The following is a 56,189-nucleotide window of genomic DNA, read 5'->3' as shown; positions in this document are numbered from 1 at the left end:
CAGGTCGAGCAGGTCGGTGTCGTAGGTCTCCAGCGGCGGCGGGCGACGCTCGAAGCGGGCGCCGAGCACCAGCAGGCAGGGCGTCAGCAGCAGCGTCAGCACGGTGGCGAAGGCCAGGCCACCGGCGATGGCGCTCGACAGTTGCGTCCACCACTGCGTCGAGGGCGCGCCGAAGCCGAGGCTTGGCGTCACCAGGTCGACGTTGATGCTGAGCACCATGGGCATCAGGCCGAGGATGGTGGTCACCGCGGTGAGCAGCACCGGGCGCAGGCGCAGGCTGCCGGTTTCCAGCGCCGCCTCGCGCGGCTCCAGGCCCTGGCGGCGCAACTGGTTGTAGGTGTCGATCAGGATGATGTTGTTGTTCACCACGATGCCGGCCAGGGCAATCAGGCCCATGCCCACCATGACGATGCCGAACGACTGACCGTTGATCAGCAGGCCCATCAGCACGCCTGCGGTGGACAGGACGATGGCCGACAGCACCAGCGCGGCCTGGTAAAGGCTGTTGAACTGGGTCACCAGGATGATCGCCATGAGGAAAATGGCGACGATGAAAGCGGTCATCAGGAAGGTGGCGGCTTCGCGCTGGTCGGCGTCCTCGCCGGCGAACTTCACCTTGACCTCGGCCGGTACCTCGCCGAGCGCTTCGCGCAGCGCCTTGAGGCGTTCGTCCAGGCGCGCGCCTTCGGCCAGGTCGGCCTGCAGGGTGATGGTGCGGTCGCCGTCGACGCGGCGCAGGGTGCCGACCTTGGGCGCCGGCTGCAGATCGACGAAGTTGCTCAGCGGCACCTGGCCGGCCGGCGTATTGAGGGTCAGGCGACCAAGCTGGTCGAGCGAACGCCAGTTGCCGGGCAGGCGCACGCGGATGTCCACCTCGTCGGTGGCATCCTCGGGACGGTAGGTGGCCAGCTTCAGGCCGTTGGTGATCATCTGCACCGCGTTGCCGACGCTGAGCACGTCGGCGCCGAAGCGCGCGGCGGCCTCGCGGTCGACCTTGATCCGCCACTCGATGCCGGGTAGGGCGCGGTCGTCCTCGATATCGGCGAAGCCGCCGAGTCGCGTCATTTCATCGCGAATGCGCTCGACCCACTGTTCGCCCAGCGCCGGATCCATGGCGCTGATCTGCAGTTTGACCGGCTTGCCGTCGGTGGGGCCCTGTTCCTGCTTGCGGAATTCCAGGACCACGCCGGGAATGCCGGCGGTGCGCTGACTCATCTCGGCGAGAATGTCCTTGGCCGGGCGGCGCTGGTGCCAGTCGACGAACTGGAACTGCAGGGTGCCGATCACGTCGGCGCCGAGCTGGCCATCCGGTTGGGCCAGGGAGCGTGCGTACAGCGCCTTGACTTCGCGCATGCCCAGCACCTGGCTCTCCACCTGCTTGAGCAGGGCGTCCTTCTCCTGCACCGACAGATCGCCGCGGGCGCGCAGCCAGATCTGCGCGCTTTCCGGCTCGACGTCGGGGAAGAATTCCACGCCGTGGTTGAAGCGGCCGTAGCCGACGTAGATCAGCGCGATCAGCGCAAGCATGCCGAGCAGGGTCAGGCCCGGACGCCTGAGCAGCTTCTCCAGCAGGCGGCGATAGGCATTGCCGGCACGGCTGAGGCCCTGTGCCTGCGGTCGCGCATTGCCGCCGCTGACCGCACCGAGCACCGGCAGGAACACCAGGGCCATGGCCAGCGAGGCCAGCAGGCAGAGGATCACCGTGGCCGGCAGGTACTTCATGAACTGGCCGACCACGCCGGGCCAGAACAGCAGCGGCAGGAACACCACCAGGGTGGTGGCGGTGGAGGCGATCACCGGCCAGGCCATCCGCGTGGCGGCATTGGCCCAGGCCTGGCGCGGGCTCTGGCCCTGGTGCAGATAGCGGTCGGCCAGTTCGGAGACGACGATGGCGCCGTCGACCAGCATGCCGGCCACCAGAATCAGGCTGAACAGCACGACGATATTGAGGGTGAAGCCGAGCATCCAGATCAGCAGGATGCCGGTCAGGAAGGCGCCGGGAATGGTCAGCCCCACCAGCAGCGCCGAACGCATGCCCATGCTCGCCACCACCAGGATCAGCACCAGGACGATGGCGGTGAGCACGTTGTTGAGGAGGTCGCCGAGCATGGTCCGCACTTCCTGCGACTGATCCATGATGTAGCTGACTTCCACGCCCGGCGGCAGCAGCGGCTGCGCCCGCTCCATTAGCGCCTTGACCTGCTCGATGGTCTCGATGATGTTGGCGCCGCTGCGCTTGGCCACTTCCAGCACGATGGCCGGCTGGCCATTGATGCGGGCGAAGCCGGTGGGGTCCTTGAAGGTGCGGCGAATGCTGGCGACATCGGCGAAGGTGACCACGCTGTCACCGACCACCTTGATCGGCATTTTCATCACGTCTTCGAGGTCTTCGATGACGCCCGGCACCTTCATGCTCATGCGCCCGGCACCGGTGTCCAGGCTGCCGGCGGCGACCAGGCGGTTGTTGCGGCTGACCAGGTTGAACAGCTCGTTGTAATCGATGCCGTAGCTGTCGAGCACCTGCGGGTCGACGACGATTTCCAGCAGGTCTTCGCGGTCGCCGCCGATCTCCACCGAGAGCACCTCGGCGATGCCTTCGATGTTCTCCTTCAGGCGCCGGGCGATGTAGACCAGTTCGTTTTCGGCGATGGGGCCGGACAGGCCGATCGACAGCACCGGGAACAGCGCCACGTTGACCTCGTTGACCGTCGGCTCGTCGGCCTCTTCGGGCAGTTTGCTGCGTGCGGTGTCGACCTTCTCGCGCACGTCGGCCAGGGCCACCTTGGCGTCGAAGCCGGCGTCGAACTCCAGGGTCACCGAGGCGTGGCCTTCGCTGGACACCGAGCGCATTTCCTTGACGCCCTCGAGGCTGCGCAACTCCTGCTCGAGCGGGCGCACCAGCAGGCGTTCGCCGTCTTCCGGGCTGATGCCCTCCAGGGTGACCGAGACGTAGATGATGGGAATCGCCACATCCGGGTTGGATTCCTTGGGAATGGCGACATAGGCGGCCAGGCCGCCGAAAATCAGGAAGGCCAGGATCATCAGGCTGGTGCGACTGCGATCCAGCGCCGCGGCAATCAGTGCATGCATCTCAGCTGCCCTCGGCGGCAAGTTGCGTGCGCACCTGCTGGCCGGGCTGGACGAAGCCCTGGCCGAGGGTGATCAGCGCCACCTTCGGTGGCAGGCCGCTGACCCAGGCGCCCTGGTTGTCGACGCTGATCAGTTGCACCGGGGTGAACTCCACGCGTTGCGCCTCGTTGACCCATTTGACCCCGTGGCGGCCGCTTTCATCCAGGCTGAGCAGGGCAGGGGACAGGCGGTGAGCCATGGCCTCGCCGGTCTGGATATGCAGGGTGGCGCTGGCCCCGGCCAGACGCAGGCCGTCCGGGTTGTCCATCTTGACCTCGATGCGGAAACTGCGCGAGCCCGGATCGGCGGCGGCGGCGATAAAGTGCAGTTCGCCCTGCAGCGTGCGGCCGTCGAGCAGTTCCACCTTCACCGGCTGGCCCAGTTCAAGCTGGGTGACCTGTTGCTGGGCGATCTGCGCGCTGACCTTGAGGCGGTCGATGTCCACCAGGGTCAGCAGGCTCTGCCCCGGCTGGACGAAGTCGCCCAGCTCGACCATGCGCTGATCGTAGATGCCGGCGAACGGCGCCCTGATCTTGGTATTGCGCAGTTGCAGGCGAGCGCTGTCCAGTTCGGCGCGGGCCTTGGCCAGCTCGCTTTCCAGACGCATCAGCTCGTTGGCGGAAATCAGGTTGCGCTCGCGCAGGCGTTTGGCGGCGGTCACATCGCTTTCGCGCTGGCGCACATCGGCCTCGCTACGCGCGACCTGGGCCGGGCGATCATCCGGGGACAGGCTCAACAGCAGTTGCTCGGCGGCGACGCGGTTGCCCTTGTCCTGATCCAGGCTCTGCACGCTGCCGCTGACCTGGGCGCGCAGCTCGACCCGGCGCCAGGCCTCGATCTGGCCCTGCACCACATGCTGGCGCTGCATCGGCTCGGCCTGCAGCCATTGCACCTCGACGCGCGCCAGATCGGCGGCCGCAGCGGGTTGGTCCGGCTCGACCGCGTCGCGAGCGGCGAAACGATCACCGCTGAGCAGCCAGGCCAGCAGCGCGACCACGATGACGATGGCGATGATCCAGGGACGTTTGCTGAGTTGCGCGAACATGGGGGTTACTCGCTGAGTGCAGGCGCTGCTTGCAGCGCGGCAGCCTGGCCTTGCAGGCCGGCGATGATGAAATCGGTGACGCGTTCGAAATAGGCGTCCAGTTCGATGGGCTCGGCCCAGTGAGCGAAACCGCCCGAGGCGATGCGGGCCATCACGCCGTTGACGCAGGCTTCGACGCCCCACAACAGGTTCTGGCAGTGCGCGGGGGAGAGCTCGCCGAAGCTGCCTCGCAGCAACTGGTTGAACAGAGCCATGTACTGGCCTTCCAGCTCGATGAACTGTTCACGGTAGGGCGCGTCCAGGCGCTCCTGAAAGGCCGGGCGGTCGCATAGCAGACAGAGCTCGGCCTGCAGCGGGTCGGCCAGCAATTGCTCGAAGGCGCGGCGAATCACCCGGCGCATGGCTGCCTGCGGTGATGCCTGGTTCGCGACTTCGCGCAGTTCGCTCAGGTGCCGGCGCGAGCAGTCCAGTACCAGGCGGGCATAGAGCGCCTCCTTGCTGGAAAAGTGCTTGTACACCGTGCCCTTGCCGATGCCGGCGTGAAGCGCCACTTCGGCGATGGTGACGCGGTCCCAGGATTGCTCCTGAAACAGCTGGCGAGCGGATTCGAGCAGGGCGTTTTCCCGTTGCTGGAAGAGTTGATCCTGGTAGCGCATGGGCCTTTCACGGAGAGTTGTGACCGGTGGTCATACTATGACTGTTGGTCACAGTGCGGCAAGGAGGGAGTTGTAACAAGGCACTTGGTGGGGATGGGCGTTCGCCATGGCGTTGGCGATTGGAGAGGTAATCGTAGGTGGTTGGCGACGCTGGAAACACGTTGCGAGACGTGACGCCAGGCGTAGGGTGCGCCATGCGCACCAGGGCGGCGGTAGTGAATGGGTGCGCCATGCGCACCCTGTGTGCGGCCGTCAGCGCGCCACGCTAACCCCTTCGAGGCTGGCGAAGGAGGTGTCCTTGGCGGTGAGCAGGAAGTCGCGCATGAAGGGCGCATCGAGCATGTCGGTGCGGATCGCCGCATAGAGCGTGGCGAACAGGCCCTTTTCCCCCAGGCGCTTGGCGCTGACGTAGCCGCGCGAGCTGTACTCGTGCAGCGCCCAGTTGGGCAGGCCGCACACGCCGCGGCCGCTGGCCACCAGCTGCATCATCATCACCGTCAGCTCCGAGGTGCGCACCTGCGCCGGCTCCACGTCGGCCGGCTCGAGAAAGCGGGTGAAGATATCCAGGCGGTCGCGCTCCACCGGGTAGGTGATGAGGGTTTCCGTGGCCAGATCCAGCGGCTGGATGAAGGCCTTGTGCGCCAGACGGTGCTGGTTGGCCACAGCAAGCATCGCCTCGTAGGTGAACAGCGGCACATAGGTGATGCCGGCCAGCTCGACGGGATCCGAGGTCACCACCAGGTCCAGGTCACCACGGGCCAGCGCCGGCAGCGGGGCAAAGGAGAAGCCCGAGGCCAGGTCCAGTTCCACCTCCGGCCAGGCATCGCGAAACTGGTCGATGGTCGGCATCAACCATTGAAAGCAGCTGTGGCACTCGATGGCCATGTGCAGCCGACCGGCAGTGCCGCCGGCCAGGCGCGCCAGGTCACGCTCGGCGCCGCGCAGCAGCGGCAGGGTGGCGTCGGCCAGCTGCAGCAGGCGCAGGCCGGCGCTGGTGAAGCGTACCGGCTTGGTCTTGCGCACGAACAACTGCAGGCCCAGGCGTTCTTCCAATTCCTTGAACTGGTGCGACAGCGCCGACTGGGTCAGGTGCAGGCGCTCGGCCGCCTCCACCAGGCTGTCGGTTTCGCGCAGGGCGTGCAGGGTTTTCAGATGGCGCAGCTCGAGCATGACGATTCTCTACGAGGGTTTCGCTCATCCAATGTCAGGGCTGGATGAAGGCAGTTCATACAGCCTACATGAGTAAATCTTTAGATCAAGACGAAAATCTTGAGTTTGTCTCACTCGGTGTCGATGCCGAGAATGGCGCCATCTCGATTTCATACTGGAGCGTTCCGACATGGCCCTGTCCCATTCCCTCGGCTTCCCGCGCATTGGCCGCGACCGCGAACTGAAGAAAGCCCTCGAAGCCCACTGGAAAGGTGAACTGGACGAAGCCGGCCTGCGCACCGTTGGTCAGCGCCTGCGGGCCGAGCATTGGCAGCTGCAGAAGGACGCCGGTATCGACCTGCTACCGGTGGGCGATTTCGCCTGGTACGACCAGGTGCTCGCTCATTCCCTGGCCTTCGGCGTGATTCCCGAGCGCTTTCGCCCGGCCGCCGGCAAGCCGGCGCTGGATACCCTGTTCGCCATGGCGCGGGGGGCCGTTGCAAACAAGAGCGGTGGCAGTTGCTGCGGTGGTGCTCACGCGCAGGAGATGACCAAATGGTTCGATACCAACTACCACTATCTGGTGCCGGAATTCAGCGCTGATCAGCAGTTCGCCCTGAGCTGGGAGCAACTGTTCGAGGAAGTGGCTGAGGCGCATGCCCTCGGTCACAGCGTCAAGCCGGTGCTGATCGGCCCGCTGACCTATCTGTGGCTGGGCAAGGAAAAGGGCAGCGACTTCGATCGTCTCGATCTGCTGGAGCGGTTGCTGCCGGTCTATGGCGAGATCTTCCAGCGGTTGGCGGCGCAGGGCGTGGAATGGGTACAGATCGACGAGCCGATCCTGGTGCTGGACCTGCCGCAGGCGTGGAAGAATGCCTTCGAGCGTGCCTACAACCTGATTCAGCGCGAGCCGTGCAAGAAGCTGATCGCCACCTACTTCGGCGGCCTGGAGGACAACCTCGGTCTGGCCGCCAACCTGCCGATGGACGGTCTGCATATCGACCTGGTGCGCGCGCCCGAGCAGTACCCGACCATTCTCGACCGCCTGCCAGCCTATAAAGTGTTGTCGCTGGGCGTGGTCAACGGGCGCAACGTCTGGCGCTGCGATCTGGAGAAGGTGCGCGAGCTGCTGCGCCATGCCCACGAACGTCTTGGCGAGCGCCTGTGGGTCGCGCCGTCCTGTTCGCTGCTGCACAGCCCGGTGGACCTGGAGCGCGAGGATCAGCTGGACGCCGAACTGAAGAGCTGGCTGGCCTTCGCCGTGCAGAAGTGCCAGGAGGTCGCCTTGCTCGGCAGGGCCCTGGAGGCGCCGGATGATGCCTCGGTGCAAGCCGCGCTGGAAGCCAGCCGTGCGGTGCAGGCCGCCCGCGCCGCATCGACGCGCATTCACAAACCTGAGGTGAAGGCGCGTCTGGAGGCGATTCGTCCGCGTCATGCCCAGCGCCAATCGCCGTTCGCCGAACGCATCGCGCAACAACGTGAATGCCTGCAGCTGCCGTTGCTGCCGACCACCACCATCGGCTCCTTCCCGCAAACCTCGGCCATCCGCCTGGCGCGACAGTCGTTCAAGCAGGGCAAGCTGAGTGCGGCCGAGTACACCGAGGCCATGCGCGCCGAAATTCGCCACGCCGTTGAGGTGCAGGAGAACCTTGGTCTGGACGTGCTGGTGCACGGCGAGGCCGAGCGCAACGACATGGTCGAGTACTTCGCCGAGCAGCTCGACGGCTACGCCTTCACCCGCTTCGGCTGGGTGCAGAGCTACGGCTCGCGCTGCGTCAAACCGGCGGTGATAGTCGGCGATCTGAGCCGCCCGCAGGCCATGACCGTGGAGTGGATCAAGTACGCCCAGGGCCTGACCGACAAGCCGATGAAGGGCATGCTGACCGGCCCGGTGACCATGCTGATGTGGTCCTTCCCGCGCGAGGACGTCTCCCGCGAAGCGCAGGCGCGACAGCTGGCGCTGGCCATTCGCGACGAGGTGGTGGATCTGGAGGCGGCGGGTATCCGCATCATCCAGATCGACGAGGCGGCGTTCCGCGAGGGGCTGCCGCTGCGCCAGGCGGCCTGGCAAGGCTACCTGGACTGGGCGACCGAGGCCTTCCGCCTGACCGCCAGTGGGGTGCGCGACGAGACGCAGATCCACACCCACATGTGCTACAGCGAGTTCAACGATGTGATCGAGTCCATCGCCGCCATGGACGCCGATGTCATCACCATCGAGACCTCGCGTTCTGACATGGAGCTGCTGGAGGCTTTCGAGCGCTTCGACTACCCCAACGAGATCGGCCCGGGCGTCTACGACATCCACTCGCCGCGCGTGCCGGACAGCGCCGAGATGGCCGGTCTGTTGCGCAAGGCGGCGCGGCGTATCCCGCTCGAGCGCCTGTGGGTCAACCCCGATTGCGGCCTGAAGACCCGTGCCTGGCCGGAGACCGAGGCGGCGCTGGTGAACATGGTGGCGGCGGCCAGGCAGTTGCGTGCCGAACTGGCCTGACCGTTCTCTCGGCCCGGCGAACGCCCCTTGCACAGGTATGTGAAGGGCGTTCCCGACGCTCTTGATGGCGCCTGCCGTCACCTGGGAAGCGACCGCTCGTCCCCCTTCATCAAACTGTCATGCTTGTGTGGCAGCGCCGTCGAACGTCTTTCATCAGACTCGCGTTTCAGTGGGGTTCTGCGTTTCTGGTGTTTCCATGCGTGCGTTCATTTTCTTCGCCGCGCTGCTGTGCGGCCTGCCGTCCTTTGCGGCCAATCATTGCGACCTGTCCGAGCCGACCCGTTACGCGGAGGTGGGCGACGTGCGCCTGGCCTACCAGAGCGTTGGCAGTGAGCACGATCCGGCATTGCTGCTGATCATGGGGCTCGGTGGGCAACTGATCCACTGGCCCGACGAAGTCGTTGAACGCCTGTGTCAGCAGGGTTTTCGCGTGGTGCGTTTCGATAATCGCGATGTCGGTCTGAGCGTCTGGCAGAAGCCGGCCCCGAGCATCAATCTGGCTTACGAGGTGCTGCGCTACCGACTGGGGCTGTCGCTCGGCGCGCCGTACCACCTGCGTGACATGGCTGGCGACGCGCTGGGGTTGATGGACAGTCTCGATGTCGATGCCTTCCACGTGCTGGGCGCGAGCATGGGCGGCATGATCGCCCAGCACCTGGCCGATCTGGCGCCGCAGCGCGTGCTCAGCCTGACGCTGGTGATGACCAGTTCCGGCGCCCAGGGCCTGCCTGCACCCAGCGATGCCCTGGTGGCGCTATTGGCCCGACGCGAGGCCGGCAGCCGGGAGGCGGCCCTGCAGCAGCAGGCCGACCTGCTCGCCGCGTTGGGCAGCCCGGCGGTACGTGATGATCGGGCGATGCTGCTGCATCAGGCCGAACTGGCTTATGACCGTGCCTTCAACCCCGAGGGCGTGCAGCGACAGTTGCTGGCGATCCTGGCCGAATCGAGTCGGGTCGAACTGCTCAACCGCCTGCAGGTGCCGACGCTGGTGGTGCATGGCACCGCCGATCCCTTGCTGCCGGTGATGCATGGTGTGCACGTGGCGGCGCACATAAAAGGTGCCGAGCTCAAGCTGATTCCGGGCCTGGCTCACCGTTTTCAGGATGCTTTCAAGGAGCCGTTGCTGGCCGCGGTGCTGCCGCACCTGGCAGCACACCGCAGTGATCTGGGGCTGGCGCGTCTGTGAGGCGAGGGGCGCTCACAGCTCCTGGTTGTGCTTGATCGCTTCGCGGCGTTGCAGCTGGTCGATGTGCTCGCTGCTGTGGCGTAGCAGCTTGTCGGCCATGGCCATGCGCTCGATGTAGCGGACGATGCTCTGCTCGGCATCGTGGCGTGAGGTGAAGGGGCCTTCCAGCGTGCCCTCGCGCGTGGCGAAGAAGTACTGGCCATTGACGGCGCTCAGGCGCGAGCTGCGGTAATGCGTGCCGGGCTGGGGGTCGACGTTGCGTTGGCCGAACATGACGAGAGCTCCATCTGCAGGTGCTGGATGATCTGAGTCTACTGCGCGCGCCGCGCGGCGTAGGGGCAGGCGACCAATGGTCGAAATTGCCGACCTGATCGCAGTTTTTGGTGGTATTTCCAGGATCTTGACGCCGGAGAGCTGACGTCTTCTCGCCGCTGACAGGTACAGTTACGGCTGGGAGCGGGGTGGAACTGTTACTGTGTCTATCTCCCTGCCTTCCCTAGAATGACCTGCTGCGGCTGGCAAGCTCTGCCGGCCGCGAGCTAGAGGTCACCATGCACATTTCTTCCGGCCGTTGGCTATACGGCCTGCTGCTCGCCCTGACCACGTCCGTGTTGTGGGGCATCCTGCCGATCAAACTGAAAGAAGTTCTTCAGGTGATGGACCCGATCACCGTCACCTGGTACCGCCTGGCGGTGGCCGGTTCGCTGTTGCTGGCCTACCTCGCCGCCTCGCGTCGTTTGCCGCGCTTTCGCCCGCTGGGCCGCAAGGGCGGCTGGCTGCTGGCGCTGGCCGTCGCCGGGCTGACCGCCAACTACGTGCTCTATCTGATGGGGCTCAACCTGCTCAGCCCGGGCACCACGCAACTGGTGATCCAGGTGGCGCCGATTCTGCTGCTGATCAGCAGCCTGTTCGTTTTCCGCGAGCGGTTCAGCCTGGGCCAGGCGATTGGCCTGCTGGTGATGCTGCTGGGCTTCGGCCTGTTCTTCAACCAGCGCCTGGGCGAGCTGCTGACTTCGCTGACCACCTACACCACGGGTGTGCTCACCGTGCTGGCGGCTGCTTTCGTCTGGACCTTCTACGGCCTGGCGCAGAAGCAGTTGCTGACGCTGTGGAGTTCGGTGCAGGTGATGATGGTGATCTACCTGGCCTGCGCACTGCTGCTGACGCCCTGGGCGCATCCGCTGCAAGTGCTGGAGTTGAGCCCGCTGCAGGGCTGGTTGCTGCTCGCCTGCTGCCTGAACACTCTGGTGGCTTACGGGGCCTTCGCCGAGGCGCTGGCGCACTGGGAGGCCTCCAGGGTCAGCGCGACCCTGGCCCTGACGCCACTGGTGACCTTCGTTTCGGTGGCCCTGGCGGCGAGCTGGTGGCCCGACCACGTGCTGCCCGAGCAGGTCAACTGGATCGCCTACGCCGGTGCGGTGGTGGTGGTCCTCGGTTCGGCGCTGACCGCCCTTGGGCCATCGATCATGGCCAGCTGGCGTGCGCGAGCGGCCTCCATACACCTTGACGAGACGGAGCGAGAGCAATGGACGAAATGAAGCAGGGCAACAAGCTGGCCGAGATCAACCGCAAGATCCTCGCACCGGGGGAGTCGTTACCGGCGGTGACGCTGCAGGACGGCAGCCGCGTGCAGACCGGTACGGTGGCCGCCATGCTGCATAACATCGGGCTTTACGACCAGGGCGCGCGCGGCGAGGTCGAGCGCGAGCTGCGCCTGGCGGTGCCGACCTTGTGCCGCGTCGGCCTGTTCCGCCTGTTCAGCCCCGAAGAATGGATGGCCAGTGCTACCAGCCCGGGGCGCCGCTTCGTTGGCGAGCAGGCGCGCGACTATCTGGCTGCGAGCGCTCCGGAGAACGTCACGCCCTGAGACCCAGTGCCTCGGCCTTGCGCAGCCAGTTCTGGCGTTGCTGTTCGTCGGACGGGCGCACCGGTGCGAATTCGGTCAGGCGGCGGGTTTTGATACCGCAGAAGCCGAGGATGGTACGCACCATCTGCCGATGCGCCGGCGCGCCGTAGATCCAGCGGAAGTACCAGCGAGGCGTATCCATGGTCACCAGCAGGTCGGCGCTGCGCCCGCTGAGCAGTTTGTCCCACAGCTGTGAGCGATTGCGATAGCGGAAGGCGAAGCCGGGCAGAAATACCCGGTCGAAGAAGCCCTTGAGCAGTGCCGGCAGGCCGCCCCACCAGACCGGATAGACGAGCACCAGGTGCTCGGCCCAGTGGATCAGGCGCTGGGCCTCGAGCAGATCCGGCTCCAGGGATTGGCTCTGGTCGTAGCCGTCGCGCAGTATCGGGTCGAACTGCATCTCGCCCAGCCTGAGCTGGCGCACCACATGGCCCTTGCTGCGTGCGCCGTGGCTGTAGGCCTCGGCCAAGGCATGGCAGAGGCTGTCCTTCTTCGGCGTGCCGAGAATCAGCAGGATTCGCTTGCCGTCGCCTTCCAGCGGGGTGGCGCCGCTCTTGCCCTCAGTCATGCCGACCGGCTCCGAGCATGTCCTGCGGGCGAACCCATTGCTCGAACTGTTCTTCGGTCAGGTAGCCGAGCTGCAGCGCGGCCTGGCGCAGGGTGCTGCCCTCGGCATAGGCCGTCTTGGCGATCTCCGCGGCCTTGTCATAGCCGATATGCGGGTTCAGCGCGGTCACCAGCATCAGGCCGTTTTCCAGGTGCGCGGCCATCTGCGCGGCGTCCGGCTGCAGTTCGGCCACGCAGTGCTGCTGGAAGTTGCGGCAACCGTCGGCGAGCAGGCGGATCGACTGCAGCAGGTTGTGGATGATCACCGGTTTGAACACGTTGAGCTGCAGGTGCCCTTGGCTGGCGGCGAAGCCGATGGTGGCGTCGTTGCCCAGCACCTGGCAGGCGAGCATCGACAGCGCTTCGCACTGGGTCGGGTTGACCTTGCCGGGCATGATCGAGCTGCCCGGCTCGTTGGCCGGCAGGCGCACCTCGGCAAGCCCGGCGCGCGGGCCGGAGCCGAGCAGGCGCAGGTCGTTGGCCAGCTTCATCAGCGCCACGGCCAGGGTTTTCAGGGCCCCGGAGAGCTGCACCAGTGGCTCGTGACCGGACAGCGCGGCGAACTTGTTCGGCGCGCTGGTCAGCGGCAGGCCGGACAGTGCGGCGAGCTCGGCGGCAATGGCCTCGGCGAAGCCGGCCGGGGCGTTGAGCCCTGTGCCGACGGCTGTGCCACCCTGGGCCAGCTCGCAGACGGCGGGCAGGGCGGCGCGGATCGCTGCTTCGGCATGGCCAAGCTGGGCGACGAAGGCGGAAAGCTCCTGGCCGAAGGTGATGGGTGTGGCGTCCATCATGTGGGTGCGCCCGGTCTTGACCAGGTTGGCGTGACGCTGCGCCTGCTCTTGCAGACCGTCGCGCAGCTCGGCCAGCGCCGGCAGCAGGCAATGACGCACGCCTTGGACGGCGGCGATATGCATGGCGGTGGGGAAGCAGTCGTTGGAGCTTTGTGCGCGGTTGACGTGATCGTTGGGGTGCACCGGGCTCTTCCCGCCACGGCTGCCGCCGGCCAGTTCGTTGGCGCGGCCGGCGATCACCTCGTTGACGTTCATGTTGCTCTGCGTGCCGCTGCCGGTCTGCCAGACCACCAGGGGAAACTGCGCGTCATGCTGGCCATCGAGCACTTCGTCCGCAGCCTGTTCGATCAACCGGGCGATGTCGGCCGGCAGCTCGCCGCTGCGGCTGTTGACCCGTGCGGCGGCCTTCTTGATCAGCGCCAGGGCGTGCAGCACCGCCATGGGCATGCGCTCCTGGCCGATGGCGAAGTTGATCAGCGAGCGCTGGGTCTGGGCGCCCCAATAGGCTTCGTTGGGGACCTCGATGGGGCCGATACTGTCGGTTTCGGTGCGGCTCATGGCGTTCTCCGGGGGCAATTGCAAGGTTGCTGGCAGTTTAGGTCGTGCCGCCCGGTACTGGTTCCGCAACTTATCTATCGCGCCTATTACCAGCGGGCGTGCGTCTCGCCCAGCCAGCCGAGGGCGCCATCCACCGGCACGCGTTCGCCCTTGGGGCCGCGCAGTACACCGCTGTAATGGCCGAAGCGCTGGATGGTATTGGCATGGAAGGGGCCGAGCTTGGGACAGGCTTTGTGCAGCTGGCGCGGGGTGAAGCGCAGGGCCACGCGATCGTCCTCGCTGTCCAGGCGCCACGGGGCCAGCGGCGCCTGCGAGCTGCGTTCGATGTGCAGCGGGCTGTCGAGCAATTGCAGTTCGCCACCGAACCACAGGGCATTTTCCGAGAGCCCGCTGTAGTCCAGCCAGCCGGAGCCGAAATTCCCGGCGATGCCGCCAGCGGCGGCAAAGGCCGCGCGCTGCCAGTAGCTGTTCAGTGGCCAGACGCCACGGCCGAAATCCAGGGCGGCGAAGCTATGCCCGGGCACGCAGCTGTACTGTTTGCGCCCCAGCTGCACGCTGCCGGCCGCCGGCAGGCCGAGTTGGCGGCTGGTGGCGTGGAAACCGCCGCCCTGCAGAGGGGCGACCAGGTTGATCGACTGCAGGTGGGCCGGGCGCTGAATGTCCAGTGCGACCTGCAGCGGCTGGCCGCCGATGTCCGGCGCGGTGGCGGAGAGACGAAGGCGCCCGGAATGCTCATCGATGCGCAGTTGCAGGCGCGAGTGATTGAAGGCGTGGCTTTCCAGCGGCAGATCGGGCAGCTGGCAGCCCAGGCCGAAGGGGCGGAGCTGGGTATGGGCCACGGACTGGCCGCTGTCCAGATCGAGGAAGTAGGCGGCGCCGTAGCCCACGTAGTCGAGATCGGCGAGGGTCAGCGCAAGCATCCATTGCGGCGTGGTGATGCACCAGTGATTCCAGCGTTTGCGTCGGCCGGCGTGGCCGTGCAGGGTACAGTCCACCTGCGGGCGACTCGACCAGCCGATGGCCTCGTCCAGCAGTCGCCCTTTGCTGTCGCAAAGCCGCTGGAGCGGAAAGGTGGCGTGTGAGGCGAGACTGGTCATCGGGCACGTCCGTGTGTGTGCGCGGGTTGGCGATCAGGTGCCGGAGCGGGCGCTGCGCAAGCCGTTGGTATGGAAAGCGGAGATCGCAAGCATGCAGAGCCAACTCAAGCATGAGCAAGTACTGGCAATTTGGCAACTGACCAGTGGGTGCGCCAGTGGGCAGCCTGTCTGTGAGGTGGTGCACAAATCGCGTCTCTTGAGGGATTTTGGCGCAGGGCACAAAATGCCGGCACCGCAGTCTACCCAGACTCATTCATAGCCCTGGACGCCTTCTCATGCTCCGTTTCTCCCAACTCTGCACCGCCGTTCTGCTCAGCGCGAGCGCATCCCTGGCCATGGCCGATGCCGCCAGTCACGCCGCCGATGCCGAGCGTTTCCTCAAGCTGGCCCACGCCGACAAGCTGACCGTGCCGGTGTACGGCCAGGTGCAGCAGATGTTCGCCCAGCGTTTCGCCGAGGCGCCGAATGGCAAGAAGGCGGTGCTGGAAAGCTATCAGGCCAAGGCCAATGCCGCGCTGGACAAGGCGGTGGGCTGGGACAAGCTCAAGCCGGACATGGTCAAGCTCTACACCAGCAACTTCAACGAGCAGGAGCTCAAGGACCTGATCGCTTTCTACGAATCGCCGCTGGGGCAGAAGGTGCTGCAGAAGATGCCGACCCTGACCGCGCAGTCCGCGCAGATCACCCAGAGCAAGCTGGAAACCGCCGTGCCCGAGGTGAACAAGCTGCTGGCGGACATGAGCAGCGAGCTCGGCCTGCCGAAACAACCCTGATGGAGCCCACGATGTCCAAGCAAGACCTGATCACCGCCGCCCTGGCCGCGTTGCAACCCGAGCACCTGGAGGTGCTGGACGAGAGCCACATGCACAGCCGCGGTCTGGAGACCCACTACAAGGCGGTGATCGTCAGCCCGGCGTTCGCCGGGCTGAATGCGGTGAAGCGACATCAGAAGGTCTACGCCACCGTTGGCGAACTGATGGGGCAGATCCATGCCTTGGCCCTGCATACCTATACCCCGCAGGAATGGGCAGAGCAGGGCGCAGCCCCGGCCTCGCCGACCTGCCGCGGCGGGCATTGAGGTAGCCGGATGCAATCCGGGGACGACCTGCGGCAGTTCCCGGATTGCATCCGGGCTACGTGACAGGCTGTCGCGCCTTGTCGCCAACCCGCCCCGGCGATTCTCTGCTTTGCTACAATCGCTCCCGCGCCGGCCCACGCCGGCGCTTTCGTTTAGATTCTCGATCCAGCGAGCTAGAGCCATGCAAGGCAAAAGCAGGCGAGGAAGCGCAGTGTACTTTTGTACTTGAGCATTCCGAGCCTGTTTTTAACGCAGCAGGGCCGACGCGCAGCTGATCGAAGTCCAGTCCGCCCTTTACGTGGGCGACTACTGAGAGAACTGTTCATGACCGACAAGATCGTCGTCGCGGCGCTGTATAAATTCGTCTCCCTGCCGGACTACCAGGCGCTACGCGAACCCCTGCTGCAAACCCTGCTCGACAACGGCATCAAGGGCACCCTGCTGCTCGCCGAAGAGGGCATCAACGGCACCGTGTCCGGCAGCCGCGCCGCCATCGATGCGCTGCTCGCCTGGTTCCGCCAGGACGCCCGCCTGGCCGATATCGACCACAAGGAATCCTACTGCGATGAGCAGCCGTTCTATCGCACCAAGGTCAAGCTGAAGAAGGAAATCGTCACCCTCGGCGTGCCGGGCGTTGACCCCAACCAGCGTGTCGGCACCTACGTCGAGCCGCAGGACTGGAACGCCCTGATCAGCGACCCCGAGGTGCTGCTGATCGACACGCGCAACGACTACGAGGTGGCCATCGGCACCTTCGAGGGCGCCATCGACCCCAAGACCAAGTCGTTCCGCGAGTTTCCCGAGTACGTCAAGGCCCACTTCGATCCGAGCAAGCACAAGAAGGTGGCGATGTTCTGCACCGGTGGCATCCGCTGCGAGAAGGCCTCCAGCTACATGCTCGGCGAGGGGTTCGAGGAGGTCTATCACCTCAAGGGCGGCATCCTCAAATACCTCGAGGAAGTGCCGCAGGAGCAGACCAAGTGGCGCGGCGACTGCTTCGTCTTCGACAACCGCGTGACCGTGCGCCACGACCTGTCCGAAGGCGACTACGATCAGTGCCACGCCTGCCGCAATCCGATTTCCGTGGAAGATCGCCAGTCCGAGTACTACAGCCCCGGCGTCAGTTGCCCGCATTGCTGGGATTCGCTGCCGGAGAAGACCCGTGAAAGCGCCCGCGAGCGGCAGAAGCAGATCGAGCTGGCCCGTGCGCGCAACCAGCCGCACCCCATCGGCCGCGACCCCCGCCAACTGAACGAGGCCTGACCATGGCTAGCCGCCTGCTCTACGTGATGGACCCGATGTGCTCCTGGTGCTGGGGCTTCGCACCCGTGGTCGAAGCCCTCGCCGAGCAGGCGGCTGCGGCCGGCGTGCCGCTGCAGATCGTGGTGGGTGGCCTGCGCCGCGATCAGGTGGCGATCGATGCGGCAGCGCGGGTGCGTTACCTGGGCTACTGGCAGGCGGTCAACGCCAGCACCGGGCAGCTGTTCGACTTCGACCACGGCCTGCCCGAGGGCATGGTGTACGACACCGAGCCGGCCTGCCGTGCGCTGGTCACCGCACGCCAGCTCGATGCGCCCAGCGCCTGGACCCTGCTCAAGCTGATCCAGCAGGCCTTCTACACCGAGGGTGCCGATGTCACCCAGGCCAGCGTGCTGGTGGAGTTGGCGGAGCGGGCCGGCATTCCGCGTATCGAATTCGCCGAGGCCTTCGACAGTCAGGCCATGGTTGATGCCACCGCTGCCGATTTCGCCTGGGTGCAGGATCTGGGCATCGCCGGTTTCCCCACCTTGCTGGCCGAGCGCGAAGGCCAGCTGGCGCTGCTGACCAACGGCTATCAGCCGCTCGAGGCGCTTTCGCCGCTGCTGGAACGCTGGCTGGAGCGCGCTGCCAATGCCTGATCGGTTGAGCTGGGCAGAAGTCCGTCGCCTGGCCCTGCGTCACAAGAAAGCGCTGATCCTGGCCAATCTGGTTGCCGTGCTGGCGACCCTGTGCAGCGTGCCGATCCCGCTGCTGTTGCCGCTGCTGGTGGACGAAGTGCTGCTGCATGACGGCGATGCGGCGCTCAAGGTGATGGACAACTTCCTGCCCGCCGAGTGGGAAACCGCCGCCGGCTACATCGGCCTGATGCTGCTGCTGACCCTGCTGCTGCGCGGCTCGGCGCTGATCTTCAACGTGCTGCAGGCGCGGCTGTTCGCCAGGCTGTCGAAGGACATCGTCTACCGCATCCGCATGCGCCTGATCGAACGGCTCAAGCGCATTTCCCTCGGCGAGTACGAGAGCCTGGGCGGCGGCACCGTGACCACCCACCTGGTCACCGATCTGGACACCCTGGACAAGTTCGTCGGCGAGACCCTCAGCCGCTTCCTGGTGGCGATCCTGACCCTGGTCGGCACCTCGGCCATCCTGATCTGGATGCACTGGCAACTGGCCCTGCTGATCCTGCTGTTCAACCCGCTGGTGATCTACGCCACCGTGCTGCTGGGCAAGAAGGTCAAGCACCTGAAGAAGCTGGAGAACGACAGCACCTCGCGCTTTACCCAGGCGCTGACCGAGACTCTGGATGCGATCCAGGAAGTGCGCGCCGGCAACCGCCAGGGCTACTTCCTCGGCCGCCTCGGCGGGCGGGCGCGCGAGGTGCGCGACTACGCCGTGGCCTCGCAGTGGAAGAGCGATGCCTCCAACCGCGCCAGCGGCCTGCTGTTCCAGTTCGGTATCGACGTGTTCCGCGCCGCGGCGATGCTCACCGTGCTGTTCTCCGACCTGTCCATCGGCCAGATGCTCGCGGTGTTCAGCTACCTGTGGTTCATGATCGGCCCGGTGGAGCAGCTGCTCAGCCTGCAGTACGCCTTCTATGCCGCCGGTGGTGCGCTGACGCGGATCAACGAGCTGCTGGCGCGCCAGGACGAGCCGCAGTACGCCGGGCGCGTCGACCCTTTCAAGGGGCGCGACACGGTCGGTATCGAGGTGCAGGGGCTGACCTTCGCCTATGGCGAGGAACCGGTGCTCGACCGGCTCGACCTGTCCATCGCTCCAGGCGAGAAGGTGGCCATCGTCGGTGCCTCCGGCGGCGGCAAGAGCACCCTGGTGCAGCTGCTGCTGGGCCTGTATACGCCGCAGGCCGGCAGCATCCGCTTCGGCGGCAGTGCGCTGGAGGAGATCGGCCTGGACTGCGTGCGCGACAACGTCGCGGTGGTGTTGCAGCACCCGGCGCTGTTCAACGACACGGTGCGCGCCAACCTGTGCATGGGCCGTGAGCGCAGCGACGAGGCCTGCTGGCGTGCGCTGGAGATTGCCCAGTTGGCACCGACCATCCAGGCGCTGCCGCAGGGGCTGGACAGCGTGGTCGGGCGCAGTGGCGTGCGTCTTTCCGGCGGCCAGCGTCAGCGCCTGGCCATTGCCCGCATGGTGCTGGCCGAGCCCCGGGTGGTGATCCTCGACGAAGCCACCTCGGCGCTGGACGCTGCCACCGAATACGCCCTGCACGAAGCGCTGGCGCAGTTCCTCAGCGGCCGTACCACGCTGATCATCGCCCACCGCCTGAGCGCCGTGAAGCAGGCCGATCGCGTGCTGGTGTTCGATGGCGGCAGCGTCGCCGAGGACGGTGACCACCAGCAGCTGATCGCCGATGGCGGTCTCTACGCCAAGCTCTACGGGCATCTGCAGCAGGGTTGATTGCACCGCTCCAACCTTCAGTTCGCTGCACTTTGCCCTCGGCGCCGGGGTGGCTGGTGAAATCCGCCAGCCCCCTGAAAAGCTGCTGGCACCGCTCTGTCACCGCCTTCCTGCCGATCCTGGAGACAACCGCGGCAGCTCGTCTGGCAGGCTGTCGAACCACTCTGGCAAGAAAACCTTACGCATTTGCAGGGGTAGCCATGCTGCCAGCCTGGCTGTAAGAAAAACTTGCCAAGGCTTTGCGGCCAGCGACCTGCCCGAGCCATCGCACCGCCTTGTTCGCCGTCTGCCATCGGGTTGTCATGGGTTCATCCAAACGCGCCCTGCGGCGCAGCCCACAAAAACAATGAGGAGGCGAGATGAACGCCGTGGCCAAGATCGAGCAGCACAACCCCATCGGAACCGACGGTTTCGAGTTCGTCGAATTCACCGCACCGACCGCCGAAGGCATCGAGCAACTGCGCCAGTTGTTCACCGCCATGGGCTTTACCGAAACCGCCAAGCACCGCTCGAAAGAGGTGTGGCTGTTCCAGCAGAACGACATCAACATCGTGCTCAACGGCAGCCCCACCGGGCACGTGCGCGCCTTCGGCGAGAAGCACGGCCCCAGCGCCTGCGCCATGGCCTTCCGGGTCAAGAACGCCGCCCAGGCCGCGGCCTACGTCGAGCAGCAGGGCGCCAAGCTGGTGGGCAGTCACGCCAATTTCGGCGAGCTGAACATTCCCTGCGTCGAAGGCATCGGCGGCTCGCTGCTGTATCTGGTTGACCGCTATGGCGACAAGACCATCTACGACGTCGACTTCGAGTACATCGAAGGCCGCAGTGCCAACGACAACGCTGTCGGCCTGCAGTGCATCGACCACCTGACCCACAACGTGCGCCGCGGACAGATGGACGTATGGTCCGGCTTCTACGAGCGCATCGCCAACTTCCGCGAGATTCGCTACTTCGACATCGAAGGCAAGCTCACCGGCCTGTTCTCCCGCGCCATGACCGCGCCATGCGGCAAGATCCGCATCCCGATCAACGAGTCGGCCGACGACAAGTCGCAGATCGAGGAATTCATCCGCGAGTACCACGGCGAGGGCATTCAGCACATCGCCCTGTCCACCGACGACATCTACGCCACCGTGCGCCAGCTGCGCGCCAACGGCGTGGACTTTATGACCACCCCGGACACCTATTATGAAAAGGTCGACAGCCGCGTCGCCGGCCATGGCGAGCCGACCGATGTGCTGCGCGAGCTGAACATCCTGATCGACGGAGCGCCGGGCGATGACGGCATCCTGCTGCAGATCTTCACCAACACGGTGATCGGCCCGATCTTCTTCGAGATCATCCAGCGCAAGGGCAATCAGGGTTTCGGCGAGGGCAACTTCAAGGCGCTGTTCGAGTCGATCGAGGAAGACCAGCTGCGTCGCGGTGTGATCTCCGAGGAGTGATGCGATGAGCCGCCAATGGATCCGCTTTCCCCTGCGTGAAGGCGAGTGCTCGCGCCAGGCGCATTGCGACCTGCCGCAGGGCACCTACGAGCGCGAGATGGGCCGTGAGGGCTTCTTCGGCCCCACCGCGCACCTGCACCACAAGCATCCGCCCACCGGCTGGATCGACTGGGAAGGCCCGCTGCGCCCGCATGCGTTCAACTTCAACGACATCCCCAGCGAGCGCGACTGCCCGCTGGCGGCGCCGCTGACCCTGCACAACGCCGATGTGAAGTTGCGTGTGTGGCGCACCCACGGCGCCATGCGCCACCTGGTGCGCAACGCCGACGGCGACGAGTTGCTGTTCGTCCACGAAGGGGCAGGGCACCTGTATTGCGATTTCGGCCATCTGGAGTACCGCGACGGCGATTACCTGCTGATCCCCCGCGGCACCGCCTGGCGCATCGAGGCCAGCACGCCGAGCTACTTCCTGCTGATCGAGAACAGCGACGGCGCCTACCAGCTGCCGGACAAGGGCCTGCTGGGGCCGCAGGCGATCTTCGACCCCGCCGTGCTCGATCATCCGCGGCTCGACGAGGCCTTCAAGGCGCAGCAGGACGAGAACACCTGGCAGATCAGGATCAAGCGGCGCAATCAGATCAGCACCGTGACCTACCCGTACAACCCGCTGGACGTGGTCGGCTGGCACGGCGACAACACCGTGGTGCGCCTGAACTGGCGTGACATCCGTCCGCTGCTCAGTCATCGCTATCACCTGCCGCCGTCGGCGCACACCACCTTCGTCGCCAACGGCTTCGTGGTCTGCACCTTCACCCCGCGGCCGGTCGAATCCGACCCCGGCGCGCTCAAGGTGCCGTTCTATCACAACAACGACGACTACGACGAAGTGCTGTTCTATCACCGCGGCAACTTCTTCAGCCGCGACAACATCGAGGCTGGGATGGTCACTCTGCACCCCTGCGGTTTCCCCCACGGGCCGCACCCCAAGGCGCTGAAAAAGAGCCAGGAGGACCCGGCGACCTTCATCGACGAGGTGGCGGTGATGATCGACACCCGCCGCGCGCTGGAAGTGGCCGATGCCGCCGGCGCGGTGGACGTGGCCGAGTACGTCAACTCCTGGCGCGCGCCGGGGTTGTAGGACGCGCGGGGCCGCCTAGGCTGTGCGCCCGATGACTGATTGCAATGGTGCGCACAGCGCACCCTACGAGGTTTGAACATGAAACTCGCATCACTGAACCAGGGCCGCGACGGCGTGCTCGTCGTGGTCTCCCGCGACCTGGCCCGCGCCGTGCGCGTACCGCAGATCGCCGCCACCCTGCAGGCCGCGCTGGACGACTGGGCCGTGACCCGGCCCAAGCTCGAAGCGGTCTATCAGCGTCTCAACGACGGTCTGGAGGAGGGCGCCTTCGCCTTCGATCAGGCCGCTTGCCACAGCCCGCTGCCGCGTGCCTACCACTGGGCCGACGGCAGCGCCTATGTCAATCACGTCGAGCTGGTGCGCAAGGCGCGTGGCGCCGAGATGCCGGAATCCTTCTGGCACGACCCGCTGATGTACCAGGGCGGCGCCGATGCCTTTATCCCGCCGCACAGCCCGATCCGCCTGGCCGACGAAGCCTGGGGCATCGACCTGGAAGCCGAGCTGGCAGTGATCACCGACGACGTGCCGATGGGCGCCACGCCGGCTGAAGCGGCAGGCCATATCCGCCTGCTGATGCTGGTCAACGACGTGTCGCTGCGCAACCTGATCCCTGGCGAGCTGGCCAAGGGCTTCGGCTTCTACCAGAGCAAGCCGTCGTCGAGCTTCTCGCCGGTGGCCATCACCCCGGACGAGCTGGGCGACAGCTGGAAGGACGGCAAGGTGCACCGGCCGCTGGTCTCGCACATCAACGACGCGCTGTTCGGCCAGCCGAACGCCGGCGTGGACATGACCTTCAACTTCCCCACCCTGGTCGCCCACGCCGCCAAGACCCGCCCGCTGGGCGCCGGCACCATCATCGGTTCGGGCACCGTGTCCAACTACGACCGCAGCGCGGGCTCTTCCTGCCTGGCGGAAAAGCGCATGCTGGAAATCGTCGAGCAGGGCGAGGCGAAGACGCCGTTCCTCAAGTTCGGCGATCGGGTGCGTATCGAGATGTTCGACGTAGCCGGGCAGAGCATCTTCGGCGCCATCGATCAGGTGGTGGAAAAGTATGAGTAGCCCGGATGAAATCCGGGAAATTCCCAGGCCAGCCCCGGATTGCATCCGGGCTACGGGGGATGATCGATGCTGAAACTCTATGGCTACTGGCGCTCCAGCGCCGCCTACCGCGTGCGTATCGCCCTGAACCTCAAGGGCCTGGCTTACCAGCAGGTGCCGGTGCACCTGGTCAAGGATGGCGGGCAGCAGCACGGCGCCGACTACCGCGCGTTGAACCCGCAGGGGCTGCTGCCGCTGCTGGTGGACGAGGAGAACGGCGGCGTACGCATCGCCCAGTCCCTGGCGATCATCGAATACCTCGAGGAAATCTTCCCGGTACCGGCGCTGCTGCCGGCCGATCCGGCCGAGCGCGCCCAGGTGCGGGCGCTGGCGCTGCACATCGCCTGCGATGTGCATCCGCTGAACAACCTGCGCGTGCTGCAGTACCTGTCCAGCGAGCTGGGCGCCTCCGACGAGGCGAAGAACGCCTGGTACAGGCACTGGGTCGGCCTCGGCCTGGCGGCGGTGGAAGAGGGGCTGGCGGCCTTCGACGGTCGTCTGTCGCTTGGCGAGCGGCCGGGATATCTGGAAGCCTGTCTGATCCCGCAGCTGTATAATGCGCGGCGTTTTAACTGTGACCTTGCCGCGTACCCACGCATTCTCGCCCTGGCGGCGCGCTGCGAACCCCTGCAGGCCTTCCAACAGGCCGCGCCGGAGGTGCAGCCCGACGCTCAGTGAGCCCGGTTGGCTTCGCCCACCGAGCCCAGGCGAACCCGGCCCGATAAAAGCCTTGCATTCCGCTGCGCCACAAGCGCGGCGGGTCCGATTCTCGTCACAGATAAAAACAAACAGGTGACGCATGACCCGTGAAAAACCCAAGAACCTCTGGCTCTCGCGCTGGGGCTTCATCCTCGCTGCAACCGGCTCGGCCGTGGGCCTGGGCAATATCTGGAAGTTCCCCTACATCACCGGCGAGTACGGCGGCGGCGCCTTCGTGCTGATGTACCTGGCGTGCATCCTGGCCATCGGCATTCCGGTGATGATGACCGAGATCGCCATCGGCCGCCGCGGCCGCGGCAGCCCCATCGATGCTATCGGCCGGGTGGTACGCGAGAACCAGGGCAACCCGCTGTGGAAGGCGGTCGGCGGCATGGCCATGCTCGCCGGTTTCATGATCCTGTGTTTCTACGTGGTGGTGGCCGGCTGGGCCTTCGCCTACACCTGGAAGATGCTCGACGGCTCGCTGGCCGCCACCAGCGTCGAGGCGCTCGGCGGGGTGTTCGAGGCGCACAACGCCAACCCCTGGCAGCTCGGCGGCTGGAGTGTGCTGGTGGCGCTGCTGACCCTGTGGATCGTGGCCAAGGGCGTGCAGCAGGGCATCGAGAACGCCGTGCGCTGGATGATGCCGGGGCTGGCGCTGATGCTGATCGTGCTGGTCGGCTACGCCTTCACCAGCGGTAGCTTCCACGCCGGGTTCGACTTCCTGTTCCATTTCGATGCCTCGAAGATCACCGGCGAGGCGTTGCTGGCCGCATTGGGCCATGCCTTCTTCACCCTCAGCCTGGCCTCGGGCGCCATCCTCACCTACGGCTCCTACATCCCCGACGGCCAGTCCATCGCACGCACCACCTTTCTCGTGGCGATCTGCGACACCTGCGTGGCGCTGCTGGCGGGGCTGGCGATCTTCCCGATCATCTTCGCCAATGGCATGAGCCCGGGCGCAGGGCCGGGGCTGATCTTCATGAGCCTGCCGCTGGCCTTCCAGCAGATGCCGCTGGGCACCGCCTTCGGCGTGCTGTTCTTCGCCATGGTGTCGATCGCCGCGCTGACCTCGGCCATCTCCATGATCGAGGCCACCGTCGCCTACCTGAACGAAAAACACGGTATCAGCCGTCTGAAGTCCGCTGCCTTGGCCGGTGCCGTGCTGCTGGTCATCAGCCTGCTGGCCATGCTGTCGTTCAACCTGCTGGCCGGCTGGACGCCGCTGGGCAAGAACGTCTTCGACTGGCTGGACTACCTGACCTCGCGCTGGATGATGCCGCTGGGCGGAATCTGCATGGCGATCCTCGCCGGCTACGTGCTCAATCGCGAGATCATGCGCGACGAGCTGGACCTGCCGCCGCTGGGTTATGCGCTGTGGCTGTTCATGGTGCGTTACGTCAGCCCGGTGCTGATCATGGTGGTGTTCCTCCACGCCCTGGGCTGGCTGCTGTTCGATCCGGTGGCGCAGTGGTACTGGATCGCCGGCGCCATCGGCCTGCTGACGGTCGCCGGCGAGGTGCTGCGGCCACGCGTGGTGCCGGTGCTGGCCGGTCGCTGAGTCTGGCGGCAGATCGAGGCGCAGCTCCGCGAGGGGCTGCGCCTTTTTTGTGGGCGGCGAAAATTCGCCAGTAATTCGGCGTCAATAAGCGGATAGTTGCCGAGCGGGGCCGGGTCATCGTCCGGCAGCGGCTATGCTCAAAGAAGCGAATTGGCGAATTGCCAGTACTCAAGCAGGGTGCCCCTCCTGCCGATACCTGGGTTTCGGTTTGGCACAGCAGTTGCGTTGCCTTCCGACCAGGCTGCGCTCACGAGGTGCGGTCCTATAAGAAGAACCCTGGAGTTGCCCCTATGTTTGAACCTGCCGCACGTCTGTTCGCCAACCTTGCCGTTGGCAAGAAACTCTTCATCGGCTTCGGTCTGGTATTGCTGCTCACCGCAGCCATGACCGGCAGCGGCTTTCTTGCCGTGCAAGCCGTGCTGCAGGGGCACGCCCAGGTCGGCCAGCTGGCACAGGTCAACCAGGAGATTCTCCAGGCCCGCCGCCTGGAACGCAGTTTCGCCATCGAGCAGACCCCGCAGAGCGCGGAGCGCGTGCGGGCCAGCCTGCTTCAGGTGCAGGGACTGCTCGACCAGCTCGCGCAGAACGGTTCGGGCGCCAGCTCGCGCAATCAGACCATGCAGCAGGCCGTGGCCGAGTACCTCAAGCAGTTCGACAACTATGTCGAGCAGCAGGACAAGGCGCGCGAGGCGCGCCGCGACATGCGCGCCGCCGCCGCGGAAACCCGCGACCAGTTCGAGGTGATCGAACTGGACATGTACGACGCCGTGCGCGAGCTGCGTCTGCAGGGCGACCGCCTGCGTGGCAGCGATCCGCTGACCCTGGCCGAGACCGCCTCCGGTCTGAGCAAGCGCATGCTCGACCTGCGTGGTCATGAAAGCCTGTACATCATCGACGGTTCGGCCGAGGCGCTGGAGGAGTGGGAGTACGTCAGCGAAGACCTGCAGACCGTGGCCCGCAGCCTGATGGTATGGCTCAACGACGACCAGAAAGGCGCCATCGACACCGCCTTGCAGGCGCTGACCCTGTACCAGCGCTCGTTCCTCTACTACCAGCAGCTGCGTGAGCAGAACCAGGCGACGGAAAACGCCATGATCGAACGCGCGCGTTCCGTGGTGGACCTGGCCGAAGCCGCCCAGGCCGCGGCCGAGCAGGGCATGCTCGACGACAGTCAACGCGCCTTGGTGATGCTCGGCATCATGGGCGCCGCAGCGGTGGTGCTGGGCCTGTGCGCAGCCCTGCTGATCACCCGCCTGATCGTTGTGCCGCTGCGCCAGAGCGTCAGCTTCGCCCAGCGCATCGCCAGTGGCGATCTGAGTCAGGACATTCCCCAGCAGCGCAGCGACGAGGTCGGCCAGTTGTTTGCCGCCATGCAGGACATGACCCTCAGCCTACGCAACCTGGTCGGCCGTATCGGTGGCGGCGTCGGGCAGATCGCCGCCGCTGCCGAGCAGCTGTCGGCCATCACCGCGCAGACCAGTGCCGGTGTGCAGACGCAGAAGCTGGAAACCGAACAGACCGCCACCGCCATGCACCAGATGGCCGCCACCGTGCAGGAGGTGGCGCAGAACGCCGAGCAGGCCTCGCTGGCCGCACGCGACGCCGATCTGGAGGCGCAGCAGGGCAATCGCGTGGTGCAGCAGGCAGTGGATCAGATCGACAGCCTGGCCAGCGAGGTGGAACAGTCGGCCGAGGCCATCGCTGCGCTGAACCAGGAGAGCGCGCGTATCGGCAGCGTCCTGGAAGTGATCCGCAACGTCGCCGAGCAGACCAACCTGCTGGCGCTCAACGCCGCCATCGAAGCCGCGCGGGCGGGTGAGCAGGGCCGCGGCTTCGCCGTGGTCGCCGACGAGGTGCGGGCGCTGGCCAAGCGGGCCCAGGACAGCACCGAAGAGATCGAGAGCCTGATCGCCGGTCTGCAGCGCATGGCCAAGGGCGCCGTGCAGCAGATGGACAGCAGCCGCGAGCTGACTCGCCGCACCGTCGAGCTGGCGGGCGAGGCGGGCGATGCGCTGGGACGCATCACGCAGGCGGTGAGCACCATCGAGCAGATGAACCAGCAGATCGCCGCCGCCGCCGAGGAGCAGAGCGCGGTGGCCGAGGCGATCAACGAAAGCGTGACCCGCGTGCGCGACATCGGCGAGCAGAGCGCCGCCGCCACCGAGCAGACCGCCGCCTCCAGCGCCGAACTGGCGCGCCTGGGCGGGGAGCTGCAGGAGCTGGTGCGGCAGTTCCGCACGTAGGGTGCGCCGTGCGCACCAAACCTCCGGTGTTGGCGATCGGGCTGACCACCGCAACCGTTTTGCGGAATGTCCCCTGTGTACCTGGTGCGCGCGGCGCGCCCTGCGCAGCGCTGCTCCTGGTTACCGCTGGCTGAAGCGTTGTCCCGATAGCGCGGGGTGGTACAGCGGCTGCACCTTGTTGCCGGCCGGGTCGAGCAGATGGAAGCTGCGCGCCCCGTCGCCGTGATCGAAGGGGCGATCCAGCAACGTCACCCCACGCGCCTGGAGGTAGTGGTACCAGGCCTCCAGCTCCTCGACGCTGTCGACGATGAAGCCGTAATGATCGACCAGCGGCACGCCGTGACTCTCGGCATAGGCGCGGCCGAGGGAGAGGTTGTCGTTGCCGCAGGTCAGATAGACCAGATCCTCGTTGGCGCGGTGCAGCACCTGCATGCCCAGCACCTCCACGTAGAAGCGCTCGCACTCCTCCAGGTTGGGCACCAGCAGAGCCAGGTGGCGCAGGCCGTTGAGACGGGACGGACGGTCGAGCATGTGCGTGCACTCCTATTTTGTATACAATTTGTCTTTCAATATAAGACATAAAGGAGTGTGCTGTGTACGGCCTTCTGCTCAAGACCCGCCTCAAGCCGGGTGCCTGCGATGCCTTCATGGACGCCATGCGCGTCAACGCCGCCGCCTCGGTGCGCGACGAGCCGGGCTGTCTGACCTTCGACGTGCTGCGCGACCGCAGCGACGCGGACCTGGTCTGGCTGTACGAGGTCTACGTCGACGAGGCGGCCTTCGAGGCGCATATGCGCACGCCGCATTTCCTCGCCAGCCGGCCGCTGGTGGAACCGCTGATCGAGAGCCAGGAGGCCATCGAGGCCGACCTGCTGGCGCTCAATCCGTCACGCTGACTGCATCTCCCTCAACCCAGGTGAAAGCCGCCGTCGATGGGGATGATGGCGCCGGTCATATAGGCCCCGGCGCTGCCGGCCAGGGTCAGTGCCAGGGCGGCCATCTCGTCCTCGCGGCCCCAGCGTTTCATCGGAATCAGCGCCGTGTCGGCGGCCAGCGCTGCTTCGTCCTCGGCGATGAAGCGCGTCATCTTGCTCGGAAAACGCCCCGGTGCGATCACGTTGACGTTGATGTGCTCGCCCACCAGTTCCTTGGCCAGCATGCGCGACAGCTGGTGCAGCGCCGCCTTGCTCGGCCCGTAGGCGTAGGCCTGCTCGCCCATGGCGCTGATGCCGGCCACCGAGCCGATATTGATCACCCGCGCCGGGCATTCGGCCGAGCCGGCCCTGCGCAGCAGCGGCAGCAATTGCTGGATGCAGCCGAACACCGAGGTGACGTTGAGCTGCATGACCTTCTCCCAGCCCTTGGCCGGGTAGCTTTCCAGCGGCGCGCCCCAGGTGGTGCCGGCGTTGTTGACCAGAATGTCCAGGCGCTCGAGGCGCTCGCCCAGCTCGCGCGCCAGGGCCTGCACGCCTTCCTCGCTGGCCAGGTTGGCGGCGATGCCGGTGCACCGACCCAGGGCCGAGAGTTCGGCGGCGGTCTGCGCGCAGGCTTCGCCATCGCGGGCGCAGACATAGACATGGGCGCCAGCCTCGACGAAAGCCTTGGCGATCATCAGGCCGATGCCGCTGGTACCGCCGGTGACCAGGGCGGTGCGCCCGACAAGGGAAAAGTACGGATGCATGGAGAAGACCTCGGGGTTGGCTGATCAGGCCATCACCCTAGGGCCGAAGACGGGAGCGCGCAGGCATCATTGCCGGCCAGAATGATCAGCCATGTGCCAGACCCTCGTAGGGTGTCGCGGGGGCGCGGCAACGACGCGGGTAGACACCTGCACCGCATTTAGCCGCGAACCTTGCAGAGAACCTAGATGGTCTCTTCCACGCGCTGCAAGTCCAGCACGCGGATGCGCCCAGGCTCGGGGTAGTGCCAGTGCACGTCCAGATCCCAGAAGCGCGCGCCGTAACGCCGTTCGGGTTGCGGCTGCTGGTAAGCCGGGCGCGGGTCCTGCGCCAGGCACTGTTCGATCAGTTCCACCAGGGGCTCGGCCAAACGCAACGCATGCCGGCGTGCCTGTACCAGCGCATCGTCCTGCCAGTCCACGGCGATCAGCGGCGGCGGCGCCTCGGCCATGTCGTTGCGCGCACCTGCCACGGCATCGGCATAAGGTACATAGGGCTTGATATCCAGCACGGGCGTGCCGTCGAGCAGGTCGATGCCGGACAGGTACAGCCGATCCGGCTCGACCCGTTCCAGGCGCACCACCGACTGGCCGATGCCGTTGGGCCGGTGCGTGGCGCGGGTGCTGAACACGCCGACCGACTGATTTCCGCCCAGACGCGGCGGCCGCACCTTCAGGCGCGGCTTGTCTTCCAGCGTTTGGTGAAAGAGAAACAGCAGCCAGACATGGCTGACCTGCTGCAGACCCTGAACTGCGTCGCCCTGATCGAAGGGCGGCAACAACTCCAGCACGCCGCGGGCGGCGGGCGCTAGATGGGGCTGACGGGGGATGGCGAACTTTTCCTTGAAACAGGAGCGGACGATACCGACCGGGGTGACCAGATGCTGCATGGCTTCGGCTTAGCGACTGCGAACCGGTGCGTCGTACGGCACCCGGCAGCCGGCGTCGCGGAACGGGCCGGTAAAGGCGATCCAGCCATCGCCGGGGCTGACCTGGGCGCAGGTCAGATGGCCGTCGACCTTGCTCTGCCAGAGAAAGAAGGGCGCCGGTGCGGCAAGGCCGGGCAGGCTCAGGGCGAGCAGGGCGGTGAAGAGCAGGGTACGCATGATGGTGGTCTCCAGAGCGTGACGGACACAGCCTAACACGGCCTCAGAATCGTTCCTTGTCACCCAGATAGCGCCATTGCCCGACTGGCAGCTTGGCCATGGGCACACCGCCGATACGGATGCGCTTCATGCCCAGCACCTTCAGGCCCAGCGCCGTGCAGATCTGCCGCAGCAGGTCGGGTGCCGGATTCTTCAGGGCAAAGCGCAGGCGCTGTTCGCTCTGCCAGCTGGCCTTGCACGGCGGAAACTGCGTGCCCTTGTGCACAAGGCCTTTCTTCAAGCGTTCCAGGGCGCTGGCCGGCAGCTCTCCGGCGACATCGACCAGATATTCCTGCTCCACCTTGGCACCGTCTTCGCGCAGCTTGCGTTGCGCGCGCCAGTCTTGGCTGAGCACCACCAGACCGCTGGCACCGTTCTGCAATGGCAGGCTCTGCTCCTGGCGCAGGAAGTGTCCATGCAGGACACGCCGGGCGTGCGGGTCCTCTTCCCAATGCCGCTCGTGCACCAGCAGATGCTGCAACTGCGCCGCGCTGGTGCCGGTCGGGCAATGCACCAGCAGGGTGACCGGCTCCACCGGCTCGAGGTTGGCGCCTGGCAGCAGTTCGACGCGCTGGTCGCCAACCTTGAACTGCGGTGCCTCGACCACCTGGCCATCGACGCTGATCCAGCCGCCGGTGATGTACAGGTCGGCTTCGCGCCGTGAGCAGCCCAGCAGTTCGATGACGCGTTTGGACAGGCGTGTGGGCTCGCTCATGCTGATGCTCGGCAGAAAAAAAGGGCGGCCATTGTAGCGGGATACGGCGCTGCCGCGGCGTTATCGAGCATCCGCCAGCAGCTGCGGATTGTAGGCAAGCTCCCAGAGGTGGCCGTCAGGGTCCTGGAAATAGTCACCGTAGCCGCCCCAGAAGGCGTCCTGTGGCGGCTTGCGGATATGCGCACCGGCCAGGCGGGCGCGCGCCATCAGCGCGTCCACCGCCTCACGGCTGTCCAGGTTGTGCGCCAGGCAGAAGGCGCCCGCGGCGTTTTCCGGGCAGCGCAGGCCGCTGTCGTGGGCCAGGCTGGTTCTGGGCCAGAGGGCCAGTTTCAGCCCGCCTTGCAGGTCGAAGAAGGCCATCGCGCCATGTTCGAACTCACGTCCGACTATGCCTTCGCTGGGGAGGCCGAGGCCGTCGCGATAGAAGCTCAGGCTGCGCTCGAGGTCGTCGACGGCCAGGGTGATCAGACTGATGCGTGGTTGCATGGCAGGCTCCGTGAATCGTGGGATAGGGGCGAAAACAAGGCTTTTTGCCATCGCCGATTGGCCAGGTCGCTCCCCTGGAGTTGCCTGGACAGACCGGGATAGAGCGACTTTCATTGCTTGAACGAATTCATTCAGAGGTCATCCGTTGGGAAGATCGTAGTTCAGGAGCTGTTATGTCATTGAAGATTCAGATGGTCTTCGGCACCCGCCCGGAGGCCATCAAGATGGCGCCGCTGGCGCGTCTGTTACGCAACTGGCCGGGCGTCGAACTGTTCGTCTGTTCCACCGGTCAGCACCGCGAAATGCTGCGCCAGGTGCTCGAGGCCTTCGAACTGGAGGTCGACGAGGATCTCGATCTGATGACCCAGGGCCAGACCCTGAATGGCCTGTCGCAGCAGCTGCTGCTGCACCTGGACGAAAGTTACGCCCGGGTTCGCCCGGACATGGTGCTGGTGCATGGCGACACCACCACCAGCTTCATCGCCGCCTTGGCGGCCTTCCATCGGCAGATCGCCATCGGCCATGTCGAGGCCGGCCTGCGTACCGGCGATCTGCGTTCACCCTGGCCGGAGGAGGCCAATCGCAGCCTCACCGGCGTGCTCGCCGACCTGCATTTCGCCCCTACCGCCGACGCGCGCGACAATCTGCTGCGCGAGGGGCGTTCGCTTGCGAGCATCGAGGTCACCGGCAACACGGTGATCGACGCGCTGCTGTGGATGCGCGACCACCAGCGCGCCAGCCAGTGGCAACCTGCGGCCGATTCGCCGCTGGCGGCGCTTGATCCCGACAAGCGCCTGGTGCTGATCACCGGCCATCGCCGGGAGAATTTCGGCAAGGGCTTCGAACAGATTTGTCAGGCCTTGGCCGAGCTGGCCGGGCGCTATCCCCAGGTGCAGTTCGTCTATCCGGTGCATCTCAACCCGCAGGTACGCGGCCCGGTACATGCACTGCTCGACGGGCTCAGCAACATCCATCTGGTGGCGCCGCAGGACTACCCGAACTTCGTCTGGCTGATGGACCGCGCCCATCTGATTCTCACCGACTCCGGCGGTGTGCAGGAGGAGGCGCCGGCGCTGGGCAAGCCGGTGCTGGTGCTGCGCGAAGTCACCGAGCGGCCTGCCGTGCTCGAAGGCGGCACGGTGTTGCTGGTGGGTACCGACCCGGTGCGCATCGTCGCGCAGACCGCTCGCCTGCTCGACGATGCCGAGGCCTACCGGGCCATGAACCGCGTGTTCACGCCCTTCGGCGATGGCCACGCCAGCGAGAAGATCGCCCAGCGTCTGACGCGCTGGGCACAAACACGGACGTCGGGAAGCACGCAATGAGTTTGGAACTGGTCGATCTGCTGGCCTACCTGCTGTACGGACTCAAGTACCTCGCCATTCTCCTCGCCGCGCTGATGTTCCTGCTCGGTCTGGATGACCTGTTCATCGACCTGATGTACTGGGGGCGAGCGCTGATCCGTCGCTTTCGCATCTACAGCGGGCACAGCCGCGCCGACGAGAAGCTGCTCTACGGCACTGCGGAAAAGCCCCTGGCGATCATGGTGCCGGCCTGGCACGAGGTCGGTGTGGTCGGCGAGATGGCGCGCCTGGCGGCTTCCACGCTGGACTACGAGAACTATCAGATCTTCGTCGGCACCTACCCCAATGACCCCGAGACCCAGTCTGACGTCGATGCCGTATGCCTGCATTACCCCAACGTGCACAAGGTGGTGTGCGCACGACCGGGGCCGACCAGCAAGGCCGACTGCCTGAACAACGTGATCGACGCCATTTTGCGTTTCGAGGCCGAGGCGCGGGTGGAATTCGCCGGCTTTATCCTGCACGACGCCGAGGACGTGATTTCGCCGCTGGAGCTGCGCCTGTTCAACTACCTGCTGCCGAACAAGGACCTGATCCAGGTGCCGGTCTACCCCTACGCGCCGGAGTGGAGCGGTTTCACCGCCGGGCATTATGTCGACGAGTTCGCCGAGAACCATGGCAAGGACGTGGTGGTGCGCGAGGCACTCACCGGCCAGGTGCCCAGCGCCGGCGTCGGCACCTGCTTCAGTCGGCGTGCCATTGCCGCCCTGCTGGAGGACGGCGATGGCATCGCCTTCGACGTGCAGAGCCTGACCGAGGACTACGACATCGGCTTTCGCCTGAAGGCCAAGGGCATGAAGTGCATCTTCGCCCGCTTTCCGGTCAGTGATCCCAAGCTGGCGCTGGTTTATGAATCCGCGTTCGGCATGAGCAAGCGCTTCTCTCAGGTGATCTGCGTGCGCGAGCACTTTCCCCGCACCTGGTCGCATGCCGTGCGGCAGAAATCACGCTGGATCACCGGCATCGTCTTTCAGGGCACCAGCAACCTCGGCTGGAGCACCCGCAAGACGCTCAATTACTTCCTCTGGCGCGACCGTCGCGGCCTGCTCGCCTACCTGCTGAGCTTTCTGGTCAACCTGCTGTTTCTGGTGCTGCTGTGCATGTGGCTGATCGGGCTGGCCTATCCCGAGGGCTGGCACTTCCCCTCGATCCTCTCCGACAGCCCGCTGCTCAGCACGCTGCTGCTGCTCAACGGCCTGCTGCTGCTCAACCGCCTGTTCCAGCGCGGCTACTTCGTCACCCGTTTCTACGGCATCGGCCAGGGCCTGCTGTCGGCGCCGCGGATGATGTGGAGCAACTTCGTCAACTTCTTCGCCAACGTTCGCGCGCTCAAACAGGTGCTGGAAATGGGCGATTCGCGGCGCGTGGCCTGGGACAAGACCACCCACGAATTCCCCTCGCTCGGGCAAAGCCCGCAAACCCCTCTGGGGCGGCGCCTGGTCGAGCAGGGGGTGATCAGCGAGGCGCAGCTCACCGAAGCCTTGACCAATCCGGTACGTCGTCGCCTGGGCCGGCAGTTGCTGCTCGACGGTCTGCTCGACAGCCGGCAACTGGTGCAGGCCCTGGCCGAGCAGCTGGACGAGCCCTGGGCGCCGCTCAATCCGTTTCGCGTCGACGAGCACCAGATCCGCGCCTTCCCGCGGCGCCTGGCGCTGCGCTACGCCGTTCTGCCGGTGGACGAGGAGGGCGACACCCTGGTGCTGGCCTGCGAGCGTCTGCTCAGTCAGGTCTCGGTCGGTGCCATCAGCCGTCAACTCGGCCGCCCGGTACGCTGGCAACTGGCGCCTCAGGGGCGGGTGACCCTGGGCCTGCGCTACTGGTACGGCGGCCGCCATGACGGCGAGCAGAGCCGCACCCTGCTGGCCACGCTCAAGCGCCATGCCTATGACGAGCAACTGCTGGAGGAGGTGTGCAAGCATCAGGTGTTGTTTGGCGATCTGCTGCAGGTGCGCGGTTTGTTGCCGCCCTCGCTGTTCAATCAGGCGTTGATCGATTTCGATCCGGAAGTTCATTCCCTCGGCCAGCACCTGCTGCAACGCGGGGTGATCAGCGAGGAGGTGTTGCAGCAGGCCCTGCGTGAGCAGGCCGAGGAGCAACACGAGAGCTACCGGCTGGTGGAGGCCCTGACATGAAGCGGCTGTTCGGCTTTCCCCTGCTGGCCTGCCTGGTTGCGTTCCCCGTCGCGGCTGCCGAGCCGCTCAGCGGTTTTCAGCAGTTTCGCAGCTATCCCTTCCTCGATCGTGCCTACCGCGAGGCCGGCCGCAACAACTGGGGCGAAGTGGAGCGTCTGATGCGCCATCTGCTTGAGCGGGTGCCGCGTAGCGAAGAGGCTCGCCGTCTGCTCATGGAGGCGCTGATCAAGCAGCGTCGTTACGCGGAGGCCGAGGCGTTGAGCGCTGACCTCGGCGAGGGCCACGAGGCCCTGCTGGAGCTGCGCCTGGCCTGGATCGAGCAGGACCCGCCGACCGCCACGCAGGTCGAGCAGTGGCTGCTGCACAGCGAAGGCGATCAGCGTGTGCGCCTGTGGCAGGCCTACAGCCTCAGCCTGGCCAAGTTCGGCGGCGCCAAGCGGGCGCTGGACTGGCTCAGTCAGTTGCCGATTCGCGGCGACGGCATGGTTCTGCGCATGGCGCGCGCCAACTGGGCCGAGCGTTTGCGCGACTGGAGCGCGACCGAAGCCCAGCTGGCCGCGCTGGAAGCCGAGGGGCAGCTGGGTGCCGATGACTGGCGACGCCTGGCCAATGCCCGCGTGCAGCTGCTGGACGAAGAGGGCCTGCAGCGCCTGCTGAGGCAGTCGCCATCGCCTGCGGCGGAACGCGAGGTGCGCCTGGCCATGCTCGACCATGCCGTGTCACTGGGGCGCCTGGACATGGCGCGCCGCTGGCTGGCCAGCCTGCCGGCGGCAGACCGCGACAGCGATGCGCAACGTGCGCGGATATGGGAGCTGGCCCGCCAGGGCGGCGATGCACCTCTGGTACGCGAGCTGGGCGACCAGTTGCGCCGTCCCTGTCTGGAAACCGCCGAATGGCTGTCGCGTCACGATCAGGCGGCCGCCCGTCAGCAGCTGCAGACGTGCCGTGGCGAGGACGATCCGCAGACCTGGCTGGTGCTGGCGCAACGTCTGCACGCGACCGATCTGCTCGAGCGCCAACGTCTGCCGGAACCCTGGGATTCGGCGCGTCGCGAACGTCTGCTGGAGCTCTGGCGCGAGCAGGGGCGCAGCGACCTGGCGCTGGCCTGGCTGGCGCGACAGCCGCAGACGCCGGCGCTGCAGCGCCGGCGTGCCGAGTTGCTGCAGGCTTCCGGCCAGACCGAGCAGGCCGAGCGCCTGTGGCTCGACTACTACCGCAGCAGTGGTGACCTGCAGGCCCTGGATCAGGCCAGTTACCTGGCCGTGCAAGGTGGCCGCCGCGATCAGGCGCGGCAATGGCTGGAGCAGGCCTTCGACCGACAGGGCGGGCGCCTGCCGGTGCCACTGTTGCAGCGCCTGGCCGGGCTCTACGCCGAGACCGGTGCGCCGTTCGACGCGGTTCGTGCCCGTGCGCTGCTGCCTCATCTGGATGGCGACAGCCGCGCCTCGCTGCTGGGGCGCATGGCCGAAAGCGGCGACTGCAACTGGTTGCGCGGCGAGATCGGCGAAACCCCGCGCGCTCCGGTGGAGCTGCGCATACTGGGGCGTTGCGCCATGCCGGCGCGCCCAGGCGAGGCCGTCATCTACTATCAGCAGGCGCTGGCTCAGGGCGATCAAGCCAGCCGCCTGCCGCTGGCCTATGCCCTCGAGGCTGCCGGCGATGCGCCTGCCGCCTGGCGTATCTGGCGGGAACAGGCCCCGGAGCGGCTGGACAATATCGCCCGTCTCACCGCGGCGCGCAGCGCCCTGACCGCCGGCGAGCCGCAGGCAGCCGAGCGCTACTGGCAGTCGGCGCAGCCCGCCAGCGCCGACGACTGGGCTCTGGGCGCGGCCATTGCCCAGGCGCGCAGCGACCTGCCGTTGGCCCTGGAGCGCCAGCGTCAGGCGCTGCAGAGCCAGCCCGCGGCCAGCCACTACTACGGCGCTGCGGCCACCGCCCAGCAGGCCGGTGACCTGCCGCAGAGCAGTGCATGGCTGGCCGAGGCCGTGCGCCTCGAGCCGGACCATCCGCGCTACAACGCCGACTACGGCATGCGCCTGGCGGCGTCACCCAGTGCCGAGCAGCGCCGCCGCGCCATTGCGCTGCTGGAGCGTGCCACGCGCGACTTTCCCGAGGACTACCGCATCGGCGAGACACTGGCCTGGCGTTATGACGAGGCCGAGGACAGTGCCGCCGCGCGCCGCGAACTGCGCCGGGTGATCGATCGGGAGCAGAACCCGGTGGCCGGCGCTGACGAGTACGGCAGCCTGGAGGCGCGGCGCTACCGCCAGCGCAGGGCCCATGAAACGCTGTCGCGGCGTGACAGTTTCACCCTGGCCAGTACCTGGTCGCCGGCTGGCGTGGCGACCAACGACATCCTGCGTGATGACGGCAGCCGCTCCGGTGAGGAGCGCCGTGCGGCCTCGAGCAATGTGCAGATGGCCGTCTGGGACCATGCCCTGGGTGAGGAGCCGAGCCGTGCCGGGCGTTCGTTGTCGGTCTACGGTCGGGCGCTGCTGGGCGGCGATGGTCGCCACCGCTACGGCCGCTCGCTGGGCCTGGGGCTGGGCCTGCGTTATCGGCCCATCGGCACGCAGAATCTCAACCTGTATGGCGAGCTGTATGCGCAAAGCGAGCTGGACGACGCCGACTTCGACGGTTTCAGCCTCGGCCAGTGGCTCAACCCCGGCGAGGTTTCCGACGCCCTGAACGATCACGTGCGCAAGGGGCGCGTCAGCACCGATCTGCTGCTGCGCGCCACCGCCTCCTTCCTTGATCAGGGGGACTGGCGCAACGACTGGCGGGTCGACGAGGGGCGCTGGAACGAGCGCTTTCTCTACCTCGATGCCGCCTGGTGGACCCGTGCCGGGGACCACGCCTGGCTGTCGCGCTTTCAGCAGGGGCACGCCTGGAAGTTGCACACCGAGAGCGCCCAGACCCTGATGCCATACGGGCTCATCGAGTTCAGCGCCCAGGACCCGAACAATGACTGGCGCCAGGATCTGCGCACCGGGGTCGGGCTGCGCTGGCAACTCTGGTACGGCGACAGCCGTTACAACGCCTACCCGGCTCGGGTCACCGTGCGTGGTGAATATCAGTGGGGCCTGGCCGGCAACCTTTACGAGCGCGCTGACGGCTGGTTGCTGGGCGTGGAGGTGAATTTCTGATGCGCCAACTGATGATCATGTTCCTGCTGGTGCTGTGCGCCGCCGATCTGCAGGCCGACGAGCGCCTGTTCTTCCAGCCGTTGAACGCCGACAGCCGCCTGGATCAGCGGACCTGGCGGGACATCTGGCGGACCAGCGCCGACGGTGGCGTCAAGGTGCTGATGGTGCAGTGGACCCTGTACGGCGAATCGGATTTCGGCGGGCGCGACGGCTGGTTGGCCAACAGTCTGCGGGCTGCCCACGAGCAGGGGCTGCAGCTGGTGCTGGGGCTGTACATGGACCCGGCCTACTACCAGCGTCAGCAGGAGCTGGATGGTCCCGGCCTGGAGGCCTACTGGCAGTACCAGCTGGGGCTTTCTCTGGCGCAGCAGCGGCTGCTGCGCGAACAGTGGAAACTGCCGGTGGCCGGCTGGTACCTGCCGATGGAACTGGATGACGTGCAGTTTCAGGCCGGCGAGCGTCGCCAGGTATTGCGCCGTCAGTTGAAGGACCTTGCCGGCAAGCTGGATGCCCCTCTGCACCTGAGCGCCTACAGCGCCGCGCGCTTGAGCCCCGAGGTGTATGCGGCCTGGCTGGGCGATCTGCACGGCCTCGGATTGACGCTCTGGTGGCAGGACGGCGAGGGCACCGCCAGCCTGCCGAAGGCGGTGCGCCGTGCCTATGGTCAGGCGCTGCCCTGCAGCATCGGCATCGTCCGCGAGGCGTTTCGCCAGGTCAGTGCTGATGGCGAGCCGTTTCGCGCCGAGCCGACCGAGCCCAAACGCCTGTACCCCGCCTGTCACGCCACGAGCGTGTTCTCCTTGCGCTATCGCCCCTGGGGCGCGCCGTTGCGCTAGTGCAAAAAGCACGAACCCCGCCGGAGCGGGGTTCGCGCACGTGCTGTAGTGGCTTACACCAGCTCGCCCCACATGTCGTATTCATCGGCGTCGACGATGCGCACGCGCACCTTGTCGCCCGGCTTGACGGCGGTGGAGTCGATGAACACGCTGCCGTCGATCTCAGGGGCATCGGCCCAGGAGCGAGCCACCGCACCTTCGCCGTCCACTTCATCGACCAGCACGTCCATTTCCAGGCCGATCTTGGCCTGCAGGCGTGCCGAGCTGATCGCCTGCTGATGCGCCATGAAACGCTCCCAGCGTTCCTGCTTGACGTCATCCGGTACCGGCTCCAGGCCCAGATCGTTGGCCGGCGCGCCTTCAACCGGCGAATACTGGAAGCAGCCGACGCGGTCGAGCTGCGCCTCGGTCAGCCAGTCCAGCAGGTACTGGAAGTCTTCTTCGGTCTCGCCGGGGAAACCGACGATGAAGGTGGAGCGGATGGTCAGCTCCGGGCAGATCTCGCGCCACTTCTTGATGCGTGCCAGGGTCTTGTCTTCGAAGGCCGGACGCTTCATCGACTTGAGCACTTTCGGGCTGGCGTGCTGGAACGGGATATCCAGGTACGGCAGCAGCTTGCCGGCGGCCATCAGCGGGATCACGTCGTCGACGTTGGGGTAGGGGTAGACGTAGTGCAGGCGCACCCACACGCCCATCGACGACAGCGCCTCGCACAGCTCGAGCATGCGCGTCTTCACCGGCTGGCCGTTCCAGAAGTCCAGCTTGTACTTCATGTCGACGCCGTAGGCGCTGGTGTCCTGGCTGATCACCAGCAGCTCTTTGACCCCGGCCTTGACCAGGCGCTCGGCCTCGCTGAGCACATCGCCCACCGGGCGGCTGACCAGCTTGCCGCGCATCGACGGGATGATGCAGAAACTGCAGCTGTGGTTGCAGCCTTCGGAAATCTTCAGGTAGGCGTAGTGACGCGGCGTGAGCTTGATGCCCTGCGGCGGCACCAGGTCGATCAGCGGGTTGTGCTCGGTCTTCGGCGGGACCACTTCATGCACCGCGCTGACCACCTGCTCGTACTGCTGCGGGCCGGTGACGGCCAGTACGCTGGGGTGCACGTCGCGGATGCTGTCCTCGGCCACGCCCATGCAGCCGGTGACGATCACCTTGCCGTTCTCGGCGATGGCCTCGCCGATGGCGTCCAGAGACTCGGCCTTGGCGCTGTCGATGAAGCCGCAGGTATTGACCACCACCACGTCGGCATCCTGGTAGGTCGGTACGATTTCGTAACCTTCCATGCGCAGCTGGGTCAGGATGCGTTCGGAGTCGACGGTGGCCTTGGGGCAACCCAGGGAAACGAAGCCGACTTTCGGTGTGGCGGTGGACATGCGGGCTAACCTCGATGGGCGCCTGTCCGGCGCCTCTGATCAAAAAGTGCGCAATTCTAGCGGCGGTTTGGGCACTTGAACAGAGGCGCCGTCACCTCAATTGCGTCGGGGCAGCATGCGGATCAGGGTGTTATCGCGCACCACATAATGGTGATACAGCCCGGCGAGGGCATGCAGGCCGATCAGCCAGTAACCGGTCGTGCCGGCCAGCTCGTGCAGTTCCTTGATCCGGCCGGCCAGATCCCGGTTCGCATCGATCAGCGCCGGCAGTTCCAGGCCGAAGAAGGGGATGGGTTTGCCGGCGGCGCTGAGAACCAGCCAGCCGGCCAGTGGTGCGCCGATCATCAGGGCGTACAGGGCGGCATGCATCAGCTGCGCCGGTATGGCCTGCCAGGCGGGCAGCGGCGGCTCGATTCGCGGTGTCGGGGCGATCAGGCGCGCCAGCAGGCGCAGCCAGACCAGTGCAAACACCGTCAGGCCGAGCATGAAGTGCCACTGCTTGAGCAGCTCGCGAGTGTCGCTGCCCTTGGGGAAGTTACCCTTGAGTTCGATGCAGGCGTAGACGGCAGCGAGCAGAATCAGCATCAGCCAGTGCAGGCCGACGGACAGGCTGCCATAGCGGGAGGGCGTGTTCTTCCAGTTCATCAGATTTTCCTCGGTCAATCCCCTGCGTGTGCGGCAGGTATGGCGAGCATAGGTCCGTTTGGCTTGAGGAAAACTGAGGGAGATCAATGAGCGGAAACGAAAAAGGCCACTCGATTGAGTGGCCTTTATCTGAAGGTGGTTGCGGGAGCAGGATTTGAACCTACGACCTTCGGGTTATGAGCCCGACGAGCTACCAGACTGCTCCATCCCGCGTCGGCAATTCTACGCTTGCTTAAAGTGTTGTCAATCGATTTATTGCTTTTGATCGAAAACATTAATTTTCGCCCAAGCAAAAAGGCCACTCGATTGAGTGGCCTTTTCGTGAAGCTGGTTGCGGGAGCAGGATTTGAACCTACGACCTTCGGGTTATGAGCCCGACGAGCTACCAGACTGCTCCATCCCGCGTCTGTGGGGCGGCATTCTACCGGCAGAAACCCTGCTGTCAACCGTTTGGGCGAAGAAAATTGTTTTGCGCTCAGATGCTTAGCGTAAAACGCCCGTTGGGTACCGTCGCCGCCGCCGTTGAACCGGACCGGGAAGCCCGCCATCCGTGCGGCCATTGCAAGCTGCTATGGCCGTTATCCCTCTCTGATATTGGCGCCTGCGGGGAGCGAACCCTAGAGTCGGCTGCGAATCACGCAAGCGTCCACTCCAACAAGAACAGCACGAGGCCTTTCATGCCTATTTTCCGCCTTAACGCCTTGGCCATGGCGCTCACCTTTTCCGGCGCGATCCTCGCCGACGCCTCCGCTTCCAAAGCCGCCAGCGAAAGTACCCGCGAAAGCAATCAGGCCTGGTTGCAGCGCCTGCCCTTCGAGGACCGAAGCAGTTTCGAGGATGCCCGGCGCGGCCTGATCGCCCCCTTCACCGGGGTGGTCGAAAATGCCAAGGGGCAGGTGGTCTGGGATCGCCTGGCGTACAACTTCCTCGATGGCAACGGCGCGCCCGCCAGCGTCAACCCCAGCCTGTGGCGCATGGGGCAGCTGAACAACATGGCCGGGCTGTTCGAGGTGCGTGAGCGCATCTACCAGATTCGCGGCATGGACCTGTCCAACATGACGATCATCGAGGGCGACAGCGGCCTGATCCTGATCGACCCCCTGATCAGCACCGAGACCGCCCGTGCCGGGCTCGAGCTCTATTACCAGCACCGCCCGCGCAAGCCGGTGCGAGCGGTGATCTACAGCCATTCGCATGTCGATCACTTCGGCGGTGTACGCGGAGTGATCGACGAAGCCGACGTCAAGGCGGGCAAGGTCAGGGTGATCGCGCCGGAGGGCTTCTACGAGCATGCGGTCAGCGAGAACGTGCTGGCCGGCCCGGCGATGATGCGCCGCGCCCAGTACATGTACGGCGCGCTGCTGCCGCGTGGCGAGCGCGGTCAGGTCGACTCGGGCCTCGGCAAGGGCACGCCGAGCAACGCGACCGTGACCCTGATCGCCCCCACCGAGCTGATCGCTCAACCGCTGGAGACCCACGTGATCGATGGTGTGGAGATCGAATTCCAGCTTACGCCCGGCACCGAGGCGCCCGCGGAAATGAACATGTACCTTCCGCAGTTCAAGACCCTGTGCATGGCCGAGAACGCCACCCATACCCAGCACAACGTGCTGACGCTGCGCGGCGCCCTGGTGCGCGACGCCAAGGTCTGGGCCCACTATCTGGACGAGGCGCTGGTGCGCTATGGCGAGCAGGCCGAGGTGCTGTTCGCCCAGCATCACTGGCCGACCTGGGGCGGCGAGCGGATCCGCGAATACCTGGCCGATCAGCGCGACATGTATGCCTTTCTCGACAGCCAGACGCTGCGCCTGATCAATCAGGGGCTGACTGCCACCGAGATCGCCGCCGAGCTGCGGTCGCTACCGCCGCGCCTGGCCAGCAAGTGGTACAGCCGCGACTACTACGGCTCGCTCAGCCATAACGTACGCGCGGTGTACCAGCGCTACATGGGCTTCTACGACGGCAACCCGGCCAATCTCGACCCGCTGCCGCCGGAAGATGCCGGGCGCCGCTACGTGGCCGCCATGGGCGGCGCCGACGCAGTGCTGAAGACGGCCAACCAGGCCTTCGCCGATGGCGACTACCGCTGGGCGGCGCAGCTGCTCAACCACCTGGTGTTCGCCGAGCCGGACAATGCGGCGGCGCGCGAGCTGCAGGCCGACACGCTGGAGCAGCTCGGCTACCAGAGCGAGAACGCCACCTGGCGCAACGTCTATCTGAGCGGTGCGCACGAGCTGCGCTCGGGCGTGGCCGAGGCCCGGGCGCGCAATGGTGCGCCGGACATGGTGCGGGCGCTGACGCCGAGCATGTTCTTCGATTACCTGGCTGTGCGCATCGACGCGATGAAGGCCGCCGACGAGGACCTGTCGATCAACTGGCGCTTCACCGATCTGGACGAGGACTATGCCCTGACGCTGCGCAACGGTGTGCTGACCCATCGCAAGCAGTCACGCCATGCTCAGGCGGACATCGACCTGAGCATGAGCAAGGAGCTGCTCGACCGTATCGCGCTGAAGGAAACCGGTTTTCTCAAGGAGGCCACCATTGGTGGCATCGAGATCGCGAGCGGCCGCCTGAAGTTGCTCAAGCTGCTCGGCGGCCTCGACGAGGCGAACCCGCAGTTCAACCTCGTGACGCCCTGAGGCCTGCACGAACGCCCCGCTCGGTGCAGGCCGGGCGGGGCGTTCGTTTGTCTGTGCGCTAGTGGAGCGGACGAATGCGTGGGGGCGTCGTGCCTGGCTGGGCCTGCGGACTCCGGTCAGGGCAGCGTGCGGATTGCCGGCGGCAGCCAGCGTCTTTCCAGCACGTCGGCCTGCGGCCAGTACAGGCGCAGGAACAGGTTGAAGCGACCCTCGGGCGCTGGCAGCCAGTTGCTGTGTTGTGCCGGGTCGGTAGGTGCCTGATGCTGGACGAAGATATCCAGCGAGCCGTCCGGGTTGTAGTGCAGGTCGTCGCGGTCACCGAGGGCATAGCGGTCGAGCGGGTTGGCCGAAAGCAGCTGGCGCTCGTCGTACAGGGTCAGCGACCAGAAGGCGCGTACCGGCGGCAATTGTCCGGCGGCGAAGTGCAGCACGTAGCGTCTGTTGCCCGCTAGCGGACGGTCCTCGGTATCGGTATGCAGGTTCGGGTAGATGGCATCTTCCGGGGAGTTGGCACCCAGCCCGATCTTGGCCACCAGCGCGCGCTGCGCGTAGCGGGTGCCGTACTCGCCCAGCTCGTAGCCGATGCGCCAGCCCTGGTAGGTCTTGCGTTCACCCATCAGGCGCTGGCTGTCATTGAGCATGGCGACCACCCGGCGATAGCCCAGTGCGCTGCCGAGACGCTGCAGTGGCGACTGCTGCAGTGCACAGCCCTCGTCGAGCAGGCCGGTGGCCTGAATGCGTGCGAGCATCGGCGCGTCCTCGGCGCGGGCCGGGTTGTCGGCCAGCAGTCGGCAGAAGGCGCCGAAGAAGTCCTCGCGGCTCCAGCCGGCCAGCTGCCGGTCCGGCCCCATGGCGCGGTCCAGCGTGGGTAGTTCGGTCATGGCTGTCGGTAAGGGCGCAACTGGGCGGCCCTGCCAGGCGCTCAGCGGCATGACGCGGAAGCGGTCCTGCAGAGCGTGCACCTCGGCGTAATCGGCTGGGCCGCGGCTCTTGATGCGGCCGATCATCCAGGCCATCTGCGTCGGGATGCGGATCGGCTGCATGCCGGCCGGCACCTCGCCACGCCAGGTCGGCCCCACGACCAGATAGGTTTGCGCGCGGCTGCCGATGGTGCGCGTACCGGGGCTGCTCACCACATTGGTCCAGGCATCCATGATCGGCATCATGTAGTAGTGCCCACTGGTGTCCGGAATGCTCATCACCACCGGCTCCTGGCGCAGATCGAAGTGCACGATGCTGTACAGGGTGTCGACGTTCGGTGATACCACGCTGTTGAAGCGCGCGTCGGGAAAGCGCCGGCTGTGACGCAAGCCGTTGATAGCGGTGGTGCCGAGCAGCTGCTGATGCTGCTTGGTCAGCTCCATCAACACCAGCGGGTAGGCGAACAGGTAGGCCTGGGCCGTTTCCCGCGCCTGCTGCATCACGCGCTGGGTGGCCAGGCCGCTCAGCAGCACGAGCATGACGACGAGGCCCAGGCGCCAACGAGTCTTCTTAGCAAATCTCATGGATGTGCGCTCCGCTTGGGTGAGAGAAATGCCGGGCGCGATAGTCCCGCTCCGAAGGAGTGATCATGGTCGTGGTCTCCATAGGTCCAGGCCAACGAGCCCGGTAGGCTGGGGTCAGTAGGGAATCGTGCGCACCGCCTTGAGCATGGCCAGCACGGCCATCGCCAGCAGCACCAGGCCGGTGCCGAGCACCATGTGCGGATGGGCGCGGCCACACTCGTCGCGCAGCATCGCCAGGCTGCGCTGGTAGCGCCGACCTTGCTGCAGCCAGAGGATGCCGGCGGCGGCGAGGGCGATCAGCACCAGCGATGGAGCCTGGCCGCGCAGAGCCAGGCAGGCGACGAGCAGCAGCGAGACCTGCGTGCGACGCCAGGCCAGCTCGGTACGTTCGGCCTGCAGGCCGGTGTCGATCGATCCGTCAGCCATGCCAGCGCGGCCAGAACAGCCCGACCAGCACCAGCGCAGCCAGGCAGCAGCTCAGCGCCAGCAGGGGCGCCGGCAAGGGCAGCGGCAGGGCGCGGCGATGGCGCAGCGCACGCTCCACCGCGAGCCAGCGCTGGCAGGCGCCGACGCTGACCAGGATGCTCAGGGCCAGCAGGGTGAGGGTGACGATCAGCCGCAGCTGTGGCCCGAGGGCGTCGCCAGCGAAGGTCTCGACGGCAATGCCGCCGCCGAGCAGGGCCAGCGCGGTACGGATCCAGGCCAGGAAGGTACGTTCATTGGCCAGGGTGAAGCGCGGGTCCGGCTCCTCGCCTCCCAGCAGGGACTGGGAGAGCGGCTTGCGTGGTGGATAGGGCTCGGGAGTGCTCATGAAATACCCTTGGTATGGGATCAGCGCAGCCCCTTGCTGCGCAGGGCGCCCGGTGAGTAGTCGGAGATGCTGGCGCGGTAGCTGAAGTCGAACGGCTGGCGCTGTTCGTTGAGCAGCCCCGAGGCCAGGTAACGGCCATTGTTGAGGTCGTAGGTCACCTCCATGGCGAGGGCCGACGCCTGGCCTGCCGGGTGGTAGAAGCTGTGTGCCTCGCCGACACGCCAGAGTTCGCCGCGGTTGTCGTAGTGGTCGGCGGCGAGAATCGCCCAGGTATCCTCGTCGATGAAGTAGTGGCGCTTGCTGTAGATATGACGCATGCCCGGCTTGAGCGTGGCGACCACTTCCCAGACCCGGTGCAGCTCGTAGCGGGTGGCCTCGGGATTGACGTGGCCGGGCAGGATCAGCTCCTTGTAGCTGCGTTCGGGCGAAGCCAGGCGATAGCTGTTGTAGGGCACGTAGAGCGTCTTCTTGCCGACCAGTTGCCAGTCGTAGCGATCAGGGGCGCCGTTGAACATGTCGCGACCATCGGCGGTACGCAGCCCGGCGGTGGTCGGCCCAGCGCTGTCGTAGGCCACGCTCGGCGCACGCCGCACGCGGCGCTGACCGGCGCTGTAGACCCAGGACAGACGCGGTTCGGCCACCTGGTCGAGGGTTTCGTGCACCAGCACCACCTCGCCGACCATGCGCGCAGGGGCGGTGAGCTTGTGGCTGTAGTAATAGAGGACGTTGCGTGCCTGCTCAGGCGTCTGGCCCTGCACCGCCTCACCGCGGGTGAAGTACTGCTGGGTGGTCATGATGGTGTAGGAACCATCCTTCTGCGGCGCCGCACTGTCGCTGATCAGGCTGAAGCTGGGGTTGCGGTTGCGCGTGATGTGGTTCCACAGCACTTCCAGACCGTTCTGCGGAATGGGGAAGGCCACCACGCCGGCGAAGCCCTGTACGCCGTTGCCGTTGTTGCTGAGCCTGGCGTTGACGGCATTGCCTGCAGCGGCCTGGGCCACGGCGTCGGATACCGCCACGCTGCGGTGGGTGGGGTAGACCGGCAGGCGGTAGCTGTCGGGAAAGCGCTTGAGCAGGGCGATCTGACCGGGGCTGAGCTGGTCCTGGTATTGCGTGTAGTTGCTCGCATCGATGGTCAGCAGCGGCTTTTCGTCCGCGAATGGATCGCTTGGTATGCCGTTGCTCTGCAAGGCCGGCTGAGTCTTGAGGCCGCCGTCCCAGGCGGGAATGCGGCCGTCGGCGCTGGCGGCGCGCTCGGCGCCGATGGGGGTCAGGGTGGTTTGCAGTTGCGCGGCCTGTTCGGTGCTCACGGCCGCCTGGGCCGAAGCGGTCAGCAGCAGGGAGCACAGTAGCGCGCCACCGCGCAGCAGGTTCTGGGTATTGTTCATGAGGGACTCCGCTTAGAAATTGACGCCCAGGCTGATCGAGACGAAGTCGCGATCGCCACGGGTGCCGTAGTCACCATCCATGTAGTTGGTGTACGCCAGGCTGGCGTTGTAGGTGTTGTTCAGCGTGGCATCGAGGCCGACGCTGATGGCCCTTGAGCCTTCGCTGAAAGCCGAGCCTTCGCCGGGACCGTTGCCGTCGACATCGTGCTGCCAGGACAGACTGGGACGCAGGTCGATGCCGGCGACGGCGTTGGCATAGCTCCAGGTGGCACGTACCCGGTAACCCCAGGAGAATGGCGTGAGGAAACCTTCGTCGTTGCAGTGCTCGGGTGTCTGCGAGATGGACGCGCAGGCGCCACTGGCGAGGATGCCGTTGCCGAAGGTGCCGTTGCGCCCGTAGCGCGGGCCGAACTTGCCTTCCAGATCGCCGACCCAGGTGCCGCCGAGTTCGCCGACCAGCACCAGTTGATCGGCACCCATCACCTGGCTGAAGGAGTGGGTGGCCGTGACCTGGGCCTGGGTCACCTCCTTGCGCCGGTAGCCATTGAACAGCGTGTTAGGTGCGTTGGGGCGGATGCCCTGTGCCACCAGCGGCGAGCGCGCCGGGGCATTGAGCAGCGACTGGATGATATCGGTGCCGTTGAGCTGGATCGGCATGTTCGGCCGGTAGCTGATCTCGCCCTGCAGCGCCGTCCCGGTGGACAGGTTGGTGGCGAAGGTAAGGCCGTACAGACGGATGTCTTCAGGGTACTGCACCACGTACTGAGAGGTGCCGAGGCGCAGGGCGCCGTTGAGTGTTGGGCCGAACACCGTGCTGTTGTAGTAGGGGCTGCTGATGGTGCCCATGTAGGGCAGGCGGCTGTGGTAGTTGGCGACGAAGGCACCGAACTCCGTATCCAGTTCGGCGGCGAACCAGCGCAGCGACAGGCCCCATTGCCCGCCGTTGCGTGCGTCCTGATCCTTGGCGCGCGGAATGCGGATGCCCTCGTCGGTGAGATTGACCTCGAAGGGGGCCAGCGCTGCAACTGCCGCAGGATTGCCGGTGAGCACCGCGCCGACGTCCAGACCGTCGCAGCCATCGGCCAGGAAGTCGCTGCTGGAAAAGAAGGTGCCGCAGTTGTCGAGCTGGGTCTGTTCCCAGTCCAGCTGGTAGAAGAAGTCGCCGGAAAGCGCTTCGCTGAGGTTCTGCGACAGATAGAACATGTTCACCGGTACCAGGCCTTCCTTGACCTCGGCACCCGGCCGGCGCAATGCCGACAGGTTGTAGGGGTTGACCGTGTTGAGGCCACCCTGGATGAAGGTGCTCTCGCCCCAGTTGACCACCTGCTTGCCCAGACGTGCGGAGCCGGGTTGATCGGCGAGGGCATAGTTGTAGTAGACGAAGGCGTCCAGCAGCTCTGCGCCGGCCGATTTCGCCGAGCGCTTGCGGTTGTTGTCGACCACGTCCTTGAAGGGCTGTTCGCGATCACGCAGCACATAGTCGTACCAGTAGCTGCCGCGCAGGAAGGCGCCGAAGTCGCCATGGCGCAGTTCCAGGTCGTGGGTGCCCTTGAACAGTCCGGAAAAGGCGTCGCCAGCGCCGAAGTTGCGTCGACCGTCGTCGCCGCTGGCGCTGCGCATCAGCTTGGGGGCCGGATTGGACGTGGCGATGCTGGTGCCGATCGACAGTGAGGAATCCAGCTGGCCTTCGAACTCGCCGAACTGGAAGTTCGCCGCCGTTGCCGAGCCGATCAGGCAACTCAGTGGCAATAAAAGATAGGGGGACTTATTTAAAGTCCGCACGTTTAATCTCATCACTCATTATCCTCTTTGTTGTCGAGTGAGAATTTAATGGCGAATGTGCTGATAAGTTGCGAGGCAATAAGCGCGGCATTTCTTAGTTCGGCAGGCATTCAATGATGCGCAAATACTCATGGACTTATGCGCCAACTTCGGATATTTGCACTCCCTGGGTTTCAGTGTTTCGGCGATACTAGGTGCGCCAGAAAAAGCCGACAAATAGTGTCTTCGGATAGTTGCCATAACGCTTCGGCATAGCCAGAGAGAACCGCATGACCCTCAAACAGCTTCGCTACCTCATCGCCATTGCCGAGGCCGGCAGTTTTTCCGCTGCCGCCCGCCGCGCCTATGTCGCCCAGCCCGCCCTGAGCCGGCAGATCAGCCTGCTGGAGAGCGAACTGGAGATGCAGCTGCTGGAGCGTCAGCATGACGGCGTGGCACTGACCGATGCCGGGCGAAGGCTGTATGAGGTGTCACGTTCGGTGGTGCAGAAGCTCGATTCGGTGAAGGACGAACTGGCCTCGACGCGCGGCAATCCCATCGGGCATGTGTCCATCTCGATTCCGGCGACGGTTTCGGCATTGCTGCTGCCGGAGATCATTCGCCGTGCCGAGGACAAGTTTCCTTCCATCAATCTGACCATCTGCGATGGGCTGACGCGCGAGGGTGGCCAGTCCATCGAGCTGGGCAAGGTGGATTTCGGTGTGCTGCCCAACGCCGAGGAGCTCGAGCACGTGATTGCCGAGCCGATCTTTACCGAGGATCTGTACTGGGTCGGGCCGGGTTCGAGCGCCGAGAGTGGTACGCCAATCAGCCTGGCTCAGGCGGCGAGCACCCGCCTGGTGATGGCGCCCAAGGCGCTGCACTTGCGCCGCCGCATCGAGCAGGCGGCGATGGAGGCGGGAGTGACGCTCAATGTGGTATTCGAACAGCAGTCCGCGCCGGGTATCGCCAGCCTGGTGCGGCATGGCCTGGCTGCGACCATCTGCAACTGGCCGCCGCTGGCGGAGCTGTTCGAATCCACGGCGGCGCGGCTGATCGTCGAGCCGCGCATCACCCGCACCGTCTCCATCGCCCATTCCGCGCACCGGCCGTTGTCGTTCGCGGCGTCCTGCATGCGTGATCTGGTGCGCGGGCTGCTGTTGGAAATGGTCAGCGACGGCCGCTGGCGCGGCAGCCTGATCGAGCGCAGCGCAGAGGCGGATCAGGCCCGTGAGCAGGCGGCGGACGCGACTTCCTGAGACCCCAGGCGCTCTCGCGAGCGCTGCGGATTCATGCTCACCAGACCGATCAGGCCGGCGACCACCAGCACACCGCCGCACACCAGAAAGCCCTGGGCATAGCCCAGCGGATGCGCGGCGCCGGCGCCCTGCACCAGCATGCCGGTGATTACCGGCGCTGACAGACCGGCCAGCGAGGCCACCGCATTGCCAATGGCGAGGATGCCGCCGCGCTGGCTGCTGGGGGTGAATTCGCCCAGCATCGCCGGGCCTACCGAGTACATCACCAGGGCCAGGCCGCCGCTCAGCGTCAGGCAGGCGATACGGGTGGCGACCGACAGCTCGGTAAGCATCAGCGAGGCCGACAGCAGGCCGCTGGCAATCAGGCACAGCGAAACGAACGCGCCGCGCGCCACGCGCGACGAGTAGCCGCTGCGCATCAGACGCTGTGACAGCCAGGCCATGAACAGACTGAGCGGGGTGGTCACCACCACGAACATGACGAAGATATGCCCGGTCTTCAGCGGGTCGATACCCAGGCCGATCTCCAGGTAGCTGGGCACCCAGGTCAGGGTGAGCGCCAGCGACCAGTTGGCGGCGAAGTGGCAGATGTAGTTGCCCAGCACGCTGCCGTCGCTGAGCAGTCGGCGATAGGGCAGGCGCTCCGTATCCGGCATCAGCTGGCCGGCGCGCAGGCTGTCGAGGCTGCCTTCACGACCGAAGCGCAGCCACAGCACGCACCACACCGCGCCGATGGCCGCCAGTACCGCGAAGTTGACCCGCCATCCGTAGTTCAGGCTGATCCAGGGAATCATCGCGCCGGCCACCAGCAGGCCCATGGCGCTGCCGGAGTGCAGCAGGGCCACCGGCAGGCTGCGGCGGTCGTTGGGGAACCACTTGTACAGCGCGTGTGTGGCCACCGGCGAGGCGGGACCTTCGCCGATGCCGAGCAGCACCCGGCAGGCGACGATCATCCACAGCGAGCTGGCGAACAGCATGGGCAACTGGATCAGCGACCAGAACAGGCCCATGCCCAGCAGCAGGGTACGGGTTGGCCGACGGTTGGCGAGAAAGCCGCCAATCACCGCCGAAATGGCGAAGAACCAGTGCAGGGCGCCGCCGATCAGGCCGAACTCGGTCGGGCTCAGGCCCAGTTCCTGGGTCATCGGCACGGCTACCAGGCCGATCACCACCTTGTCGAGGAAGTTGACCAGCATCATGAAGGCCAGCAGGAAGGCGATAGTCCAGGCTTTGCGAGGACTGAAGGCAGGGGCTTGCAGTGTCATGGGGAAATTCTCTGATCTTGTTCTTATGAAAAAAAGCCCGCCCCGCGTGGGGGGCGGGCCTGTCCTGCGCCCTAGCCGGGCATCAGGATGCCCTTGGCGATGGTGTTGCGCTGAATCTCGCTGGTGCCTGTCAGGATGCGCATCATTCGGCTCGCGCGGAATATCCACTCGACCGGATGGCCCTTGATCAGGCCGGCGCCGCCATGGATCTGCACCGCTCTGTCAGCGATGCGGAAGGCGGTTTCCGAGGCGTACAGCTTGCACATCGGCGCCTGCACCTTGATGTCGCCGCCGGCGTCGTTGTGCGCTGCCGTGGCGTACATCATGCTGCGCGCGGCGTACAGCTCGGTGGCCATGTCGGCGAGCATATGGTTGATCGACTGGAACATGGCGATCGGCTGGCCGAACTGCTTGCGCGTGCGCGCATAGTCCAGCGACAGGTTCAGCGCCAGGCCGGCCATGCCGAGCATGGTCGGGCAATGCAGCAGGCGATTGAGGGTGATACGCCCCATGGCCAGTTTGAAGCCGGCGCCTTCTTCGCCGATGCGGTTCGCCACCGGCACGCGCACGTCCTTGAGCAGGATGTTGCCATGCGCGCCGCCGCCGGACATCACCGAATAGTCGCTGTCGATGCTCACGCCCTCGGCGTGCAGGTCGATGAAGAACGCCGAGATGCCTTGCGGGCCGCGGCCCGGGCCGGTGACCGCGAGCAGCACGGCGAGGTCGGCATAGGGCGCGCCGGAGATGTAGCGCTTGGCGCCATTGAGCACGTAGTGCTCGCCCTCCAGGCGCGCCTCGGTGCCGATGGCGGTGGCGTCCGAGCCGGCCTCGGCCTCGGTGAGAGCGAAGCACACCGCCTTCTCGGCGCGGCAGATCGGCCCCAGGAAGGTTTCCACCTGATACTGGTTGGCGACCTTGAACAGGTGGCCGACCCGTGGTGGACCGGACAGCTCTCCGAGGATGTGCGGTGCCAGCGGCGAGCCAGTGAGCACCGCCGCTTCCTTGAGCGCGCACAGGTCGGCGACGCCCAGGCCGGCGCCGCCCAGGGCCTGCGGCAGCATGGCGTTGTAGAAACCCAGCTCGCAGGAGCGGCTCCAGATATCGCGTAGCAGCGACCTGGCCACCGGCTCGCCCCAGACGATGCCTTCGCGCTTGGCGAGCGGGTCGAGTTCGTCGCGAACGAAGGCGTTGATGCCCTCGATCAGGCGAGCGGCTTTTTCACTTGGCTTGATCATGTCCGTTTCCTCAGATGCGGCGGTCGCTGTTCTGCCAGTAGGCTTCGCGAATCAGGCGACGCACCACCTTGCCGTTGGGGTTCTTCGGCAGCTCCTTGGCGAAGTCCACCGCGCGCGGCTTCTTGAAGCTGGCCAGGCTGCGCCCGCAGTGCTCGATGATGGCCTCCGCGCTCAGGCTCTCGCCCGGCTTGAGCACCACCACGGCGCGCACGGCTTCGCCCCATTGCTCGTCGGGCACGCCGACCACGGCTGCCTCGAACACCTGGGGCAGGCTGTAGAGCACCTGTTCCACTTCGGTGGGGTAGATGTTGAAGCCGCCGGAAATGATCATTTCCTTCTTGCGGTCGACGATGAACACGTAACCACGCTCGTCCACCGTGGCCAGGTCGCCGGTGAGGTAGTAGCCGTCGCGCATCACTTCTGCGGTCAGCTCCGGCGCCTGCCAGTAGCCCTGCATGATGTCCGGGCCCTTGACCACGATTTCGCCGATTTCGCCGGGCTTCACGTCTTCGAAGTTGTCGTTGACCACCCGCAGGTCGGTCTCGAAGTAACAGCGGCCGCACGAGGCCAGGCGGCTGAAGTCGCCGTCCTCGATCAGGTGGTCCTGCTCGGTCAGCACCGTGACCAGCGAACAGGTCTCGCCCGCGCCATAGCCCTGGGCCAGGATGGGGCCGAACACTTCGATGGCGCGCTTGACCAGCGCTGGCGCCATGGGCGCTGCGCCGTACATCACCAGGCGCAGGCTGGAGAGATCGAAGCGCTCCACCTCGGGGAAGTTGACCAGGCGATTGATCATTGCCGGCACCAGGAACAGGCGGGTCACCCGTTCGCGCTCGATGGTCTCCAGCAGCAGACGGTCGTCGTAGCGCTCCAGCAGCAGGTTGCAGGCGCCTACCGCCAGCAGCGGCATGATCTGCATGCCGCTGGCGTGGGTGATGGGGCCGACATGGGCCATCACGTCGCCCGGCGCGGCGCGGCGGGTAGGGCTGGCGATGCTCTTGCGGATCAGCGCCTTGCGGTTGCCGAAGCTGAGCATGGCAGCCTTGAGTACCCCGGAACTGCCGGAGGTGTAGTGCAGCACGGCCAGGGCATCGTCGGCCGGGTCGCTGTGCACCGGCGCCTCGCTGCCGCCCGCCAGCAGCGCGCGATAGGCGATATCGCCGGCCTCGTCGTCGAGCGAGATGATCCAGCGCAGGCGCGGCGTCTCCGCACGGCGTGCCTGCAGGGCCGCGGCGAAGCGACCCTCGGTGATCACCGCCTGGCTGTGCGAGTCGTTGAGGATCTGGATGATCTCGTCCAGGGACAGGCGGGCGTTGATCGGTACCTTGACCATCGCCGCCTTGTAGAAGGCGACTTCCGCTTCGGCCAGTTCGACCCGGTTCAGGGCCAGGATGGCGATGTGGGCCTCCGGCTGCAGGCCAAGATCGAACAGACCCGAGGCCAGGCGATTGGTACGGCGTTCGAGCTGGGCGAAGGTGATGCGCTGTTTGCTGTCGACCAGTGCCTCATGGTCTGGCCAGTAACGTGCACTACGGCTGATGATTTTTCCGAGATTCAATGTGTTGTTCTCATCGGCTGGATAATGTTTGCCGATGCTAGTCAGTTAACTTTCTGCACAACTAATACAAGAGTTCGATGCAGCCCATAACGTAATGGAATGGGAATAAGTGCAGGACAGTCAGCGCCAACACTGAAGTGCGGAACAGGCTCTGAGGAACAACTTCGCTATTGATATGTGCAGGCCTTGCAAGAGGCGACGCTGATTGCGTTAGGCATCAGCCGGCAAACCGGAGCGTCGCCCTGGTCTGCCGGGCAGAGGAGGGACTTACAGCACTTCGAACAGACCGGCGGCGCCCATGCCGCCGCCTACGCACATGGTCACCACCACGTATTTCACGCCACGGCGTTTACCCTCCAGCAGGGCGTGGCCGACCATGCGCGCGCCGCTCATGCCGTAGGGATGGCCGATGGCGATGGCGCCACCGTTGACGTTGAGCCGGGTCGGATCGATGCCCAGTTTTTCGGCGCTGTACAGCACCTGGCAGGCGAAGGCTTCGTTGAGCTCCCACAGGCCGATGTCATCGACCGTCAGGCCATGCTGGCGGAGCAGCTTGGGCACGGCGAACACCGGGCCTATGCCCATCTCCTCCGGCGCCAAACCGGCCACGGCAATGCCGCGATACAGGCCCAGCGGGGCAATCCCGCGCTGGGCGGCCAGGGCTCCGCTCATCAGCACGCAGGCGCTGGCACCATCTGACAACTGGCTGGCGTTGCCGGCGGTGATGCAGCCACCCTCGATCACCGGCCTGAGAGCCTGCAGGTCGGCCAGCGCGGTCTGCGGGCGATTGCCCTCGTCGAGGCGGAGGGTGACGTCTTCGAAGCTGACCGCGCCGGTTTCCTTGTCCACCCGTTTCTTGCGTGCGCTGACCGCCACTATCTCCTCGGCGAACAGCCCGGCGTCCTGTGCCGCGGCTGTGCGCCGCTGCGATTCCAGGGCATAGGCATCCTGCGCTTCGCGGCTGATGCCATAGCGCCTGGCCACCAGCTCGGCGGTTTGCAGCATGGGCATGTAGGCATGCTCGGCCTGGCGAATGACCTGGGCGTCCGCATCCGCGCCGGCCCACTGCATATGGTGGTTCTGCACCAGGCTGATCTGCTCCTGACCGGCGCCGATGGTGACGGCCATGCCGTCGACCATGATCTGCTTGGCGGCGATGGAGATCGCCATCAGGCCGGAGGCACACTGGCGGTCGATGGTCTGCCCGCTGACCGACAGCGGCAGCCCGGCGGCCAGCAGGGACAGACGCGCCAGGTTGGTGGAGGCAGTGCCGCCCTGCATCGCGGTACCCATCACCACATCCTCGATCTCGGCAGGCTCGATACCGGCGCGTTGCACCGCGGCCTGGATGGCGATAGCGCTCATGCTGGGCGCCTTGAGGTCGTTGAAGGCACCACGGAACGCCTTGGCGATCGGTGTGCGGGCGGTGGAAACGATGACGGCATCTTGCATGATCAACTCCGGGCTGGACGGTTGGCGCGGCGGGCCTGCTAGCCGGCTCGCGGCGATGACGGGAAGCGCCGCTGTGGCGCTGCGCTCGCCGACCACCCTAGGCAACGCAGAGTTATTTGGGAAATGGCATGTCGTGATGCCAGCTATTCATCATGTGAATTCATATGTGCGAACGAGGACGCCTGCGTCGCGCAGAGCCCTTGCCCCGGTTTGTGCAGGTAGAATCCCCGCGCTATGAAACA

General features: G+C 66.0%; 47 protein-coding genes and 2 tRNA genes (1 of these 49 only partly in view). 22 read left to right on the top strand and 27 right to left on the bottom strand.

The window, feature by feature from the left end; genetic code table 11:
- The 4 genes from L1F06_RS16030 to metR form a co-directional block, all read right to left on the bottom strand.
- Positions 1 to 3,090, bottom strand: the 5' portion of a protein-coding gene (locus L1F06_RS16030) for an efflux RND transporter permease subunit (protein WP_129482052.1). 57 nt of this gene lie to the left of the window's left edge; only the first 3,090 of its 3,147 coding nucleotides appear in the window; its start codon is at positions 3,088 to 3,090; its stop codon lies off the left edge, out of view.
- Between the two features lies 1 nt (position 3,091).
- Positions 3,092 to 4,174 (bottom strand): efflux RND transporter periplasmic adaptor subunit, encoded by a 1,083-nt coding sequence (locus L1F06_RS16025; protein WP_129482053.1) that lies wholly within the window; start codon positions 4,172 to 4,174, stop codon positions 3,092 to 3,094.
- A 5-nt stretch (positions 4,175 to 4,179) separates the two neighbouring features.
- Positions 4,180 to 4,830, bottom strand: a complete 651-nt coding sequence (locus tag L1F06_RS16020; RefSeq protein ID WP_012018204.1) for a TetR/AcrR family transcriptional regulator — start codon at positions 4,828 to 4,830, stop codon at positions 4,180 to 4,182.
- A 252-nt stretch (positions 4,831 to 5,082) separates the two neighbouring features.
- Positions 5,083 to 6,000 carry a transcriptional regulator MetR gene (gene metR / locus L1F06_RS16015; RefSeq protein WP_012018205.1) on the bottom strand — a complete coding sequence of 306 codons (918 nt, stop codon included), beginning with the start codon at positions 5,998 to 6,000 and terminating at the stop codon, positions 5,083 to 5,085.
- A gap of 169 nt (positions 6,001 to 6,169) precedes the next feature.
- Here metR and metE point away from each other — a divergent pair, with 169 nt between their 5' ends.
- Together metE and L1F06_RS16005 are read left to right on the top strand one after the other, a co-directional pair.
- Positions 6,170 to 8,473: a 5-methyltetrahydropteroyltriglutamate--homocysteine S-methyltransferase gene (gene metE, locus L1F06_RS16010; protein ID WP_129482054.1), complete on the top strand. Its 2,304-nt coding sequence runs from the start codon at positions 6,170 to 6,172 to the stop codon at positions 8,471 to 8,473.
- Positions 8,474 to 8,669: 196 nt separating this feature from the next.
- Positions 8,670 to 9,659 carry an alpha/beta fold hydrolase gene (locus L1F06_RS16005; RefSeq protein ID WP_012018207.1) on the top strand — a complete coding sequence of 330 codons (990 nt, stop codon included), beginning with the start codon at positions 8,670 to 8,672 and terminating at the stop codon, positions 9,657 to 9,659.
- Positions 9,660 to 9,671: 12 nt separating this feature from the next.
- Here L1F06_RS16005 and L1F06_RS16000 read toward each other — a convergent pair whose 3' ends face one another.
- Positions 9,672 to 9,932, bottom strand: coding sequence for a DUF6316 family protein (locus L1F06_RS16000; protein ID WP_003245089.1), 261 nt, complete (start codon positions 9,930 to 9,932; stop codon positions 9,672 to 9,674).
- A gap of 278 nt (positions 9,933 to 10,210) precedes the next feature.
- On the opposite strand from L1F06_RS16000, the gene L1F06_RS15995 reads away from it, so the two are divergent.
- Complete coding sequence (locus L1F06_RS15995; protein WP_012018208.1) at positions 10,211 to 11,197, top strand: DMT family transporter; 987 nt, start codon at positions 10,211 to 10,213, stop codon at positions 11,195 to 11,197.
- Positions 11,185 to 11,526 carry a DUF7709 family protein gene (locus tag L1F06_RS15990; protein ID WP_129482055.1) on the top strand — a complete coding sequence of 114 codons (342 nt, stop codon included), beginning with the start codon at positions 11,185 to 11,187 and terminating at the stop codon, positions 11,524 to 11,526. Before L1F06_RS15995 ends, L1F06_RS15990 begins: the two co-directional genes overlap by 13 nt.
- Here L1F06_RS15990 and L1F06_RS15985 read toward each other — a convergent pair.
- From L1F06_RS15985 to L1F06_RS15975, 3 genes are all read right to left on the bottom strand, one after another.
- On the bottom strand, positions 11,516 to 12,133 hold the full coding sequence (locus tag L1F06_RS15985; RefSeq protein WP_012018210.1) for an NAD(P)H-dependent oxidoreductase: 618 nt from the start codon (positions 12,131 to 12,133) through the stop codon (positions 11,516 to 11,518). The two genes, L1F06_RS15990 and L1F06_RS15985, sit on opposite strands and share 11 nt — an antisense overlap.
- Complete coding sequence (locus L1F06_RS15980; protein WP_129482056.1) at positions 12,126 to 13,520, bottom strand: class II fumarate hydratase; 1,395 nt, start codon at positions 13,518 to 13,520, stop codon at positions 12,126 to 12,128. Before L1F06_RS15980 ends, L1F06_RS15985 begins: the two co-directional genes overlap by 8 nt.
- Before the next feature lie 86 nt (positions 13,521 to 13,606).
- Positions 13,607 to 14,617 carry a DUF2804 domain-containing protein gene (locus L1F06_RS15975; protein ID WP_012018211.1) on the bottom strand — a complete coding sequence of 337 codons (1,011 nt, stop codon included), beginning with the start codon at positions 14,615 to 14,617 and terminating at the stop codon, positions 13,607 to 13,609.
- Positions 14,618 to 14,892: 275 nt separating this feature from the next.
- Between L1F06_RS15975 and L1F06_RS15970 the strand changes: the two genes are divergently transcribed.
- From L1F06_RS15970 to L1F06_RS15920, 11 genes are all read left to right on the top strand, one after another.
- Positions 14,893 to 15,390, top strand: coding sequence for a DUF2059 domain-containing protein (locus L1F06_RS15970; protein ID WP_003245078.1), 498 nt, complete (start codon positions 14,893 to 14,895; stop codon positions 15,388 to 15,390).
- A gap of 11 nt (positions 15,391 to 15,401) precedes the next feature.
- Positions 15,402 to 15,695 (top strand): BolA family protein, encoded by a 294-nt coding sequence (locus L1F06_RS15965; protein WP_090425922.1) that lies wholly within the window; start codon positions 15,402 to 15,404, stop codon positions 15,693 to 15,695.
- Positions 15,696 to 16,019: 324 nt separating this feature from the next.
- Positions 16,020 to 16,958: an oxygen-dependent tRNA uridine(34) hydroxylase TrhO gene (gene trhO, locus L1F06_RS15960; RefSeq protein WP_003245074.1), complete on the top strand. Its 939-nt coding sequence runs from the start codon at positions 16,020 to 16,022 to the stop codon at positions 16,956 to 16,958.
- Between the two features lie 2 nt (positions 16,959 to 16,960).
- Positions 16,961 to 17,593, top strand: coding sequence for a DsbA family protein (locus L1F06_RS15955; protein ID WP_129482057.1), 633 nt, complete (start codon positions 16,961 to 16,963; stop codon positions 17,591 to 17,593).
- Positions 17,586 to 19,367, top strand: a complete 1,782-nt coding sequence (locus tag L1F06_RS15950; protein ID WP_012018214.1) for an ABC transporter ATP-binding protein — start codon at positions 17,586 to 17,588, stop codon at positions 19,365 to 19,367. Before L1F06_RS15955 ends, L1F06_RS15950 begins: the two co-directional genes overlap by 8 nt.
- Before the next feature lie 359 nt (positions 19,368 to 19,726).
- Positions 19,727 to 20,809 (top strand): 4-hydroxyphenylpyruvate dioxygenase, encoded by a 1,083-nt coding sequence (hppD, locus tag L1F06_RS15945; protein ID WP_003245067.1) that lies wholly within the window; start codon positions 19,727 to 19,729, stop codon positions 20,807 to 20,809.
- Positions 20,810 to 20,813: 4 nt separating this feature from the next.
- A complete protein-coding gene (locus L1F06_RS15940) occupies positions 20,814 to 21,947 on the top strand; it encodes a homogentisate 1,2-dioxygenase (protein ID WP_129482058.1) in 1,134 nt (377 codons plus the stop codon).
- A gap of 78 nt (positions 21,948 to 22,025) precedes the next feature.
- Positions 22,026 to 23,006: a fumarylacetoacetate hydrolase family protein gene (locus L1F06_RS15935; protein ID WP_012018216.1), complete on the top strand. Its 981-nt coding sequence runs from the start codon at positions 22,026 to 22,028 to the stop codon at positions 23,004 to 23,006.
- 66 nt (positions 23,007 to 23,072) lie between these two features.
- Positions 23,073 to 23,723, top strand: coding sequence for a maleylacetoacetate isomerase (maiA, locus tag L1F06_RS15930; protein ID WP_129482059.1), 651 nt, complete (start codon positions 23,073 to 23,075; stop codon positions 23,721 to 23,723).
- A gap of 121 nt (positions 23,724 to 23,844) precedes the next feature.
- The gene (locus tag L1F06_RS15925; RefSeq protein WP_129482060.1) at positions 23,845 to 25,305 is read left to right on the top strand and encodes a sodium-dependent transporter; all 1,461 of its coding nucleotides are present in this window, start codon (positions 23,845 to 23,847) and stop codon (positions 25,303 to 25,305) included.
- A 290-nt stretch (positions 25,306 to 25,595) separates the two neighbouring features.
- Positions 25,596 to 27,548: a methyl-accepting chemotaxis protein gene (locus L1F06_RS15920; protein WP_129482061.1), complete on the top strand. Its 1,953-nt coding sequence runs from the start codon at positions 25,596 to 25,598 to the stop codon at positions 27,546 to 27,548.
- Between the two features lie 120 nt (positions 27,549 to 27,668).
- On the opposite strand, the gene L1F06_RS15915 is transcribed toward L1F06_RS15920, so the two are convergent.
- Entirely contained in the window at positions 27,669 to 28,079 is a 411-nt protein-coding gene (locus tag L1F06_RS15915) for a VOC family protein (protein WP_003245055.1), read from the bottom strand.
- A 62-nt stretch (positions 28,080 to 28,141) separates the two neighbouring features.
- On the opposite strand from L1F06_RS15915, the gene L1F06_RS15910 reads away from it, so the two are divergent.
- Complete coding sequence (locus L1F06_RS15910) at positions 28,142 to 28,444, top strand: putative quinol monooxygenase (RefSeq protein ID WP_003245053.1); 303 nt, start codon at positions 28,142 to 28,144, stop codon at positions 28,442 to 28,444.
- A gap of 11 nt (positions 28,445 to 28,455) precedes the next feature.
- On the opposite strand, the gene L1F06_RS15905 is transcribed toward L1F06_RS15910, so the two are convergent.
- From L1F06_RS15905 to L1F06_RS15885, 5 genes are all read right to left on the bottom strand, one after another.
- Positions 28,456 to 29,229, bottom strand: a complete 774-nt coding sequence (locus L1F06_RS15905) for an SDR family oxidoreductase (RefSeq protein ID WP_129482062.1) — start codon at positions 29,227 to 29,229, stop codon at positions 28,456 to 28,458.
- Between the two features lie 182 nt (positions 29,230 to 29,411).
- Positions 29,412 to 30,116 (bottom strand): tRNA (N6-threonylcarbamoyladenosine(37)-N6)-methyltransferase TrmO, encoded by a 705-nt coding sequence (gene tsaA / locus L1F06_RS15900; protein WP_003245049.1) that lies wholly within the window; start codon positions 30,114 to 30,116, stop codon positions 29,412 to 29,414.
- Between the two features lie 9 nt (positions 30,117 to 30,125).
- Positions 30,126 to 30,332, bottom strand: coding sequence for a hypothetical protein (locus tag L1F06_RS15895; RefSeq protein ID WP_003245046.1), 207 nt, complete (start codon positions 30,330 to 30,332; stop codon positions 30,126 to 30,128).
- 43 nt (positions 30,333 to 30,375) lie between these two features.
- Positions 30,376 to 31,086 (bottom strand): rRNA pseudouridine synthase, encoded by a 711-nt coding sequence (locus L1F06_RS15890; RefSeq protein WP_096826157.1) that lies wholly within the window; start codon positions 31,084 to 31,086, stop codon positions 30,376 to 30,378.
- 60 nt (positions 31,087 to 31,146) lie between these two features.
- Complete coding sequence (locus tag L1F06_RS15885) at positions 31,147 to 31,572, bottom strand: VOC family protein (protein ID WP_129482063.1); 426 nt, start codon at positions 31,570 to 31,572, stop codon at positions 31,147 to 31,149.
- Positions 31,573 to 31,745: 173 nt separating this feature from the next.
- On the opposite strand from L1F06_RS15885, the gene wecB reads away from it, so the two are divergent.
- From wecB to L1F06_RS15865, 4 genes are read left to right on the top strand one after another with little or no spacing between them, the layout of a single operon-like run.
- On the top strand, positions 31,746 to 32,897 hold the full coding sequence (gene wecB / locus L1F06_RS15880) for a non-hydrolyzing UDP-N-acetylglucosamine 2-epimerase (protein WP_129482064.1): 1,152 nt from the start codon (positions 31,746 to 31,748) through the stop codon (positions 32,895 to 32,897).
- The gene (nfrB, locus tag L1F06_RS15875; protein ID WP_129482065.1) at positions 32,894 to 35,068 is read left to right on the top strand and encodes a cyclic di-3',5'-guanylate-activated glycosyltransferase NfrB; all 2,175 of its coding nucleotides are present in this window, start codon (positions 32,894 to 32,896) and stop codon (positions 35,066 to 35,068) included. The genes wecB and nfrB overlap by 4 nt, the downstream gene beginning before the upstream one ends.
- Positions 35,065 to 38,214 carry an NfrA family protein gene (locus tag L1F06_RS15870; protein WP_129482066.1) on the top strand — a complete coding sequence of 1,050 codons (3,150 nt, stop codon included), beginning with the start codon at positions 35,065 to 35,067 and terminating at the stop codon, positions 38,212 to 38,214. Before nfrB ends, L1F06_RS15870 begins: the two co-directional genes overlap by 4 nt.
- Positions 38,214 to 39,050 (top strand): DUF4434 family protein, encoded by an 837-nt coding sequence (locus L1F06_RS15865; RefSeq protein WP_129482067.1) that lies wholly within the window; start codon positions 38,214 to 38,216, stop codon positions 39,048 to 39,050. Before L1F06_RS15870 ends, L1F06_RS15865 begins: the two co-directional genes overlap by 1 nt.
- A 53-nt stretch (positions 39,051 to 39,103) precedes the next feature.
- Here the strand turns inward: L1F06_RS15865 and rimO are convergent, their stop codons facing one another.
- The 4 genes from rimO to L1F06_RS15845 all read right to left on the bottom strand — a co-directional run bounded on the left by rimO (position 39,104) and on the right by L1F06_RS15845 (position 41,476).
- Entirely contained in the window at positions 39,104 to 40,426 is a 1,323-nt protein-coding gene (gene rimO, locus L1F06_RS15860) for a 30S ribosomal protein S12 methylthiotransferase RimO (protein ID WP_012018228.1), read from the bottom strand.
- 96 nt (positions 40,427 to 40,522) lie between these two features.
- Positions 40,523 to 41,071, bottom strand: a complete 549-nt coding sequence (locus tag L1F06_RS15855) for a cytochrome b (protein ID WP_129482068.1) — start codon at positions 41,069 to 41,071, stop codon at positions 40,523 to 40,525.
- 136 nt (positions 41,072 to 41,207) lie between these two features.
- Positions 41,208 to 41,284 (bottom strand) — tRNA-Met (locus L1F06_RS15850).
- 115 nt (positions 41,285 to 41,399) lie between these two features.
- A tRNA-Met gene (locus L1F06_RS15845) sits at positions 41,400 to 41,476 on the bottom strand.
- A gap of 272 nt (positions 41,477 to 41,748) precedes the next feature.
- Here L1F06_RS15845 and L1F06_RS15840 point away from each other — a divergent pair.
- Complete coding sequence (locus L1F06_RS15840) at positions 41,749 to 43,713, top strand: alkyl/aryl-sulfatase (RefSeq protein ID WP_129482069.1); 1,965 nt, start codon at positions 41,749 to 41,751, stop codon at positions 43,711 to 43,713.
- A gap of 116 nt (positions 43,714 to 43,829) precedes the next feature.
- Here the strand turns inward: L1F06_RS15840 and L1F06_RS15835 are convergent, their stop codons facing one another.
- The 5 genes from L1F06_RS15835 to L1F06_RS15815 all read right to left on the bottom strand — a co-directional run bounded on the left by L1F06_RS15835 (position 43,830) and on the right by L1F06_RS15815 (position 49,211).
- Positions 43,830 to 45,218: a DUF1254 domain-containing protein gene (locus L1F06_RS15835; protein ID WP_129482070.1), complete on the bottom strand. Its 1,389-nt coding sequence runs from the start codon at positions 45,216 to 45,218 to the stop codon at positions 43,830 to 43,832.
- A 114-nt stretch (positions 45,219 to 45,332) separates the two neighbouring features.
- Positions 45,333 to 45,644 (bottom strand): DUF202 domain-containing protein, encoded by a 312-nt coding sequence (locus tag L1F06_RS15830; protein WP_012018231.1) that lies wholly within the window; start codon positions 45,642 to 45,644, stop codon positions 45,333 to 45,335.
- The gene (locus L1F06_RS15825; RefSeq protein ID WP_003247000.1) at positions 45,637 to 46,029 is read right to left on the bottom strand and encodes a YidH family protein; all 393 of its coding nucleotides are present in this window, start codon (positions 46,027 to 46,029) and stop codon (positions 45,637 to 45,639) included. The genes L1F06_RS15830 and L1F06_RS15825 overlap by 8 nt, the downstream gene beginning before the upstream one ends.
- A 20-nt stretch (positions 46,030 to 46,049) precedes the next feature.
- Positions 46,050 to 47,417 (bottom strand): DUF1329 domain-containing protein, encoded by a 1,368-nt coding sequence (locus L1F06_RS15820; protein WP_129482071.1) that lies wholly within the window; start codon positions 47,415 to 47,417, stop codon positions 46,050 to 46,052.
- A 12-nt stretch (positions 47,418 to 47,429) separates the two neighbouring features.
- On the bottom strand, positions 47,430 to 49,211 hold the full coding sequence (locus L1F06_RS15815; RefSeq protein WP_129482072.1) for a DUF1302 domain-containing protein: 1,782 nt from the start codon (positions 49,209 to 49,211) through the stop codon (positions 47,430 to 47,432).
- A gap of 257 nt (positions 49,212 to 49,468) precedes the next feature.
- Here L1F06_RS15815 and L1F06_RS15810 point away from each other — a divergent pair, with 257 nt between their 5' ends.
- Positions 49,469 to 50,437 (top strand): LysR family transcriptional regulator, encoded by a 969-nt coding sequence (locus tag L1F06_RS15810; RefSeq protein WP_003247003.1) that lies wholly within the window; start codon positions 49,469 to 49,471, stop codon positions 50,435 to 50,437.
- On the opposite strand, the gene L1F06_RS15805 is transcribed toward L1F06_RS15810, so the two are convergent.
- The 4 genes from L1F06_RS15805 to L1F06_RS15790 form a co-directional block, all read right to left on the bottom strand.
- On the bottom strand, positions 50,401 to 51,702 hold the full coding sequence (locus L1F06_RS15805; protein ID WP_129482073.1) for an MFS transporter: 1,302 nt from the start codon (positions 51,700 to 51,702) through the stop codon (positions 50,401 to 50,403). The two genes, L1F06_RS15810 and L1F06_RS15805, sit on opposite strands and share 37 nt — an antisense overlap.
- 71 nt (positions 51,703 to 51,773) lie before the next feature.
- Positions 51,774 to 52,937 (bottom strand): acyl-CoA dehydrogenase family protein, encoded by a 1,164-nt coding sequence (locus L1F06_RS15800; protein ID WP_096826167.1) that lies wholly within the window; start codon positions 52,935 to 52,937, stop codon positions 51,774 to 51,776.
- A gap of 10 nt (positions 52,938 to 52,947) precedes the next feature.
- Positions 52,948 to 54,495 (bottom strand): AMP-binding protein, encoded by a 1,548-nt coding sequence (locus L1F06_RS15795; RefSeq protein ID WP_096826168.1) that lies wholly within the window; start codon positions 54,493 to 54,495, stop codon positions 52,948 to 52,950.
- Between the two features lie 267 nt (positions 54,496 to 54,762).
- Positions 54,763 to 55,947, bottom strand: a complete 1,185-nt coding sequence (locus L1F06_RS15790; protein ID WP_129482074.1) for an acetyl-CoA C-acyltransferase — start codon at positions 55,945 to 55,947, stop codon at positions 54,763 to 54,765.
- Positions 55,948 to 56,189 lie beyond the last annotated feature (242 nt).

This window comes from Pseudomonas hydrolytica (assembly GCF_021495345.1).
Taxonomy (GTDB): domain Bacteria; phylum Pseudomonadota; class Gammaproteobacteria; order Pseudomonadales; family Pseudomonadaceae; genus Aquipseudomonas; species Aquipseudomonas hydrolytica.
This window is presented reverse-complemented; position numbering and strand designations above follow the sequence as displayed.

What these genes read in the sequence shown, in the direction of transcription:
- metE (WP_129482054.1), top strand. Translation starts at nt 6,170, where the DNA reads ATGGCCCTGTCCCATTCCCTCGGCTTCCCGCGCATTGGCCGCGACCGC.
- L1F06_RS16005 (WP_012018207.1), top strand. Translation starts at nt 8,670, where the DNA reads ATGCGTGCGTTCATTTTCTTCGCCGCGCTGCTGTGCGGCCTGCCGTCC.
- L1F06_RS15830 (WP_012018231.1), bottom strand. Translation starts at nt 45,644, where the DNA reads ATGGCTGACGGATCGATCGACACCGGCCTGCAGGCCGAACGTACCGAG.
- hppD (WP_003245067.1), top strand. Translation starts at nt 19,727, where the DNA reads ATGAACGCCGTGGCCAAGATCGAGCAGCACAACCCCATCGGAACCGAC.
- tsaA (WP_003245049.1), bottom strand. Translation starts at nt 30,116, where the DNA reads ATGCAGCATCTGGTCACCCCGGTCGGTATCGTCCGCTCCTGTTTCAAG.
- L1F06_RS15810 (WP_003247003.1), top strand. Translation starts at nt 49,469, where the DNA reads ATGACCCTCAAACAGCTTCGCTACCTCATCGCCATTGCCGAGGCCGGC.
- L1F06_RS15905 (WP_129482062.1), bottom strand. Translation starts at nt 29,229, where the DNA reads ATGCATCCGTACTTTTCCCTTGTCGGGCGCACCGCCCTGGTCACCGGC.
- L1F06_RS15920 (WP_129482061.1), top strand. Translation starts at nt 25,596, where the DNA reads ATGTTTGAACCTGCCGCACGTCTGTTCGCCAACCTTGCCGTTGGCAAG.
- L1F06_RS15975 (WP_012018211.1), bottom strand. Translation starts at nt 14,617, where the DNA reads ATGACCAGTCTCGCCTCACACGCCACCTTTCCGCTCCAGCGGCTTTGC.
- L1F06_RS15890 (WP_096826157.1), bottom strand. Translation starts at nt 31,086, where the DNA reads ATGAGCGAGCCCACACGCCTGTCCAAACGCGTCATCGAACTGCTGGGC.
- L1F06_RS15790 (WP_129482074.1), bottom strand. Translation starts at nt 55,947, where the DNA reads ATGCAAGATGCCGTCATCGTTTCCACCGCCCGCACACCGATCGCCAAG.
- L1F06_RS15800 (WP_096826167.1), bottom strand. Translation starts at nt 52,937, where the DNA reads ATGATCAAGCCAAGTGAAAAAGCCGCTCGCCTGATCGAGGGCATCAAC.
- L1F06_RS15915 (WP_003245055.1), bottom strand. Translation starts at nt 28,079, where the DNA reads ATGCTCGACCGTCCGTCCCGTCTCAACGGCCTGCGCCACCTGGCTCTG.
- L1F06_RS15925 (WP_129482060.1), top strand. Translation starts at nt 23,845, where the DNA reads ATGACCCGTGAAAAACCCAAGAACCTCTGGCTCTCGCGCTGGGGCTTC.
- L1F06_RS15805 (WP_129482073.1), bottom strand. Translation starts at nt 51,702, where the DNA reads ATGACACTGCAAGCCCCTGCCTTCAGTCCTCGCAAAGCCTGGACTATC.
- L1F06_RS15985 (WP_012018210.1), bottom strand. Translation starts at nt 12,133, where the DNA reads ATGACTGAGGGCAAGAGCGGCGCCACCCCGCTGGAAGGCGACGGCAAG.
- L1F06_RS15970 (WP_003245078.1), top strand. Translation starts at nt 14,893, where the DNA reads ATGCTCCGTTTCTCCCAACTCTGCACCGCCGTTCTGCTCAGCGCGAGC.
- L1F06_RS15865 (WP_129482067.1), top strand. Translation starts at nt 38,214, where the DNA reads ATGCGCCAACTGATGATCATGTTCCTGCTGGTGCTGTGCGCCGCCGAT.
- L1F06_RS16025 (WP_129482053.1), bottom strand. Translation starts at nt 4,174, where the DNA reads ATGTTCGCGCAACTCAGCAAACGTCCCTGGATCATCGCCATCGTCATC.
- L1F06_RS15940 (WP_129482058.1), top strand. Translation starts at nt 20,814, where the DNA reads ATGAGCCGCCAATGGATCCGCTTTCCCCTGCGTGAAGGCGAGTGCTCG.
- L1F06_RS16020 (WP_012018204.1), bottom strand. Translation starts at nt 4,830, where the DNA reads ATGCGCTACCAGGATCAACTCTTCCAGCAACGGGAAAACGCCCTGCTC.
- L1F06_RS15990 (WP_129482055.1), top strand. Translation starts at nt 11,185, where the DNA reads ATGGACGAAATGAAGCAGGGCAACAAGCTGGCCGAGATCAACCGCAAG.
- rimO (WP_012018228.1), bottom strand. Translation starts at nt 40,426, where the DNA reads ATGTCCACCGCCACACCGAAAGTCGGCTTCGTTTCCCTGGGTTGCCCC.
- L1F06_RS15835 (WP_129482070.1), bottom strand. Translation starts at nt 45,218, where the DNA reads ATGAGATTTGCTAAGAAGACTCGTTGGCGCCTGGGCCTCGTCGTCATG.
- L1F06_RS15980 (WP_129482056.1), bottom strand. Translation starts at nt 13,520, where the DNA reads ATGAGCCGCACCGAAACCGACAGTATCGGCCCCATCGAGGTCCCCAAC.
- L1F06_RS16000 (WP_003245089.1), bottom strand. Translation starts at nt 9,932, where the DNA reads ATGTTCGGCCAACGCAACGTCGACCCCCAGCCCGGCACGCATTACCGC.
- nfrB (WP_129482065.1), top strand. Translation starts at nt 32,894, where the DNA reads ATGAGTTTGGAACTGGTCGATCTGCTGGCCTACCTGCTGTACGGACTC.
- L1F06_RS15895 (WP_003245046.1), bottom strand. Translation starts at nt 30,332, where the DNA reads ATGCGTACCCTGCTCTTCACCGCCCTGCTCGCCCTGAGCCTGCCCGGC.
- wecB (WP_129482064.1), top strand. Translation starts at nt 31,746, where the DNA reads ATGTCATTGAAGATTCAGATGGTCTTCGGCACCCGCCCGGAGGCCATC.
- L1F06_RS15840 (WP_129482069.1), top strand. Translation starts at nt 41,749, where the DNA reads ATGCCTATTTTCCGCCTTAACGCCTTGGCCATGGCGCTCACCTTTTCC.
- L1F06_RS15820 (WP_129482071.1), bottom strand. Translation starts at nt 47,417, where the DNA reads ATGAACAATACCCAGAACCTGCTGCGCGGTGGCGCGCTACTGTGCTCC.
- maiA (WP_129482059.1), top strand. Translation starts at nt 23,073, where the DNA reads ATGCTGAAACTCTATGGCTACTGGCGCTCCAGCGCCGCCTACCGCGTG.
- L1F06_RS15815 (WP_129482072.1), bottom strand. Translation starts at nt 49,211, where the DNA reads ATGAGATTAAACGTGCGGACTTTAAATAAGTCCCCCTATCTTTTATTG.
- L1F06_RS15950 (WP_012018214.1), top strand. Translation starts at nt 17,586, where the DNA reads ATGCCTGATCGGTTGAGCTGGGCAGAAGTCCGTCGCCTGGCCCTGCGT.
- L1F06_RS15885 (WP_129482063.1), bottom strand. Translation starts at nt 31,572, where the DNA reads ATGCAACCACGCATCAGTCTGATCACCCTGGCCGTCGACGACCTCGAG.
- L1F06_RS15825 (WP_003247000.1), bottom strand. Translation starts at nt 46,029, where the DNA reads ATGAGCACTCCCGAGCCCTATCCACCACGCAAGCCGCTCTCCCAGTCC.
- L1F06_RS15855 (WP_129482068.1), bottom strand. Translation starts at nt 41,071, where the DNA reads ATGAACTGGAAGAACACGCCCTCCCGCTATGGCAGCCTGTCCGTCGGC.
- L1F06_RS15935 (WP_012018216.1), top strand. Translation starts at nt 22,026, where the DNA reads ATGAAACTCGCATCACTGAACCAGGGCCGCGACGGCGTGCTCGTCGTG.
- L1F06_RS15955 (WP_129482057.1), top strand. Translation starts at nt 16,961, where the DNA reads ATGGCTAGCCGCCTGCTCTACGTGATGGACCCGATGTGCTCCTGGTGC.
- L1F06_RS15870 (WP_129482066.1), top strand. Translation starts at nt 35,065, where the DNA reads ATGAAGCGGCTGTTCGGCTTTCCCCTGCTGGCCTGCCTGGTTGCGTTC.
- metR (WP_012018205.1), bottom strand. Translation starts at nt 6,000, where the DNA reads ATGCTCGAGCTGCGCCATCTGAAAACCCTGCACGCCCTGCGCGAAACC.
- L1F06_RS15995 (WP_012018208.1), top strand. Translation starts at nt 10,211, where the DNA reads ATGCACATTTCTTCCGGCCGTTGGCTATACGGCCTGCTGCTCGCCCTG.
- trhO (WP_003245074.1), top strand. Translation starts at nt 16,020, where the DNA reads ATGACCGACAAGATCGTCGTCGCGGCGCTGTATAAATTCGTCTCCCTG.
- L1F06_RS15965 (WP_090425922.1), top strand. Translation starts at nt 15,402, where the DNA reads ATGTCCAAGCAAGACCTGATCACCGCCGCCCTGGCCGCGTTGCAACCC.